Annotated in this window: 30 protein-coding genes, 14 tRNA genes and 1 pseudogene; 30 read left to right on the top strand and 15 right to left on the bottom strand. The window is 43.6% G+C overall.

Annotated features, from left to right (window positions below; translation table 11 throughout):
* Positions 1–31: 31 nt before the first annotated feature.
* The 5 genes from F6K51_RS20695 to F6K51_RS20675 all read right to left on the bottom strand — a co-directional run bounded on the left by F6K51_RS20695 (position 32) and on the right by F6K51_RS20675 (position 3,432).
* Complete coding sequence (locus tag F6K51_RS20695) at positions 32–298, bottom strand: isopentenyl pyrophosphate isomerase (RefSeq protein WP_293023600.1); 267 nt, start codon at positions 296–298, stop codon at positions 32–34.
* A 74-nt stretch (positions 299–372) separates the two neighbouring features.
* The gene (locus F6K51_RS20690; RefSeq protein ID WP_293023597.1) at positions 373–1,446 is read right to left on the bottom strand and encodes a hypothetical protein; all 1,074 of its coding nucleotides are present in this window, start codon (positions 1,444–1,446) and stop codon (positions 373–375) included.
* A 568-nt stretch (positions 1,447–2,014) separates the two neighbouring features.
* Positions 2,015–2,167 carry a hypothetical protein gene (locus tag F6K51_RS20685; protein ID WP_293023594.1) on the bottom strand — a complete coding sequence of 51 codons (153 nt, stop codon included), beginning with the start codon at positions 2,165–2,167 and terminating at the stop codon, positions 2,015–2,017.
* 66 nt (positions 2,168–2,233) lie between these two features.
* Positions 2,234–2,836 carry an urease accessory protein UreG gene (ureG, locus tag F6K51_RS20680; RefSeq protein ID WP_293023591.1) on the bottom strand — a complete coding sequence of 201 codons (603 nt, stop codon included), beginning with the start codon at positions 2,834–2,836 and terminating at the stop codon, positions 2,234–2,236.
* 143 nt (positions 2,837–2,979) lie between these two features.
* Positions 2,980–3,432 carry a chemotaxis protein CheW gene (locus F6K51_RS20675; protein WP_293023588.1) on the bottom strand — a complete coding sequence of 151 codons (453 nt, stop codon included), beginning with the start codon at positions 3,430–3,432 and terminating at the stop codon, positions 2,980–2,982.
* Between the two features lie 156 nt (positions 3,433–3,588).
* Here F6K51_RS20675 and F6K51_RS20670 point away from each other — a divergent pair, with 156 nt between their 5' ends.
* Complete coding sequence (locus F6K51_RS20670) at positions 3,589–3,750, top strand: hypothetical protein (RefSeq protein ID WP_293023586.1); 162 nt, start codon at positions 3,589–3,591, stop codon at positions 3,748–3,750.
* Here the strand turns inward: F6K51_RS20670 and F6K51_RS20665 are convergent.
* From F6K51_RS20665 to F6K51_RS20640, 6 genes are all read right to left on the bottom strand, one after another.
* Positions 3,689–7,252, bottom strand: coding sequence for a hybrid sensor histidine kinase/response regulator (locus F6K51_RS20665; protein ID WP_293023584.1), 3,564 nt, complete (start codon positions 7,250–7,252; stop codon positions 3,689–3,691). The two genes, F6K51_RS20670 and F6K51_RS20665, sit on opposite strands and share 62 nt — an antisense overlap.
* A gap of 328 nt (positions 7,253–7,580) precedes the next feature.
* On the bottom strand, positions 7,581–12,869 hold the full coding sequence (locus F6K51_RS20660; RefSeq protein ID WP_293023581.1) for a GAF domain-containing protein: 5,289 nt from the start codon (positions 12,867–12,869) through the stop codon (positions 7,581–7,583).
* 50 nt (positions 12,870–12,919) lie between these two features.
* Entirely contained in the window at positions 12,920–13,480 is a 561-nt protein-coding gene (locus F6K51_RS20655) for a chemotaxis protein CheW (RefSeq protein ID WP_293023578.1), read from the bottom strand.
* Positions 13,481–13,511: 31 nt separating this feature from the next.
* Positions 13,512–13,883, bottom strand: a complete 372-nt coding sequence (locus tag F6K51_RS20650; RefSeq protein WP_293023576.1) for a response regulator — start codon at positions 13,881–13,883, stop codon at positions 13,512–13,514.
* A gap of 239 nt (positions 13,884–14,122) precedes the next feature.
* On the bottom strand, positions 14,123–15,376 hold the full coding sequence (locus F6K51_RS20645; protein WP_293023573.1) for a response regulator: 1,254 nt from the start codon (positions 15,374–15,376) through the stop codon (positions 14,123–14,125).
* Between the two features lie 642 nt (positions 15,377–16,018).
* Positions 16,019–16,762 carry an urease accessory protein UreF gene (locus F6K51_RS20640; RefSeq protein WP_293023570.1) on the bottom strand — a complete coding sequence of 248 codons (744 nt, stop codon included), beginning with the start codon at positions 16,760–16,762 and terminating at the stop codon, positions 16,019–16,021.
* Positions 16,763–17,325: 563 nt separating this feature from the next.
* Here F6K51_RS20640 and F6K51_RS20635 point away from each other — a divergent pair.
* The 18 genes from F6K51_RS20635 (at position 17,326) to F6K51_RS20550 (ending at position 21,793) form a co-directional block, all read left to right on the top strand.
* Positions 17,326–17,399, top strand: a tRNA-Asp gene (locus tag F6K51_RS20635).
* A 70-nt stretch (positions 17,400–17,469) separates the two neighbouring features.
* Positions 17,470–17,541: transfer RNA gene (locus F6K51_RS20630), tRNA-Ile, on the top strand.
* Positions 17,542–17,545: 4 nt separating this feature from the next.
* Positions 17,546–17,616 (top strand) — tRNA-Trp (locus F6K51_RS20625).
* Positions 17,617–17,624: 8 nt separating this feature from the next.
* Positions 17,625–17,699: transfer RNA gene (locus F6K51_RS20620), tRNA-Glu, on the top strand.
* Positions 17,700–17,703: 4 nt separating this feature from the next.
* A tRNA-Asn gene (locus F6K51_RS20615) sits at positions 17,704–17,776 on the top strand.
* 31 nt (positions 17,777–17,807) lie between these two features.
* A tRNA-Phe gene (locus tag F6K51_RS20610) sits at positions 17,808–17,882 on the top strand.
* 27 nt (positions 17,883–17,909) lie between these two features.
* Positions 17,910–17,982: transfer RNA gene (locus tag F6K51_RS20605), tRNA-Gln, on the top strand.
* Between the two features lie 113 nt (positions 17,983–18,095).
* Positions 18,096–18,172 (top strand) — tRNA-Leu (locus tag F6K51_RS20600).
* A gap of 1 nt (position 18,173) precedes the next feature.
* Positions 18,174–18,247: transfer RNA gene (locus F6K51_RS20595), tRNA-Pro, on the top strand.
* A 4-nt stretch (positions 18,248–18,251) separates the two neighbouring features.
* A tRNA-Leu gene (locus F6K51_RS20590) sits at positions 18,252–18,325 on the top strand.
* 3 nt (positions 18,326–18,328) lie between these two features.
* Positions 18,329–18,407, top strand: a tRNA-Leu gene (locus F6K51_RS20585).
* 86 nt (positions 18,408–18,493) lie between these two features.
* Positions 18,494–18,567: transfer RNA gene (locus F6K51_RS20580), tRNA-Leu, on the top strand.
* Between the two features lie 2 nt (positions 18,568–18,569).
* A tRNA-Met gene (locus tag F6K51_RS20575) sits at positions 18,570–18,646 on the top strand.
* Positions 18,647–19,078: 432 nt separating this feature from the next.
* Complete coding sequence (locus F6K51_RS20570) at positions 19,079–19,705, top strand: hypothetical protein (protein ID WP_293023567.1); 627 nt, start codon at positions 19,079–19,081, stop codon at positions 19,703–19,705.
* A 396-nt stretch (positions 19,706–20,101) separates the two neighbouring features.
* Positions 20,102–20,602, top strand: coding sequence for an NADAR family protein (locus F6K51_RS20565; RefSeq protein ID WP_293023564.1), 501 nt, complete (start codon positions 20,102–20,104; stop codon positions 20,600–20,602).
* A gap of 171 nt (positions 20,603–20,773) precedes the next feature.
* Positions 20,774–20,847, top strand: a tRNA-His gene (locus F6K51_RS20560).
* Between the two features lie 242 nt (positions 20,848–21,089).
* Positions 21,090–21,350: a hypothetical protein gene (locus F6K51_RS20555; protein WP_293023562.1), complete on the top strand. Its 261-nt coding sequence runs from the start codon at positions 21,090–21,092 to the stop codon at positions 21,348–21,350.
* 134 nt (positions 21,351–21,484) lie between these two features.
* On the top strand, positions 21,485–21,793 hold the full coding sequence (locus tag F6K51_RS20550) for a hypothetical protein (protein ID WP_158069534.1): 309 nt from the start codon (positions 21,485–21,487) through the stop codon (positions 21,791–21,793).
* A gap of 112 nt (positions 21,794–21,905) precedes the next feature.
* Here the strand turns inward: F6K51_RS20550 and F6K51_RS20545 are convergent, their stop codons facing one another.
* Complete coding sequence (locus tag F6K51_RS20545) at positions 21,906–22,916, bottom strand: PAS domain S-box protein (protein WP_293023559.1); 1,011 nt, start codon at positions 22,914–22,916, stop codon at positions 21,906–21,908.
* A 249-nt stretch (positions 22,917–23,165) separates the two neighbouring features.
* Here F6K51_RS20545 and F6K51_RS20540 point away from each other — a divergent pair, with 249 nt between their 5' ends.
* Complete coding sequence (locus F6K51_RS20540) at positions 23,166–24,587, top strand: GTP-binding protein (RefSeq protein ID WP_293023556.1); 1,422 nt, start codon at positions 23,166–23,168, stop codon at positions 24,585–24,587.
* Positions 24,588–25,355: 768 nt separating this feature from the next.
* Here F6K51_RS20540 and F6K51_RS20535 read toward each other — a convergent pair.
* The 3 genes from F6K51_RS20535 to F6K51_RS20525 form a co-directional block, all read right to left on the bottom strand.
* Positions 25,356–25,532 carry a hypothetical protein gene (locus F6K51_RS20535; RefSeq protein ID WP_158069535.1) on the bottom strand — a complete coding sequence of 59 codons (177 nt, stop codon included), beginning with the start codon at positions 25,530–25,532 and terminating at the stop codon, positions 25,356–25,358.
* A gap of 238 nt (positions 25,533–25,770) precedes the next feature.
* Positions 25,771–27,387, bottom strand: coding sequence for an iron uptake porin (locus tag F6K51_RS20530; RefSeq protein WP_293023554.1), 1,617 nt, complete (start codon positions 27,385–27,387; stop codon positions 25,771–25,773).
* Positions 27,388–27,521: 134 nt separating this feature from the next.
* The gene (locus F6K51_RS20525; RefSeq protein WP_293023552.1) at positions 27,522–29,303 is read right to left on the bottom strand and encodes an ATP-binding protein; all 1,782 of its coding nucleotides are present in this window, start codon (positions 29,301–29,303) and stop codon (positions 27,522–27,524) included.
* 491 nt (positions 29,304–29,794) lie between these two features.
* Here F6K51_RS20525 and urtA point away from each other — a divergent pair, with 491 nt between their 5' ends.
* The 10 genes and pseudogenes from urtA (at position 29,795) to F6K51_RS20475 (ending at position 41,154) form a co-directional block, all read left to right on the top strand.
* Positions 29,795–31,087, top strand: coding sequence for an urea ABC transporter substrate-binding protein (gene urtA, locus F6K51_RS20520; RefSeq protein ID WP_293023549.1), 1,293 nt, complete (start codon positions 29,795–29,797; stop codon positions 31,085–31,087).
* Between the two features lie 187 nt (positions 31,088–31,274).
* Positions 31,275–32,444, top strand: a complete 1,170-nt coding sequence (locus tag F6K51_RS20515; RefSeq protein WP_293023546.1) for a branched-chain amino acid ABC transporter permease — start codon at positions 31,275–31,277, stop codon at positions 32,442–32,444.
* A 34-nt stretch (positions 32,445–32,478) separates the two neighbouring features.
* Entirely contained in the window at positions 32,479–32,628 is a 150-nt protein-coding gene (locus F6K51_RS20510) for a hypothetical protein (RefSeq protein WP_293023544.1), read from the top strand.
* A complete protein-coding gene (gene urtC, locus F6K51_RS20505) occupies positions 32,612–33,778 on the top strand; it encodes an urea ABC transporter permease subunit UrtC (RefSeq protein ID WP_293023541.1) in 1,167 nt (388 codons plus the stop codon). Before F6K51_RS20510 ends, urtC begins: the two co-directional genes overlap by 17 nt.
* A complete protein-coding gene (locus F6K51_RS20500; protein ID WP_293023539.1) occupies positions 33,768–33,947 on the top strand; it encodes a hypothetical protein in 180 nt (59 codons plus the stop codon). The genes urtC and F6K51_RS20500 overlap by 11 nt, the downstream gene beginning before the upstream one ends.
* 247 nt (positions 33,948–34,194) lie before the next feature.
* Positions 34,195–34,932: pseudogene (gene urtD, locus F6K51_RS38510) on the top strand (urea ABC transporter ATP-binding protein UrtD); the annotation flags it as partial.
* 567 nt (positions 34,933–35,499) lie between these two features.
* On the top strand, positions 35,500–35,637 hold the full coding sequence (locus F6K51_RS20490) for a hypothetical protein (protein ID WP_293023533.1): 138 nt from the start codon (positions 35,500–35,502) through the stop codon (positions 35,635–35,637).
* A 114-nt stretch (positions 35,638–35,751) separates the two neighbouring features.
* Complete coding sequence (gene urtE, locus F6K51_RS20485) at positions 35,752–36,453, top strand: urea ABC transporter ATP-binding subunit UrtE (protein ID WP_293023530.1); 702 nt, start codon at positions 35,752–35,754, stop codon at positions 36,451–36,453.
* Positions 36,454–36,671: 218 nt separating this feature from the next.
* Positions 36,672–36,908, top strand: a complete 237-nt coding sequence (locus F6K51_RS20480; RefSeq protein WP_293023527.1) for a hypothetical protein — start codon at positions 36,672–36,674, stop codon at positions 36,906–36,908.
* A 124-nt stretch (positions 36,909–37,032) separates the two neighbouring features.
* Positions 37,033–41,154: a leucine-rich repeat domain-containing protein gene (locus F6K51_RS20475; protein ID WP_293023525.1), complete on the top strand. Its 4,122-nt coding sequence runs from the start codon at positions 37,033–37,035 to the stop codon at positions 41,152–41,154.
* Positions 41,155–41,294 lie beyond the last annotated feature (140 nt).

Here is a 41,294-nt window from a genome sequence, read left to right as displayed (position 1 = left end):
GTGACTGTTGTTCAGACTTTGTCTCTTCCGATCACCTAGTCAGTCTAGTGTTACTAATTCCAATTCTATTAATTTCATCTCCCCATCTCCCCATCCCCCCCTCTCCCCATCTCCCCATCTCCCCATCTCCCGATCTCCCCATCTCCCCATCTCCCCATCTCCCGATCTCCCCATCTCCCCATCTCCCCATCTCCCGATCTCCCCATCTCCCGATCTCCTCATCTCCCCATCTCCCCATCTCCTTATCTCCCGATCTCCCCACACCTCCCACACCTCCCACACCTCCCACACCTCCCACACTACCTGTTTGACCCTGAGGTAAACAACGTACCCCTGTGGGCTACTCCCTGCTCCTTACAACCAACACCTATCCTAATCAATCAGACGAAATACTTTCTTCTGTTTTTGAGCAGGTTGTTGTGATTGTTCTTGCTTACTTGTTTCTGGGTTGCTAGAAGGCTTCTGAGACTCTTTTGGCTCAGTTGATTCGGTAACTTTTGGTTTTTTCTCAAATACATTAACTCCTGCACCTTCTAACTCAATTACCCCTTCTGGAGAAACCCTGGCTATCTTTCCACTCAAAGCCGCTACCCAATCAGCAAAGCTATCCATCTTTTCTACTTGCTTTTTGAGGGTCTTGCGATTAAGTTCTGCCTGAACGGTTATGCCATTGTCACCAGTGAGGAGTAAAGTAACTTTCTTGCCTTGCTCCGGTAAATTAGGTCTTTCGGTAAACTTGACGGTGATTTCGGGTTTTCTGCCTTGAATCATGATAACTTCATTGGGTTTAGTGTTAGGGCTTGGTTGAGGTTGATAGTCAGTTTTTTCTTCGGAGTAATGTGAATAGAAATTTGAGTCTTCTAGATTTACGTTAACTGGATGAGCTTCCTCTATGTGGAGTTGCTCCCCTACTCGTCTACAAAAAAATTCCCAGAAATCATCCTTTTCTGCTGGTTCTGGCAAAGACCCCTGGAGACTTAACAAAAAAGGCTGCCATGGATAACTTTTGGCTTTTCCTCTAGGAGGCAGGTGATTGCGTTCTACATAAGCCACGACTGCTTCTGGCTTGACATCGTGAATTAAACCACGAACCCGAAACTGATCGACTCTTTCGTCACTGGGAGAATGACGTAGAGTAGTTTTCCCTTCTAGGGGAATAAATTTCTTGATTTGAATTTGAGCGAGTTTTCCTGCCTTGGTGATGCGGAAATATACTCGCCAAAGATAGACTTTTTTCTCACCAAAAGAGGGGTTGGTACTTAATTTATTCCACAAGGGTTGGTGCATATAGGCACTGAAGCTGATTCCTTGTTTGAGAACAAGAGTTCCTTTAACTGACCGATTAGGCTCTTGAGATGGGTTTGGGTCAAATCGCCCAAACAGATAGCCCAGAGCCGAAAACTCGGTTGGACGACTAGGAGGGGTAAAGGGGACAACAACTTCCATGGGATTGGGAATGAAGGAGCCATTATATTTTAGACTATCAAATCACGGCAATCAGATGGACTATACTGGTTGAGTTTTACTTCCGATAATTTTATAAGGCTGTGGAGATTGTTGTTGAATACCCATAATAAAAGTGTCGAGCCCGGGCGCGGGAAGTGTGGGAAGTGTGGGAAGTGTGGGGAGATGGGGAGATGGGGAGATGGGGAGATTTGTATTAAGGGTAATTATCTCGACATTACATTACTCCCTAAAGGGAAACCCTGGAAAGCAAGGAATCCCAGTGATTGAATCTGGCTAGAAATGGGGATCACGAGGGGGGCCATGGGCTCTGCCACGCCTTTGGCGTTCACACAGTTACTCGACTTTTTGGTAGTCAACCAGGATAACGTTGGCTCTACCAGCTTACCTAAATTTAGGTAGAATTTAATACATTTTTTTATCGTAGATTAAAATTGCTAAACTATAATATAATAATTAATTATCTAGCATTTTTCAACCAAGTGATAAATGCAATAACACAAACAAATATAGCAATTCTCATAGCTATGAGGTAAACAATTTATGGATTTTAGGGAACAGGGAACAGGGAACAGGGAACAGAGAAGAGAGAAGAGGGAATAGGGAATAGGGAATAGGGATGGGTTGCATCAAGACAGGGAATCAACGTCAAAGAAGACTGTACCTCATAACTGTGATAAACGCTATAAAACAGTATCATCACCACCCATGATCATATGATCAGATTAGGTTTGATTCCAACACTTTTATTACTCCCTTCTCAAGGGAATTAATAAGCGCCCATGTCAAGTTTTATCAAGTCAATCACCGTAGAGATTCCCTCTTTAGTTTTCAAATTCGTAAACACAAAGGGTTTATCTCCTCGCATCTTTTTAGCATCCCGTTCCATCACCCCTAAATCTGCTCCCACCTGAGGTGCCAGGTCAATTTTGTTAATCACCAGCAAGTCAGACTTGGTGATTCCTGGTCCTCCTTTACGAGGAATCTTATCCCCAGCAGCCACATCAATAACGTAGATCGTGAAATCTACTAGTTCTGGACTGAAGGTTGCTGCTAGGTTATCCCCTCCACTTTCTAGGAACACCAAGTCTAAATCAGTAAACCGATTTTCCAACTGTTCAATGGCTGCCAAGTTCATGGAGGCATCTTCCCGAATGGCAGTATGGGGACAACCCCCCGTTTCCACACCCAGAATGCGATCGCTTTCTAGGGCCTGACTCCTAACTAAAAACTGGGCATCTTCCTGAGTATATATATCATTGGTGACCACAGCGATTTGATAAGAGTCTCGCAGGGCTTTACACAATGCATCTAATAGAGCAGTTTTCCCTGAACCAACTGGACCAGCAATACCAACACGAAAAGTACTCATGTTAACTAACTTAGAGTTAATTTTAATAGTGTAGTTGATTTATGATCATTAGCCATAAAAAAATTGTTAATTGCTACAAGTTAACAATTAACAAATGGTAATTGGTAAGTTTAGATTTTTATTATAGCCTTTTCTAGTGACGATTAAGGAGTCAAGGCACCGACTTGCTGTAAATCCAAAAGAAAAATTTTCTGAGTAGATGCTTCGTTTGATATAACAGCTGCATGAGATATCATCTCCAGAACACTGGCCTGACGGTAAGACTTCGGGATAGGTCGCATCATGTCTTGGGGTAACTCCACCAAATTAGGCAGATCATCGACAAAAATTCCCCAAAGTTCGGAGTCCCTAGGACGAATAATCACTAAGAACCTTTGGTTAGGGCTTCGGTGAGGTAAACTACCATCCCCCAACTGCTGATGTAAATCCCAAACTTTAATGGTATGCTTGCCTAGCTGAACTAATCCCATGGTTTTCATATCCCGGCTGATTTCCGTGGTATAATTAACCACTTTAATAACATCCATAATCGGGAGACATAGGGAATAATCAGCAATTTTAAAAACCATTAATTTTTCTAGTTTTGAATCGTCCATCGCCTTTATTTTATAGTGATTATTGTTTAGTGATTATTGTTTAGTGCTGAGTAGTTATAGGGATATTTTTAGGATTTTTTAAACTACCAATTCACCAGGAGCAATGATCAATTACTAATTACCAAAGAATTGCAGGATATAGCGTTGATCATACTTATGAGCTACAGCCAATTTTATTCCCCCGACTCCCGACTCCCGACTCCCGACTCCCGACTCCCGACTCCCGACTCCCGACTCCCGACTCCCTTATTAACGGTTAAATGGGCTCAACAACATCGGTTACTGTTGTCAACAATTTGTGTTCCAAATAGGGCTTAGTGATATAAGCCTTTGCCCCCAACTGTGCAGCAATCAAGCGGTGTTTATCGTTACTGCGGGATGTGAGGATGACTACAGGAATATCTACCAAAGCTGGGTCTTGCTGACAGTGTTTGAGAAACTCAAACCCATTCATGCGAGGCATCTCAATATCACAGATCACTAACTGTATGTCTGTCTGATGCTGTAGTTGCTCAATCCCTTCATAACCATCCTGGGCTTGAAACACTTGATAGCCATTTTTCTGTAAGGTCATGGCTAGAGTTTGGCGCAGGGTGATCGAGTCATCTACCAGGAGTACCTTTGGCTTACGTCTGACCCAGAACGGTTCAACCGTTGAAGGTGGAAGCTGCTTTCGCGAAAGGGTTTCCATCGGTTGGGTGGCTTGGTCATAGCTTTTGCTTTCAACTTTCAATGTGCTAACCTGTAACCTTTGACTGCCATCGGTCTGTTGCTCAGACAGGTACTGGATCAATTCAGTCCCATCCAGCACCAATGTCAACCGACCATCGGCCAGAATACTGCCCCCATTGACATAGGGGGGTGGCACAATCATTGTCCCCAAAGGACGAATCACCAACTCCTGGTCTCCCAACAGTTGGTCTACTTCCAGACCGACAAGCTGATCCTGGTAATGGATCAGAATGATTGGTCTAATCGTCTGAAGAGGAACAACAGGTTGATGGGGATGGGTTACTGAGAATGGATTTGCCACAGAGGAATAATCTAGGACTTGCCCAAGTTGGTAGACTTTAACCAGTTGCTGATCAGTCCCGGTACCCAAGTGGAGAACTTTGCCATCTTCCCAACTTCGGAGCTGGTGTTCCTCAGGAATAATAATTTGCTCGACTTGATCAGTAATCAAACCATAAACTTGCTTCCCAGCCTGGCACAGAAGTAATTTATCTATGGTTAAACTCAAGGGAATTTGTAGTCTAAATCTGCTGCCTTGGTCCGGAGAAGAATCAACCTGGACGGAACCCCTCAGAGCTTTGACCTGGTTTAGGACAACATCAAGACCAACACCACGTCCAGAGAGGTTATTCACCCCAGAGACAGTGGAAAAGCCTGGTTCAAACAACAAATTCCTCAGCTGAGCCTCACTGAGATTATTACTCTGTTCAAAGTCTATCAGTTCACGTTCTACTGCTAGTTGGCGAATCCGTTCAAAATTCAACCCTGGCCCGTCATCAAAAACTTCAATCACCAAATATCTGCCCCGATGGCAAGCACTGATTTCAATTAATCCCTTTTCTGGTTTGCCCTGTTGTTGCCGTACAGCAGGAGTCTCAATGCCGTGGTCAAAAGCATTACGCACAAGATGCAGCAGGGGGTCGTACAACTTCTGGGCAACAACTTTATCCACTAAAACATCATTACCAGAGATTTTTAGCTCTACCAGCTTATGGTGGGAAGCTGACAACTGCTTGAGGACAGGGGGGAAACGACTAAATATTTCCCCTAAAGGCAACATCCGGGCGTCCATCAAGACATCACGATGGTTGGTTAACAACCGACGTTGTTGTTCGAGAGTTTTACTGGATTGGGTGCTGAACAGCTCAATGTCATGGGCAGCTTCTGTTAATTGAATAGCATCTTCTAGAACTGACTGGATCAGAAGCTCGGGTGCGCTATAACGTTTTAGTTCCAGGTCATCGAAATAGTCGGTATGTTGTTCGCGTAGCGTGGCCTTTTGGCCAAGGTTAGTTGGTTGAAAGTTGCTATGTTGAAAGTTGCTATGTTGAAAGTTGCTATGTTGAAAGTTGGCAGGTTGAGAGCGTAGCGTGGCCTTTTGGCCAAGGTTGGCCGTAGGATTGGGGTTGGTAGCAAAGTGTTCCTTTAAACCTTCAACCTTCAACTTGCTAAGCTGCAACGTTTTTTCTGCCCAAGGGTAGGAATAAAAACTAAGATTTGGGTCGGTAGCTTTGTTTTTGTTTAAACCTTCAACATTCAACTTGCTAACTTGCAACCTTTGCCTAATCTGCTTTTGTTGGGTCAAAATAAACAGGCGGTCGTACCAATCTTGGAGTTGCTCTAGAACTTGCTGATGTTGGTCGATACGATCAAGGAGTACTCGCACTGCAGCCAGCAGTTGTTCATTTTCGAGCAACTGGCGGTTTTGGTTGGTTAGTAATTCCCCAATTGTGTAATTCAGGTATTCTAGATGCTCAATATTTATCCGCACAGTACCAGATAGATCCCTAGATGATGGCGTGCTGGGATGTTGGTTGGAGGGAGTTATGGCGAGATGGGAAGAGTTTAGAGGGGCATTTCTAGCATTGCCTATGGGCGGGATGATCTCGTCTGTGATAATTTCGGGATCTTGTCGTTGTTCTTTTTTTTGATTATCTGCATCAATCATCCCCATGTTGTGCAAAACAAAATTTTTTTCTGTGGCGATTTCTTGATCAGGTGAGGCTATCTCTCCATGCAAGACATCTATCTCTGTTTGCTCCGACCTCTGCAACTTTCTACTTTGATCAAAGGTTTGCTGATCTAGTGTAGTTGATCCTCCCCAGATCATTTCCACAAGCTGGGACCGTTTCCTTGTTTTAGATTCTGGATCAGTAACGGAAGAATTATTAACAACACCTTCTCCTTCTTTTAGTCCCAGCTCAACTCGATTAAGGTCTTGTTCTTTTCCGTTGCCGAAGACAGAAGATTGATTTTGAATTGTGAATTGTGAATTTTGACTTGAAGACCTAAGGTCAGCTAGTTGTTGCAGAGCTATAGAAGGTTGACCACCTTGAGTCCTATCCCCTTCTAGCACCGCTGCTTGTGCTGCAACGAAATCACACAAAGCGGTCTTGGCAATGGTGACCACCTGATCGGGATGGTTGTCTAGGGCTGCGATCGCATTTTTGGCAATAGCGGCAAACCCTGGTAAATTAAGGGATTCCCCTAACCCCAAGAAAATGTCTGCTTGGTGGCGAACTGTGATGCTGATTTCACTGGGATTGTCATTATTTAGGGCAGCTTGGATTACGTCTAAGCCTTGGCTAACCCCCACTTCAAAAATGGACTGGGTGACGTCGAAGCCCAATTCTAGTGAGGTGGGCAGATGGGATTCGTGACCAAAACAGTCCCCCAGCTTCTCTTGGAGTTGGGCAACAACAGCAGCAGTTCGATTTTTGATTTCGGTGTCATCGATTTGCCCCCCTGTGAGTTCAGCGGTCAGAGGTAGGCGCAGACACTCATAAGCTTGAAACAGTAAGGCTTCAATTTCTGGATCAATGGACAAGTCGGGGTTAAACAGAGCTTTAAAAACATCCTCCAAGGAGTGAGCTACAGTGGCGATTGTTTCCAACCCAATGCTAGCTGCTGCGCCTTTGAGGGTATGGGTAGTCCGCATCAAGTTGTTGACTTTATTGATGCTATAGTTTTCTGACAAACTCAGCAAATCCTCTTCCAAGACTTGCAGCAGTTCCGGTGCTTCCTGGAGAAAGTAGCGATAGCTTTGCTCACGAATTTTCGGGTCATTAGTCATTAGAGCAGTTGTCAATTGGGTGAGGTATTTTATTCTTAGGGAGTAGGGAGTAGGGAGTAGGGAGTAGGGAATCGGGAATCGGGAATCGGGAATCGGGAATCGGGAATCGGGATAAAATAAAAAAAATTATCTCTAACTGATTATACGAAAAAATGCTCGTATTATTAGTGATTTTTTATTAAAACTAGGAAAATTTTTATTCAATAAAATTTTCCTAGTTTTAATAAAAATTTTGTGCATTGAAAATGTCTATAGCCTGAAATCAAATAAAAAAGATATATCCCAGTCCCCTTTAGCATGCATGCTAAAACGCATTTAAAATGGATTTTAGCAAGGCAAATGACTACTCAACCTTGAACTGGTCAGCACTGGCTTGAAGATTCTGAGCCATGGCTAGGAGTTCTTGGAAAGACGTAGAAATTTCCATGGCATCCTCAGAAGTTTTGTTGGCAATTCCTGCAACTTCAGTCATGGTTTGGGTCACGGATTGGAACTCTTCGGTCTGTACCTGGGTGGCTTGGGTAATACCCTCTACAAGCTGGCTGATTTGGCTGGTAGCTTCAACAATGGCATTGAGAGTGAGACGGGTATCTTGTACCATTGCGGTTCCTTGGGCAACCTGTTGAATACCTTTATCCATGGCTGTAGAAACCTCAGCGGTACTCTTCTGGATCTCCTGCACCAACTGCTCGATCTCAGTGGTGGCTTCCGCTGACTGACGCGCTAGAGAACGCACTTCATCGGCAACAACTACAAAACCCCGTCCATACTCACCGGCCCTGGTGGCTTCAATGGCTGCATTCAACGCTAGCAATTGGGTCTGATTGGTAAAGTTGCTAATCAGGTTTACTACCCTCGAAACCTTCTGGGACGATTCGCTCAGGCGCTTGAGCCGTTTGCTGGTTTCTGCCACTGTCTCCCGGATTTCGAGAATTCCATCTACGGTACGGTTCATGGCGGCATCCCCTGCTTGGAGGGTTTGGTTAGCGGTTTGGACTGCTACTTCTACCTGTTGAGCACTCTCACCTACAGCTTCTGTAGAATTAACCATGGTCTGGATGTTCTCTAAGGCTTGACCGAGAGCCATAAATTGCTGCTGGGCTTGGGCTGTGAGCTTGGCAATGGAGGATTCCCTGTCAACAGACGTTTGGGCAACTTTCCTGGAAGCTTGCTGGACTTGAGTCACAATCCGGCGCAGGCTTTGTAAGGTGTTGTTGTAGGCATCAGCAATGGTACCTACTTCATTGTTGGTTACCGGAGCTCGGACGGTGAGGTCTCCTTCTAGAGCTGGTCGCACTGCTGAGAGCAACTGCATTACCTCCCGCTGTACTGCTTCTTTGTCGGCTTTCTCCCGTTGTGCGGCATCGGTCAGCTGCTGGGACTGGTTTTGGATTTGTGCGAGATACTCAGCCTGTTGCAGGGCTGCCCCTACTTGCACCGCAATCTGAGCCAGGGCGTTGAGTTCAAACTCTTGCCAGTCACGAGGACCAGTATTTTGGTAGGTACCCAGTAAACCCCATAAGGTTCCTTGTATAAAAATCGGTGCCAGCATATAAGCCTTAACCTCATATTGCTCTAAGGTTTCTAGGTAACCGTCAGAATAACCAAAGGTGTAAATGTCATCAACGGCCACGCTTTCACGATTGCGATACCGACCTCCCTGGGTGTCTTGTAGATAAGTATCGGGCCAGAAGGCTTTGATATCTGCTCCCACCCATGCTAACCAACCAGTTGCAACTGCCTCAGCCACAAACTGACCAGTCCAATCAGGATTGAAGTGATAGAGGGCTACGCGATCGCATTTGAGCAGCTGCCGGATTTCTTGGGTTGTGATACGATAGATTGTATTTACATCCCGAGACTGAAACAGCTTACCAACTATTTTGGTTACCCCCTGAGCAATTTGAGCCGCTTTGGTGAGTTGGGTAGATTGGGCTCGTAACTGATCTAGGTAATGGGATCGCTGCAAGGCTAATCCCAGGGAATTACTAATTTGGAGCATGAGGGTGACATCGGTATCTTGCCACTGACGGGGTCCCGTATTTTGGTAAGCCGCCAGCAGCCCCCAGAGCTTGTCACTTTGGAAAATTGGCATAATCAGATATGCCCTGGCTTGGTATTGTTCCAGAGTGTTGATGTAGCAGGGAGCGAAACCCATGGCATAGATGTCATCAACCTTCTTGAAGCGGTCACCTCGGGCGAACTCTCCACCCTGGGTTTCTTGCAAGCAGGTATCAACATGATTACGAGAATTAACACTCAGGGCTGTAACTTGGCAGCGCTCATAAGCCGTTGTATCCACCTTCAGGCGGTCGTCTCTTTCTTGTTCAGTGATTAGGGAAATCCAGCCAGGGGCAACCGATTCAGCCACAAACTCACCACTCCAGTCGGAGTTGAAGCGATAGATTACTACCCGGTCAGCTCCCAACACTTGCCGCAACTCTTTGGTAATACTCTGGAAGATACTATAAACATCTACAGACTGGGACAAATGGTTGCTAAGGCTTGCTACTACTCGCTCCCGCACAGCAGCTTGGGCAAGCTGGTGAGATTTGGCCTCCACTTGATCCAGGTAGCTCAATTGCTGTAGCGCTACCCCAAAGTGCAGGGCAATCTGCTTGGCAAAATCAATCTCATACTCCTGCCATTGACGGGGCTTACTGCATTGGTGAATGCACAACAATCCCCACAAATCAGGTGCAAGAAGTAGGGGCACAACCAGATTAGCCCGGACTTGGAACTGAGCCAGCAGCTCAATATGGCAATCGCTTAAACCCGCATTGTAGACATCAGCAACTGCTTGCACACGTCCTTCGGTGTAGTGAGGGGCATACTGTTCACCAAAGCAGTGGTCGTTAACTTTGATTCCTAGCATGGCATGGTAGCCTGATGCCACATCCTCAGATACCAATTCCCCATCATCAAAGCCAGAGTTAGGGTAAAACTTAAATACACCCACCCGGTCAACCTGAAGAAGCTTGCGCATTTCGATAGCGGTTGTCTTGAAAATGGTATCTAGGTTTCGAGACTGACGGATCTTGTTGATGATTCCAACTACCGCTCGCTCCATCCCTGCGATTTTAGCGACCTGGGTAGATTTGGCCTCGACTTGCGCCAGGTACTCTGTTTGTTGTAGGGCAACTTCAAAGTGTAGGGCAATCTGCTTGGCAAAATCAATCTCATACTCCTGCCATTGACGGGGCTTACTGCATTGGTGAATGCATAAAAATCCCCACAGTTCAAGCCCTTTACGCAATGGCACCACCAGGTTAGCCCGGACTTGAAACTGAGTTAGCAGCTCAATGTAGCAATCGCCAAGATCCCCATTGTAGATATCAGCAACTGCGTGTACTCGCCCTTCGACATAGTGCTGGGAATACTGTTGACTAAAGCAATGGTCGTGAACCTTCTTACCCAGGATCCCATCGTACCCATTGACCACATCTTCAGACACCAACTCTCCATCGTTATAATCGGAGTCAGGGTCAAAGCGAAACAGACCGACCCGGTCAGCCATCAGGAGCTTACGAATTTCTATGGTTGTGGTCTTGAAAATCGTCTCCAGTTTCCGAGATTGCCGGATTTTGTTGATGACTTTGACTGCTGATTTTTCTAGGTCTGCAGCCAATAGCAGTTGCTTGGATTTTGCTCGCAGTTGTTCAATATACTCCGTTTGCTGGAGGCCAACCCCAAATTGTCGGCCCATCTGAGCCAGTATACCCACCTCCATTTTCTGCCAGTGACGAGGGCCATTGTTCTGGTAAGCTGCGAGGAAACCCCAGAGGGTTTCCCCTTGCAGAATCGGTACAATCACATAAGCTTTAGCCTGAAATTGCTCTAACAGGTCTATGTGACATTGATCGTAACCAACCTTGTAAATGTCATCAATGGCTAAGGTTTCATTGTGGCGATACCGACCGCCTTCGGTTTCCTCCAAATAGGTATCGCGCCAGACTTTTTTAATACTCGGTTCAACTAACGGTATCCAACCGTGTGCCACATCTTCAGCCACAAACTCACCACTCCAGTCAGGATTGAAGCGATAAACAGCCACGCGATCGCACTTCAGCTGCTGCCGGATTTCTTGAGTAGCGGTCTGGAAAACACTGTTGATGTCGGAACTCTTAAGTATCTTATCAAGGAAGCGACTTGCTATGTGTTCCCCCTTAACCGCAATATCCAGTTGCTCCGATTTCTCCTGTAGCTGGGCTGTAATGTCCAATTGCTTGAGAATATTACTGAGACGGTCACTGACTAGTGACAGCAGCACGACGTCACTATCTTGCCAGCGCCGAGGGCGAGAGTTCTGGTAAACGGCAAATAAGCCCCAGAGGTGTTCACCATCAAAGATTGGGGCGATAATATAAGCATTGGTCTGGTATTTTTCTAAGGTTTCAATGTAGCACTGTGAAAAACCAGCGGCATAGATGTCGTCAACTCGCTCTACCTGCTTACGTTTGAAATAGCTGCCCCCTTGTGTCTGCTTTAAATAGGTATCGGTAGTAGGGCTGGCCACCGATCCGATTTGCTTGACCGTACAGCGCCTAGAGGAAAATAGATCTGGTGATGTCAGGTTAGGATTTTGCTTTTGGTCTTGGAGCAGGCTCACCCAACCCTCTGCAACTGACTCAGCCACAAATTCACCACTCCAGTCAGGATTGAAGCGATAAACCACTACCCGATCAGCCTTGAAAAACAGGCGCAGTTCGTGGCAAATGTTGCCCAGGGCAATATTGGGATCAGAAGACGGTGGAATTGTGCCCAAGATTTGAGCCAAGACCTTTTCCTGCTTCACCTGCTCTCGCCATCGGTTACTCAATTCCACTGGCTGTAGACTCAGCCTCAGTTCAGTAACAACTTGGTAGAGCAGACTAATGTCAGCTTCCTGCCATTCCCGGGAACCAGAACATTGCTGCACCACTAGTAAGCCCCACAATTGCCCTTCGATCAAAATCGGTAGACTTAAGCTGGCTTTGACCTGGAATCGTTCCAGTAGTTGGAGTTGAAAAGGACTAACAGCCCGGTCATTAATATCATTAAGGGCTATAACTTCCTGTTGCTCGTAGGCTGACCGATTCTCAGCCCCAAAAGCAATCACTGGTAGGTACTCCCCCTGACTGGGAGTATAGCCACCCACCATCGACTCAACTAGCACTGTACCCCGATTCTCCGACTGGAAGCGAAAAATCAAGGCTCGGTCTACCCGTAAACGCTGACTAACCTCAGTCACTGTGGTTCTCAACAGGGCATCACTAGTTTCTGCTTTGCGCATCTGGGTGGCCAGGTTGAATAACCACTGCCGCTCACCCTTGCAGTGTTGCTCAATATCCACGGCTAGGTGAAACTGAACCCCGGTAGGTGTCCCCTTGCCATTGCCATTACTCGATGATTGATTGAGTTGGGACTTAGAACTGAGTATTTCCTCAGATTGATCAAATTGTGGCATAGTTATAGTTTCGTTTTTTTCAACATCTGATAATGGTAAAATTGCCGACCATGATGGCAGTTCAGAGGCAATCGAGTCGGTAGTAACTCTTCCAATAGACTGTTCAATGGGCAGAGTTAGTGACCAGCTTGTCAAGCAGTCATAATTGGTTTGATGGGATTGATTTGGTTGATCAAAACTCATCATAATTGCCCTGATCAATTGCCAGATCTCGGAGGAGGCTAAGTCGAAAAACCTCAAGACTCTCCTCCCCAAGAGTCCCCTCGTTGATGTGTCTGCCATAGGGGACATTGAGTAATAGCCATGACATCCAAAACTGCACCGCCATCCCCAGGTAGGTACCCCAGGAGAAAAGGCAATAGCTTAGGAGGAAATAAACCAGGAGTCGGTGGCTGGAGTTGCTCCAATTCATGTAACTCAATATCATTAACATGGGATACCACCAGACCCAAAGACTGGTCATTGACCTGAACTACTATTGCCACAGGAGATACCGAAACTTGCCCAAGCTTCGACAGAGGTGGATAGCCAACCAGCTGGTTTAGGTCTACCAACCAGAGCATTTCTGAACGCCAATTACCAATTCCCAAAATGCAACTGGGCATTTCCGGCACCAGCAGAACCTCCGGCACATTCACCCTGATAATTTCTGTAATCTGCTCTAGGGGCAACAGAACACTGTCATCTTTTCCAAGAGGAAAACGCAGCAACCGCACTCGGGTTTCTGGGGTTAGTGGATCTAAGTTCAGTAGGTCAAGATTGGTTTGTGTTACCACTGGGTCAAGGGAGTTTAACATTACCTAATACCTAATACCTAATACTTAATGCCTAATGCCTAATGCCTAACAATTGCTGGATTGTTTGTATTAGTTCTTGCTGCTTTATCGGTTTAGGTAAATAGGCATCAGCTCCCAGCATTGAACCCCAGAGTTTGTCGGCATCAGTTCCTTTAGTTGAGCAAATCACAACTGGAATGATTTGGGTGTTGGAATTAGTTTTGAGTTCCCGGCACAGTTCAAACCCGCTTTGTCCTGGCAAAATCACATCGACAATCACTAAATCTGGTTTCTGGGACTGGAGTTTAATCTGGGCATCCTCACTACTGGTGACACTAACTACGTTGAGACCAGCTTCTCTGAGGTAACAACTTAGAATCTCATTTTCCGTCAAACTATCTTCAACCAAAAGGACTGTAGTCATATTTTTTTTTGCTTATTGATGATGTTAATTACAATTCTTTTGTTTTTTAGTGTTAATCATTTTTTTTAGTTTAAACTAATTACCATAACTTTGAATTTATAAGCTTAAAAATAAAATAACAATAATTCAATTAATTGAATAGGTATAGTAGGTATAGTAAATTAATTGTGATAAGTTTTTATAGAAAGTTACCTACTCCCTACTCCCTGTTCCCTTTACTAAAGTATTAAAGTAAGTAGTCAACTGGACAGGATATTACGACTAACCCCGAGATGCCTCTGGAGAATTGTCAATACCTTTGACCGAGTAATAGGCTTTGCTAAAAAGTCTGTAGAACCGACCATCTTGGCCCGCACTCGGTCTACAATTCCGTCATTACTGGTGACCATAATCACTGGCGTGTCTTGAAACACCGAAACCCGACGAATTTGTGCACAGACTTCATAGCCGTTTAAAACCGGCATCACCAAATCCAAGAAGATCAGCTGTGGTTTGTGCTTTAGCAAGGTCGGCAAGGCTTTGATAGGGTCTTGAACATTGATAAATCGATAACCAGCATTGGCAAGAATTTGACTCATGGTCAGCCGATCGATGTGGCTGTCTTCGATATAAACTACCAAGGGACTAGCTGGTAATGTCTGAACTGGTCCTCCAAACCTTCGAGCATTTTCTGGCATTGGGTTAGTGGCTTTAGTAAAGTGAGTATCACAGCGCCAGTCCCCAACCTCGATCAGACCCATCACCTGTACTCGGATGTAGGGCATGATTGATTGGGCCAGAGCCAAAAGATTCTGTTTCAACGTCAAAGCTAAATCCCTCAAAGTGCGATCGCCATCCACTAAGGTAGTCAGGTTGTGGTAGGCCAGTAATGAGGTCTGCTGTCGCAATTTGTCAGCATCCCAGATCACCGGAGCCAAAGAAGGGGAAATATCTACCAAACCAGCCTCTTGCCAAGGCTCCCAAGCAAGCATTGCCTGTTGCCAAATCTGTGAAGCTCGAATTACTACCAACCTTGAATCAAAGGTTGAATCAAAGGTTGAATCAGATGTTGAATCAATAGTGTCTTGAGGAATCTGCCTGTAAGTTAGTTGCTCTGATGAACCACAGCGGAGTTGTTCCTGCCGTTGGATGATATCGAAGAGTATTTCCGTACAGTTGCCAGCAACAACTGACCTCATCTGTCTGAGCGGTACTTTCCCCTCTCTGACTAGTTCTGCTAGAGATTTGTAATCCCAATACACCGGCTGAGCCGGTGACCCCTGACACACAGGATCAGCTGATAGTTCTGGGCAGTGTACAGACAACTGCCGACACCAACGACGAATGGGATGCATTTTACTAGCACCGCCACTCAAACGACCGAAGTGGAAAAAAAGAGTCCACTGCTGACCTTGGGGATCTTCAATCTCCAACCGACCAGTCAATTGCGCCTTTGCGCAAGCTTGAATCTGTTGTGCCAGTTTGTCGGTGGTCAATACTTTGTGAGTAGTCATTGGTGTCTCTATTGATATATAGCAAAATTAGTAACTATTAACTAACAATTAAAAATTAATCTTTAACAAGTAATATTACTATTTTTATAGCACCTATATTAGCACCGATGTTGTCAATATTTACTGTTTTAATTAATCCCTACAACCCTAGAAACCTAATAGGTAATATTGTGAATTATAATATTGTGAATCCTGATATTGTGTATAGTTTTCAGAACTTACGCAGCAACTCTATTTGTAACAAATTATATGGTTTGTCGCCCAGTTTTGCCTAAGTCCTGGTTTTGTAGAAATGCACCAAACTGGTAATGTTAGCAGACAAGTCAAGCCAGGGTTGTGGAGATGCACCATTATCGAGTTTCACTAACCATAAGCAAAACTCTGTTAGCCAAACTGAAGGTAAATTAGTAGCTGACCTTGATAAATTTTAGCTTCATTAAGGTTGTTTTTTAAATAAAATTAATTAAACTTAACTTTATTTATTCTGCCTTAATCATAACTAGGATATAAGTCTTAAGATACGCTAATTGTCGTAGTATACTTTGCTAACTAGAAAATCTAGCATCTCTCAGTAACATCAGCAACAAAATCTAGCTAACTTTATTAAGTCTTTAAAAAAAGGATTATTTATTTTCAAAAGAATTAACTGCGAAATAATCGTGTGTACTGAGTTTCGTGAGCCATACTTGCCAGGGCTAATCCCCAGCCACAACTACTTAATTTTTCATCCGCCAAAGTTAAAACATCTTCGGTTGTCAGAGTAAGTCTATGGTTGAGTGCTAGCAGTAGCTGTTGACCAACGGTTTGACCAAGGGGAATCAATTTGACCCCAGCACCGATGACATTAGATGCCCAGCTATGTAAGTAACCTAAGACTGTAGCTGTAATGTCAATCTGCCAGTGAGCAGCCCCAATCCCAAACGCGATCGCATAATTACAGGGTTGACCCACAGCTGATGCTACATCGTGTAGAGAGATTAGATTTTCTTGAGAGGTTACATCGGTCGTCTGGACAATAGTTTCAGTGGATGGGTGCAAATCGAGCAGTAACCGTATCAACGAGTTACCCATCTGCCAACTTTGCGATCGCAATTCAGAAGTTTCCTTAGCAGCACTTACCCAAGCATTCCAGTAGTTCAAACCCTCTAAATCCCCTTTGCCATAACTTTCGTAAGCTCGGACTATAACATAAGCTTCTAATCGAATGGCTCCATAGCGCAGTTGATGCTCTAGCCACTGGTCCAGAGTAGCCTGGTTGTGAATCACACCAATATCAACTAATGTTTCCAAACCCTCAGAATAGCCGTAAGCACCCACTGGTAGTACGGGACTAGCCAGTTGCAAAAGATTCAACAAAGAATTAGGGACTAGGGGATCTAAATGCATTCTTGCTTGTTATTCATTGCCATAGTGCACTGTCTGTACATCATACCTAATCGGCATCCCACGCTCTTTGAGGATTGAAGAAGAGACCGAAGAGGGGGAAGGGGGACTAGGAACAACTTATTAACAAGTTTCTCCTGATCGAGATCTGCTCGATCCTGTCATCCATTACATCCGTTAAACCATCCCTTGCCCCTCTGGCAATTAGGACTTACCCCCCCTAAATATACATATAGTGTTTAGTTTTATATAAAAACACTACATATATTGTTTTCTGGGGCTATCCACATAACTCCTAAAAATTTCCAAAAAAAGTTTGCCCAAACCCTTGACACCGCTTGTAGTATTGTTGTAGCATAAAAACATAGCGCAGAGGAAAGAGTCAAAAAGCTCGAATCCAAAAGCTTACACGGAACCTTGACAACTAAATATGTAACATACCTTTTGATTCATGTTTGGATATAACTGTGTTTGCTCATCACGTGGGGATGGACCCTTGGGTTGATTCCCCACAGAGTAAACCCAGAGATTTATCTAAAGTCGAACGGATAAACTGTTCAAGTCCTGGGGCTGTAGCTCAGATGGTCAGAGCGCCTGTCTGTCGAACAGGAAGTCGCGGGTTCGATTCCCGTCAGCCTCGCTCTTTGCAGTCGCTTTTATCGGTTGCAGGTGCAAATCCTGCTCCAATCAGTGACTCCAATTAGTGACCTAGCAGCGTAGCTCAAAGGTAGAGCACCTGGCTCATAACCAGGAGAGTGCGGGTTCGAGTCCCGCCGCTGCGACCTACGGAGATGGTGTAACTGGCAACATGACGGTCTCCAAAACCGTTGATCTGAGTTCAAATCTCAGTCTCCGCGCTATTTGCCGTGCCGTAGGCAAATTTGGTTAAGCCACCTGCCTTTCAAGCAGGTGATTGCGGGTTCGATCCCCGTCGGCACGATGAATGCCCTGTAGCTCAGTTGGAAGAGCAGCGAGCTGTTAACTCGATGGTCGCGGGTTCGATCCCTGCCAGGGCAGTCAGGAGGGGTTTCATTTTTATCCTTTGTATCCCCCGGTAGCTCAGTTGGGTAGAGCGCTCGCCTGAAAAGCGAGAGGTCGTCGGTTCGATGCCGACCTTGGGGGACTGTCACTTGCTATTGCAAGTGCTAAATGCCGGATGGACGATTGGCAAGTCGCCGTGACTCTGAATCACGGAGAAGTTGGTTCGAGTCCAACTCCGGCATTCTATTGTTGAAGGTTAACCGGTTGAAGGTTAACTGGTTGAAGGTTAACCTTCAACCTTTAACCTTTAACCTTTAACCCAAATCAATTTTGATAGCAACTTGGTATCAAATATGCTCCTGTAGCCCAATTGGCAGAGGCGACCGTTTTAAAAACGGTCAGTTGTGGGTTCGACTCCCACCAGGAGTACCAACGGGGTGTAGCGCAGTTTGGTAGCGCGCTTGCTTTGGGAGCAAGATGTCGCAGGTTCAAATCCTGTCACCCCGACTTTACCCCTGTGATGCAATTGGTAGACATCACTCCCCCAGAACGAGTGTTTTGCAGGTTCAAATCCTGCCAGGGGTATACGCTCCCGTGGCGGAATTGGTAGACGCACTAGACCGAGATTCTAGTTTTTTTACAGGTTCAAATCCTGTCGGGAGTACCAATTATCCAGATGTGGCGCAGTTTGGTTTAGTCCAGTTGACCAACAGTCAATTGGTCATAAGCGCAAATTCTGCCCCTCGGATCCAAACCCCTGTAGCCCAATTGGCAGAGGCTCTAGGCTTAGAACCTAGGTGTTGCTGGTTCAAATCCAGTCAGGGGTATCGCAGGGATGGAGCAAGAGTAGGCTCGCCAGGTTCATACCCTGGAAATCAGTGAGTGCAATTCTCACCCCTGCCACCAATTTGCAGGCATGATGTCATAAGCTGTTCAGCATTTAGATTGGGATACCTAAATTGTTCAAAGGGAACTTCGGATCAGGGAATAGGGAACGGGGAATAACCAATTTAAATGCACATCAGCTTATCATCTCTGCTTGAATACTTATCATTTAAAGGAGTTCGTAAATTTAAATTTTTCAAGTAACAAACAACCAATAAAAAGTAACGATTTACCTGATTTTAATAGTTATCAATAGAACCTGAACAATCTTGCTAATTGTTCATAATTTAAAAAAAAGAGCTCTTTACTACTGTTCCCTGTTCCCTGTTCCCTGTTCCCTGTTCCCTTTTTATATAAATACTATGTTTACCTAATAAGTTAAATAACAGCAGGGTTTACAAGTGATTAGCTAGGAGATACCAATGAAGAGATAAGGAGGGTAAAATGACAACTATGACTGTCACAGATGCTCTAGCAGAGTTGACCTTGCTGGAAAAGCGCATTGACTCAGCCAGAGCAGCTTTGGACAACAACACCTTAATTTCTGTGGTTGAAGTCGGTCAAGTGCCAACAGGCTTCAAATCACGAGAAGATTATGAGATAAAAGCTAAAGCGGCTTTGCAAAAAGTGGATGCTCTGATTGCCAGACGACGGACGATCAAGAGAGTAATTGTCTTATCCAATGCTTCTACAATGGTTACGGTTGCTGACCAAGAGATGACTGTGGCAGAAGCCATTGAGATGAAGATGTTTATCAGGTATTATGAAGCAGTTATCGGTACTATGCAGTCAGCATATACTAAAACCCTGAATCACTATAAGATGGCACAAGCACGAGTCAAAGAAAGACTTGATAAACTAGCTCTGGAAGTGCTAGGACAGAATGCATCCGTTGGTTCACAGAAGTATCAATCCTTGGCAGATAGCTTTCTAGCTAGAGAAGGGGTTGAACTACTCGATCCCACTAACCTGGCTGAAGAACTTGAGAGACGACAAACCTTTATTGAACAGTTCAAGTCAACAGTTGATCGAGTACTCTCGATCAGCAATGCCAGGACAATGATCGAAATTCCCGATTAAAATGGTGAGACGTGTTGGTCACTCGAAAATCTCTAAATTTATGGTTTTTTCTTTCTAAATTTAAAGGTCAAAGGTTAACGGTTAACCCTTAAACCTCAATCATCAAACCTTAGCTGATCAACCTTCAAACCATAAAGGTCAACCATCGATAAAATCCAGGGACTATGGTTGTAGGTTCCATAAAACCTTGAGGTTTCCACCTGGCTGAGTGGTCAGCATTCTCATTATTCAGCAACGATTATGGCGTTGCTGATTATGCGTATGGTTTTGCCCCCCTAGCCCCCCAATTCTGGGGGTAACAAAACTATCAAAGTCCCCCAGAATTGGGGGATTTAGGGGGCTTTAATAAAACCAAATGATCGCGCATTCATTCCTTAATTCAGCAACGCCACGATTATGACAATCTATTTTTACGGTACTCGCCAAAAACCCTATGGTTGTTTTTCCAACTTCTCCCGACATGGCTTTGAGCTAGATAAATTGTGGTGGGTGACTAGTGAGCATTTCTTCCAAGCCCAAAAATTTGTGACCACTGATTCCTCTTGGTATGACAAAATCCGTGAGGCAAAAACACCAAAGGAAGCAGCAAAAATGGGACGCGTTCGCGTAGCGTGGCCTACGGCCAATCGCTCTCATCCTCTTCGTGATGATTGGGAAAAAGTCAAAGATGAGATTATGCAGCGAGGAGTGTTACGAAAATTTGAAACCCATGGTGATCTTCGCCAGTTACTACTTGCTACAGGTGATCAGCTAATTGTTGAGAATTCACCCATAGATTATTACTGGGGTTGTGGTGCTGATGGTAGTGGTAAAAACAAACTAGGAGAGATTTTAATGACAGTCAGGGCAATATTGCGTGACAAGCAACTTGATGCTAACGATAGCATTTTTATTTGAGTTGTGAACAGAGGATTTATAGAAAAAGGGAGCAGGGAGCAGGGAGCAGGGAACAGGGAACAGGGAACAGGGAACAGGGAACAGGGAAAAAAACCTGTATACCTCATCATTATGAAAAACGCTGTAATTAGGACTAAATAATTAGGAATTTGTATTGTTTTAAACAACGTGGTGTCTGAAGCCAAAGTGGTCGCGGCGCTGGTTTGTGGAACCAGTCATAACGGGTTCAAGTCCCGTCAGACACCCTTAGGTGCGACCCGTGATGGCGAGCAATCCCTTGACCGTAGGTCACGCGGGGCGCGTTCGCCATCACGGAAAGCGCACCTTAAGGAAGATGCCGCCGAGTGGACGGCAATCGGTCTTGAAAACCGTGGTATGGCAGCGATGTTGTAGGGGTTCGAGTCCTCCATCTTCCTCTAACCACCAGAAGCCGAAAAGCGAGGCACTGTGCTGATAACGCAGTGGTAGGAGGGGCAGTACCTCCCTGGTGGATTTCCCTTCTACACGCGATGAAGCAAAGCTTCCGCTAAAAGCGATCGCTAACTTGATCAACTCCTGTGAAGCAGTTGATCAGCTAGACGAAGGTATGTTAGTCCTGGCACTACCCCAGGAATTTTATCATCCATCCCTGGATAGAGACCGAGATTTACCTCTCTGGGAAGATCGAGATGGGCAGCTCAAGCGATCGCTAAAGGAAAAAACAGTTGAAACAGATTCAAAATGTCTTAAACTAATGGCAAATGTATAGTTATAACATCAAAGAAAATTTCTATGCAGCTTGGTCCCGGTTTATTAATAACATTTTTGTACTACTTCACCTGCACAACCCTCATTACCACTGTATTTTCCTCGCAAGTTTTGAGGCTAAGTCTGGTGACAGGGATGCCCTATAGTGTTGGTGTAATTTTTGGCCTAATCGGTGGTTTATTAGGTACCTACTTCAATCGAACCGTTACAGTATCCCTAGAATTCAAGAGTAAGAAAGTTTTTAGCGCTGCTCTCCAGGATGCTCTGACCGAGATGGGGTTTGAGGAAACATCAAAGCTAGAAGATTTTGTAGTTTACCAACGCCCAGCCCTCAGTAATATTTTTTCTGGTAAAGTTTTTGTACAAATTGGTAAAGGGAAAGCTACCATTGCTAGCCGTTCCAGAAATATTAAGCGAATCAGCCGTAAACTATCAAAGAATTAGAGACACTATCCATAATTTTTATAAAACCTATTTTTTAAACAACCTTGCGATAAATAAATATCATGGAAATAGTATGGCTATAGCCAACACACTAGAGAATACACCATAGAACCTAACCGCTTAAATGATTAAGTCTTCGCAAAGCTCCAATGATTACTAACTTACCGTATAATTTAGTTCGGGATCCATAAATTTCTACGTTAATCCTGCTACCATCTTTACACTGACCAGGAAAGGTAAAGTATAGATTTTTACCCTGACCCTGAAGACAATTAGTGATTCGTTCATCGACAAATTTACGCTTGTCTTCTGCCACCACTTGTAGTAATGATTGCCGAGAAATAAGTTCACCAAAGGAATAGCCAAAAATTTCGGCCATTTTGGGATTAACATATAGAAAATTACCTTTACTATAAATTATGTAAATTCCCAGAGAAGAGAAATTATCTGAACTCTCAGTGAGCTTATTTGTTGGGGATAAAACTGGATATTTCTGAGGAGACTGTTGCCCTAGCTGTTGTTGTTGACTGTGGAGTTGAGCATTCTCTAAGATCAAAGCCATGGACTCAGCAGTCATTTCCATTAAACGGGCAGATTTAGAGCCAAAGTGTCCCGCCTGGGAATGCATTAGGGTGATAATGCCTAATAACCTCTTACCCCTGAGAATAGGTACAGCTAATACTGAGCGTACTTGATAGGGCTGATCAGGTAAGGTAAGCCAGCGGTCATCATCGATAGTGTCCTTTATCAGCCCAACTTCGCGATGGCGGCTAACCCAACCAGCTAAACCTTGGTCTAGAACCTGACCAATGATCTGCTTTTTATATCGTGGGAGGGTTGCACCGCGAGCTAGAATACTCTCAGTGACCACACCATCAGTATTGAGTAAAAACAGGCTACTCTCCTCTGCCTTAGTGAGGCGACCAGCAACGTGGAGTATATCTTGTAACAAAGCTCTAAGCATCAGGGAGCCAGAGGCTGTTTGCATTATGGTGCCATAGGTTTTAAATAGCTGATGTTGAGCACTGAAGACAATTCGTGTAGCTTTAAGTTGATCCACTTGTCGGCGCAGTGCTTTCAATTCCTGAATCAGCTGTTGTTTAGATTTATTCAGATCACTCATAGTTACCTCCATCAATCAGCCTGCGCCAATCCCACATTAGTCTACAGGCTTATAGCAAGTTGCGTTTCTGACGTTTAATTTACCTATGGGATCAGGAGGACTTGGGGGAATTTTCCGCTCTTCCCAATTCCTTTTTGTTTATTCTTTGACTGCAACTTGGTATCAGGTAATTGCGATCGGATAATGGGTATTTTCTCATCAACGGTTAGGTCAAAATAGTAACTGTAACTCGTCTTGCCCTATTTAACCTTGAGTTATCCTCGATCTTCCCAATCTAAACCAGCTGCTGGTAATCAGACATCCTATGGCACCAACAACCAGCAGAAAAATCTCTTCAACCGCACTCGTGCCAGTTTACAGCAAGCCTTGTCCTGGTACAGCAATTTTCATCGGTCCCAGGGGAATCCTGCTGATGTGGAAATGCAAGCCTTGCTGCAAACTGAATTAGAGGTTTTGCAGTCTAGCTTAGACAAACTTGACCAAGGATTGATTCGCATTGCCGCTTTTGGTTTGGTTAGTCGTGGTAAGTCAGCGGTAATTAATGCTTTGCTGGGACAAAAAATTCTTAAAACTGGTCCGATTCACGGTGTCACTCAATGGCCCAAGTCGGTACGCTGGACACCTAGCTCCAACAGTGAAGTCCTCTTGGAGTTGATTGATACTCCAGGATTGGACGAAATCCATGGGGAAGTAAAGGCGCAGATGGCGCGGGAGGTGGTATCCCAAGCGGATTTAATTTTATTTGTCGTGGCTGGTGATATCACTCGCACTGAATATCAAGCTCTTTGTGAACTGCGGCAAAGCCAAAAGCCTCTAATCTTGGTATTTAACAAAATTGACCTCTATCCAGAACAAGACCGGGAGGCAATTTATCAACAGTTGCAACAACTGGGTACCGGTAGTCCCAAGGATCGGCGTTTACAAAAGATGTTGTCAGCGGATGAGATTGTTCTAGTGGCAGCAGAACCAGCTTCTATGGAAGTACGGGTAGAGTGGCCTGATGGTAGAGTGACTTATGAATGGGAAACTCCACCTCCGAATGTAGATCAGCTTAAACAGAAAATTTTCAGTCTACTTAACCGAGAAGGGCGATCACTTTTAGCCCTCAACGCTCTATTTCAAGCCCGCAATGCTCAGAATACTATTGCCAAAAAAGCCATTGAGTTACACAAAACGGAAGCAGAAGACTTAATCTGGCAGTTTGCCAAGTACAAAGCACTAGCAGTCGCCCTCAATCCGATTGGAATTTTAGATGTTTTAGGGGGTACTGTGACTGACTTGGTGATGATTCGTTCTCTAGCGCGGCTGTATGGTCTACCCATGACTAGCTATGAAGCAGGTAAGCTATGGCAAAAGATTTTGATCAGTTCTGGAGGCTTACTGCTAGGTGAACTGGGTACCAGTGTGCTTTTTGGTGTAGGTAAGAGTGCATCAGTAGTTATCGGTCCGAGTGGCTTGGGTGCCTTTGCTGGGGCAGCAATTACCCAAGCTGGAATTGCGGGTTATGGGGCTTATGCTGTTGGTCAAGCGGCACAGGTTTATCTCGAACAAGGTTGCTCTTTCGGACCACTAGGAGCAAGTACCGTCATTAAAGAAATTCTAGACCGGGTGGAGCCAGACACTATTGTTTTTCGTCTGCGGCAAGAATTGGAAAGACAGCTAGGAGAGTGATAAAACTTAATTCCTTAACCTTTTCCCTAATTTTACCTAAATTTTACACCTGGCAAGTTTTTTACCGGAGTCGTAGATTGGGCATGTGTAGATATTCAACAGAGAAAAATCACTGCCAGCCCATCGCGATTCAGGAGAAGACCCATGTTCAAAAGACTAATTCAAGCCGCCATGCTCACTTTATTGCTTCACCTAATTGCAAACCTGACACCACCAGACTCTCAACAGCCTGTCAATTTGTCACCCTCAGACGTGAAACTTGTCTATGTCTTGAGCTAGACCATCGGTCAGTGTTCCAAACGGATTTTTATGGGGGTTGTGGGCTGGATAATTATCCATGGTTCATTATCCATGGTTCATTAGTTTTCATTAGTACTGTTGCAATGAACTATGAACCATGAATCTTAGATTTTACCATAAGAGTAATGGCAGATTTAATGGCAGATAAACCAAATAATAGGCGGTTTTTCCAGGTCATTCCTATTTGAAAAGTTTTAACTAATAATTATAGATAAAATTTAGTAATATTGCCATATATATCAACCTACATTTTACCGGTAACAAATTTGATAGTTTTTTGTTTTGTTAATTTTTGGATTTCAAATAAGATTGATATTTGAATTTAATCAATAAAACTCCTAGTTCATAGATATCAATTCTTTGTTCAGTTTGTTATAAAAGTTTTTTTGAAAATAGATTTTATAGTTTTATCCTATACTATAGCCAACCATTTCCTCAAAGTCATCAAAATCTATATCAGTCTTTAGTTCAATCAATGACTATTCTGACACAGCCTGTTGTAGGATGTTTTTGGGTAAGGGAAAATAATTGGTACTTTTCAGGAGAGTTGTTAACGTCGATATCAATGGGATAGCGAAAATTATTAGAGCGATGCCGCAGAATCAGGTAATCACCAGGCTGGATACCTTTTCCTTGTCCTGCCATCTGACCCCTTCGTGATCAATGGAATCAAAGAAATAGTCACGTTGTAAGCATATGCGCGTAGCGCATATGCTTACCAATAATGTGCTGATAGGGAGCCCGGTTAACTTCTTATAAGTCTTGGCTTTTCGTGACTTGAAAGTTGATCATTTTCAATTTTCAATTTTCAATTTTCAATTTTTAAGTCACAGCCATGAGCTCTACCGTATTATAAGTAATTAACCGGACTTGGGATTAGGTCTTAGAATTTGAATGTAGTTCTCAAAGCACCAATCACGACATCCTCGTTATCACTGTCTCCAAATGGAGCAGCAATCCAGATTAATCCGGGAGTAATCGAGATATTATCATTTACCTGATACTTGTAGAAGCCTTCAACATGAATGGCGGTATCATCATCACCACCAACATAAGGCTCAGAACCAGCGATTATACCAAGTAAGTTACCTTCTTTGCCAAAGTCTGGTAATGCTAGTCCTAGACCGTAGTACCAAATCTCAGCATCACCATTGCCACCAGAAGCTTGTTCAGCATCGGTGTAGCCACCATAGGCATTAATTACTAAATTGGGAGAGAATCGAAAAGAGGCTTCTACGCCGTAGGAGTTAGTGTTGGCAGTGACATCTGCTCCATCACCAAAGGGTGCCCTGGCGTTTTCAGTTCCGACACCTGTATCAAAGATAGCGTTGCCATCATCAAAGTCATTGAAGTAGGCACGAACGTAGGTGAAGGCTAACTGGAAGCTGTCGCTAGGGGAAAATGTCAGCTGACCTAAGGCAGAAAACTCACCATTGAATAAACCCTGACCTTCAGAGGGGTCAAAGGAATTGCCACCAAAGTAACCTGCACTCAATACTACCGCATCGGCGAGGCTAAAGTTGATGCCTAGTCCACCACCTGCGCCTAAACCAATTTTATAGATGGGGCTAGATTCAGCATAGCTGGAAAGAACACCACTAGCACCAGTGAAGTCATCCAGGTAGGGGCTGATGGTGGGGACGAAATCTTGCCAAAGGGGAAACGCAGCTGGCAGATAAACATCAATATTATCCCCAATCGGGAAGTAGTAGGCTAGCCAACCAATACCCAGATCGTTGCCGCTGTCAAAGCTGTAAGTAAAGGCACCTTGGTCTGTGCCATCAAAGGTAGCTGCATTACCGGCATCCAGACGGGTGTAGAGCGCATCTTTACCGGTGAAACTGGAGACAAACGCTAAACGTACCCGGTCTTGGAACACGACTTGGTTGTCACTGTCTTCACCAAAGGCGTTGGCAATAGAGAAGACCACTTCCCCTTCTAGCTTGGTGGTGGTAGAAAACTGATGGTCTTCTAAAAATGCCACCCGTCCTTCTAAGTTATCGACTCGTGCACCGAGAGTAGCCAATTCTGATTCAAACTCCTGAATCAGCCGTTGCAGGGTTTCTAAGTCTTCACGAGTGATAAAATCAGCGGTAGACGCAGCAATTAAACGCTCAATTTGGTTCAAGCAAGCATTTAAACCAGCGGCAAATTCATACCGGGTTGTTGCCCGATTCCCACGAAACGTGCGATTGGGGTATCCTGCAATACAACCGTAGCGCTCTACTAAACTCCGTAGCGCTTCATAAGCCCAGTCTCCAGGAGATACATCACGCAGTTGGGAAACACTGGTGACTTGACCCATGGAAGCTGACTCTTGTTTACTCTGTTTGATGAGTTTATCAACCGACACCTGCTTTGATTGTGCAGGCATTTGCGACCGGTTTACTGAATCAATGATTTCTGAAACCTCTTGTGCGATCGCAACCTCAGATGCTGCCCATTGGGATACCAACATCAATGGACTCATCAGTAACATCGAGCGTAATTGTTTATTCATTGTTCTCACTCACACCTGTCATCAGTCTAATGGATGAAAGTAACAAAGCTCTGACCAGGTGTTTGTAGTCTTTGATACAAAATATTACTTATATAGTTGACTCGTGACAGTACTCTGTCAGCACCTAGGCACAACTATATTGGCAAACTAATGACAAACTCGGCTCCCTGAGCTGGTTCTGAAGCCACCTCAATTTTCCCCCGATGGTGGGTAATAATTTGGTAGCTAATGGCCAGTCCCAAGCCAGTTCCCTTACCTGGGTCTTTGGTAGTGAAAAATGGGTCAAAGATCCGGTCTTTAATTGCTGCGGCAATCCCAGGGCCATTGTCAGCGATTCGGATAACTACCCAGTTTTGGTCAACTAGCTCAGTTTGAATCCGAATGGTGAAGACTGGGGATGGGCAAGATTCGACACTCTTGTGTTCTATAGCATCAAGGGCATTTTCCAAGATACTCATAAATACCTGATTCAGTTGAGCTGGGTAGCAATCCACCAAAGGTAAATCCCCATACTGCTTGATCACCTCAATCCCTGGCTTGAGACGGTTGCTGAGCAGAACGAGGGTATTGTCAATTCCTTCATGGATGTTAACCGGTTTGATCTTGGCTTCATCCAATCGGGAAAAATTCCTCATCGAAAGCACAATTTCACGAATGCGCTCAGCTCCCCCTTTCATGGAAGCGATGATTTTAGGCAAGTCTTGGGCCAAAAATTCCAGATCAATCTCTTCTAGCTGATTTTGAATCTCTGGGTCAGGGTTGGGATAATACTGCTGATAGAGTTCCACCAGAGAGAGTAAATCCTCAATATAATCACTGGCAAAGAACAGATTGCCGTAGATAAAGTTGATCGGATTGTTCATTTCATGGGCAATACCAGCCACCATAGTACCCAAACTGGACATTTTTTCGTTTTGAATCAGCTGGATTTCCGTTTGCTGGAGTTCGTGGGTGTAGTCAGCCATACCGTGAATCAGCTGATTGAGAGAAGTGGCTAAGACACCCACTTCATCTCGGGTCGTGACTGGTGCTTGCAGGGTGAAGTTAGACTCCTGTTTGACCTGTTCGGTGATCTCAGTCAGGCTTTTGAGTCGCTGTGCGATCGCATTACTGGTATGAATAGCTAATAGGATTGCGATCGCAACTGAGGCGATCATACTGCTGTAGATGATCCCAAAGCAGCACTGCTCAGCACGCTTGAGGGCACTCAAGGCTTGCGTCTGTTTGACTTGAGCTGCTCTAATCAGCTGGTCTGACTTCTCAAAAAAGCTTTCTAGGGCAGTGGTTAATTCAGGATTGTTCTGTTCCAACAGTTGCCTTTGGGCAAGTTTAAGCGCACCTAAGGGTAAGTTTCCAGACTCTATTTCCGACAACAGGGATTGAATCAGAGTCTTGTAGGCATCAATAATGATCCTGTTGGTCTTCACTAAATCCAGTAACTGATTGGTATTCGTATGAGAACAGGTCTCAAACTCTCTGACAAACTCTTCCGCTTCCAACAGCAGTTGCTGAGCTTGGTCAATTTTCTCTTGAACCAGCTGTAGGTCTTCCATGGGAACAGCAACAGGAGGTGCGACCCGAACGCGCACCTTTAGGGAATTTAATTCGCCAAGGTCAAGCGCACCTAAGTAGGCATAGGAACGTAAGTCTAAAATCGCGATTTGTAAATTTTTCAGGAGATGTTCTTGTTTTTGGGAACGAGTGAGTTCAGCCAGTGCTGCCTTTTGGTAATGCTGGCCAATCCCTAATCCAGTCGTTGTTCCCAAAATTGCCAAACCAATGGAGAGTGCATACCCAACAAAAACTTTCTGCCTAATGCTTGCACTGGCTAGGAATTGATTGATCCAGCTGATTCTGGATGCCCCTGAGTTAGGGTGACATCCAGTGTGAAATCCTTGGAAATTCTCCCCTGACAAAGCTTAAATCTCGCCAAATGTTAGCCGATGAGCCGAAGCGTGTTTATTAATACATCAACCTTATGGTCAATCTGTACACTGAGTTACAAGACAACAGTAAGTTTATAAGTTGAGCAATAAAACATGAATAGGTGATGCCTAATGACTTCAACATGCTATTTTTAGGCAAAACTATGCTTTTTTCGAAGTTATTGAACCATAGTAACAGGTACTGGCTTCGCTTGCTCTCTCTTGCTTTTGTAAAGGAGGTTTTGCTTATCCAGGCTGTAAAGAGTTGATTAACAGAATGTGAATACTTAGTGCTCAGCATGGGTAGATCTGATCCAAAAAAATGTTAAAAAATGTCAATCTTTCATGAACTGCTGGAAAATTTAGCTTGTTTGTATCCTACTTAACAGTTTACTTGTCATCGTAGGTCTAATATCACACCCTAGCTTCGCAATTTTTTCAATGAGGCTACACCTAAATTTGGTAGAGGATGGTACGAAAGTATGGTAAGTGGATTAGGACGACGTAAATTTCTGCTTTATAGCTCGGCAGCATTGGGAACCAGTCTTCTGTTGAAGGCTTGCGCTGAAGACAGCTCGGGTCCTTCAGAGGCTAGTGCTGGTGGGGAAGACACGATCAAAGTGGGTATTCTCCACTCCCTGACTGGCACCATGGCAATTAGTGAGACTACTGTGGTGGAAGCTGAAAAGCTTGCTATCAAGGAGATTAATGAAGCTGGGGGAGTATTAGGCAAGAAAATTGAGCCTATTGTTGAAGATGGTGCGTCTGACTGGCCAACCTTTGCTGAGAAAGCGGCCAAACTGATTGATAAGGATCAAGTCGTTACTATTTTTGGTTGCTGGACATCGGCTAGTCGTAAGGCTGTGCTACCAGTGTTTGAATCCAAAGACCATATGCTGTGGTATCCTGTGCAGTACGAAGGGCAGGAATGTTCCAAGAATATTTTCTACACAGGTGCTGCACCAAATCAGCAGATTGAGCCAGCGGTAGAGTGGTTGCTGGAAAACAAGGGCAAAAAGTTTTTCTTAGTGGGCTCGGATTATGTTTTCCCTCGCACCGCTAACACAATTATTAAGGAGCAACTCAAAGCTCTGGGTGGAGAGACCGTGGGCGAGGATTACCTTCCCCTTGGTAATACAGAAGTTACCCCGATCATTTCTAAGATTAAAGCCGCACTACCAGATGGTGGCGTAATCTTTAACAGTCTCAACGGGGATAGTAACGTCGCTTTCTTCAAACAACTCAAGGGTGCTGGACTCACTCCAGATAAATATCCCACGATGTCGGTGAGTATTGCAGAAGAGGAAGTCCGGCAGATCGGTCCAGAATTTCTAATTGGTCAGTACGCCGCCTGGAACTACTTCCAATCTGTCGATAGCCTCGATAATAAGCAGTTTGTGGAAGCCTTCAAAGCCGAGTATGGCGAAGACCGGGTAACCAACGACCCCATGGAAGCCGCTTACATTATGGTTTACCTATGGAAGCAGGCGGTAGAGCAAGCTGGAACTACTGACCTAGAGCCTGTGCGCAAAGCTGCTATCGGTCAAAAATTTGGCGCACCAGAAGGACCAGTAGAGATGTATCCGAATCATCACATCTCTAAGACAGTGCGCATTGGTGAAATCCAAGCCGATGGTCAGTTCAAAATTGTCTCATCCACACCTAAACCAGTTTCTCCCATCCCCTGGAATCAATATGTAGCGGAAACGAAAGGGTATGGGTGTGACTGGACTGATCCCAATAAGGGAGGAAAGTACAAAAAGGAGAAAGCATAAGTGATCAAGGATGAATTATGACCTATGAAGTAAACTACTTAGCATTTAAAATCGAGTTTTGTTAGTTGAGTGTTGAGTGCTTAATGTAAACTTCAAAAACATAAAAATAAAGTAGTTTTCACCATTCATAATTCATCCTCAATAATTCATCATTTATCCTTCATAATTCATAGTTAATTATTAAATTGTGCTGCCACTTTTAGAAGGAATTTTTAACGGGATTAGTATTGGCTCAGTGCTACTGATTGCTGCCCTAGGACTAGCGGTTGTCTTTGGACTGATGGGCGTGATTAATCTTGCTCACGGCGAGTTAATGATGTTGGGCGCTTATACAACTTATGTTGTCCAAAATACCTTTAAAGCCTTTTTGGGCGATTCGTTGTTTAATGTCTATATATTTTTTGCCCTGCCCATAGCTTTTCTGGTGGCAGCGTTGGTAGGACTGGTATTAGAGAGGGGGGTGATTCGTTATCTATATGGGCGACCGTTGGAAACCCTTCTCGCTACTTGGGGGGTAAGTTTGATATTGCGGCAGTTTGTCCGCAGTGTAAATTGGGTATTGGTGATTGGGATTGGGGTATTTTGCCTGCTGTTTTTTGGGTCAAGGTGGGTTCTAAGCCGTCGTTTAGATTGGCAGAGAATTCGCAATTGGGCGATCGCTTTGATGGTATTCTTATCTCTAGGAATTGCCATCGTAACTGGGGTGTTGTTAGGACAAACGGGTCAACGGGCAATTACTCGACCTTGGTTTAGTGCCAGAAATGTAGACGTGACTCCACCAGCATGGCTTCAAGGGGGATTTCCCATTGGTAACTTCCAATTGCCCTATGCCCGGATCTTTATCATTATTTTGACGATTATTTGTCTATTGGGAACCTACTGGTTCTTAAATCGCTCCAGTTGGGGATTAAGGATTCGAGCTGTTACCCAAAATCGCAGTATGAGTGCTTGCTTAGGTATCCCTACAGAAACGGTAGATGCGTTAACATTTGCCCTAGGTTCTGGTTTAGCTGGTGTAGCAGGTTGTGCGATTACATTACTAGGTTCTGTTGGTCCCAATACTGGTCAAAATTATATCGTCGATACCTTTATGGTGGTAGTAGTTGGCGGTGTCGGAAACTTATTCGGAAGCATAATAGCCGCCCTCGCAATTGGTACACTTACCTATCTGATTGGTTCGGGAAGCATAGCCTTTATGTTGATGCCAGTAGAGTTCCTGAAACCGGTAACGGACTTCTTTACCTTCTTTGCGACCACCAGTATGGCAAAAGTTATGGTTTTCGCTTTAATTATTACCTTTTTACAAGTGAGACCTTCAGGAATATTCCCACAAAAAGGACGCACGGCAGAATTATAGCGTTTATCGTACTTATGAGGTACAGTCAATTGTATTGCCCCGATTCCCTACTCCCTACTCCCTACTCCCTACTCCCTACTCCCTACTCCCTACTCCCTACTCCCTACTCCCTTTGCTAAAGTACCTCACTAAATTGAGAACTGCTATAGTTGCTATTTTCATAAATTATGACGTATGTATCTAGAACACAAGCCATTAAAAAGCAGCGGCGACGAAAGTTAATCATAGAAATAGTAGCAATCGTAGCAATTGCTCTAGTTTTCGCGTTATTAATGCCAGCAATTTTGCCGGATTTTCGCCTCAAGCTGTTGGGGCGTTTTTTGTCATTATCTATTGTCGCGATTGGGATTGACCTGATTTGGGGGTATACCGGACTGCTGAGTCTAGGACATGGTATATTTTTTGCGTTGGGGGGCTATGCTTTTGCTATGCACCTCAAACTGCAATTACCAGAAGGAGAAATACCGGAATTCTTCACCCTCTATGGAGTGAAAGAACTCCCATTCTTCTGGCAGCCATTTTATTCGTTTCCTTTCACCCTAATTGCTATTGTTTTAATTCCCAGTATCGTGGCAGGATTGCTGGGTTATCTGGTATTTCGTAACCGGATTAAAGGGGTTTATTTCTCGATTTTGACCCAAGCCGCACTGCTGGTTTTATTCAATTTTTTCAATGGGCAGCAAAAGCTAATTAATGGTACTAATGGGTTGAAAACTGATACAGAAACCCTGTTTGGAATGTTAGTAAGTTCTAAACAAGCTCAGTTAGCTTTCTACGAAATTAGTATCCTGTGTGTGGTTCTGATCTACTTATTGTGCCGTTGGTTAACCAGTGGACGTTTTGGTCGGTTGTTAATTGCCATACGGGATGATGAGAATCGGGTGCGTTTCTCTGGCTACGATCCTACCGGATTCAAAGTCCTGGTATTTGCGGTTTCTGGGGGAATCGCTGGAGTGGCTGGGGCGCTTTATACCGTACAATCAGGGATTGTTACCCCCAGCTATATGGAAGTAGCGTTTTCCATTGAGATGGTGATTTGGGTGGCTGTGGGAGGACGAGCAACTCTAGTGGGAGCAATTCTGGGTACTTTATTAGTCAGACTAGCTCAAACCTTGTTGAGTGAGCAATTTCCTGAAGTTTGGCTATTTTTCCAGGGCGCGCTGTTCCTAATTGTAGTGACAGTACTGCCTAATGGTATTGTCGGCTGGTTGCGAGACGAGGGAATTGAACAAATGCGATCGCTTTTTGGTACCGAAAAACCAGTGATAACAACTTATCCCAGCCTAGAAAAAGATCCAGTAGTCCAACGGGAAAAAGAAGAGATTGGTCGTTAAACTGGTCTTGATTTACAGCGCTCTTCATTATCGGGAGTCGGGAGTCGGGAGTCGGGAGTCGGGAGTCGGGAGTCGGGAGTCGGGGGATAGGGTTTGTTTTATAGCAATTCTCTATGCCATGAGGTACAAAGGGATCCCCCTAAATCCCCCTTATCAAGGGGGACTTTGAGGTTGAGAAGCATACCTCATAAATCCTAGAAACGCTATATAACTGAACAATATCCCATTTAAATGCACAACAGCTTAGTTATTATTCATTAGTTATTTACCCCATTCGCGACTGCATCAAGACAATGATTTACACATAATTTTTTCCCGATTCCCGATTCCCTACTCCCGATTCCCTACTCCCGATTCCCGATTCCCGATTCCCGATTCCCGATTCCCTACTCCCTACTCCCTATTCCCTAAAAACAATGAACTCAAAAATTCTTGAAATTGATAACTTAACTGTAAGTTTTGACGGCTTTAAAGCAATTAACCAGTTTAACTTTAGTATGGATACTGGGGAATTGCGAGTGATGATTGGTCCTAATGGTGCTGGGAAAACTACGTTTCTGGATGTAGTGACTGGGAAAGTACAGCCCACGGAGGGACGGGTGTTGTTTAAAGGAAGGGATTTGCGAGGCTTATCGGAACACCAAATCTCTCGCTTCGGGATCGGTCGAAAATTTCAGACACCACGAGTTTACCTAAATCTAACGGTTCGGGAAAACTTAGATTTAGCCTGCAATCGTGATAAAAATGTCTTTTCCACCCTGTTTGGACGTACATTACCGGGGGAAAAACGGACAGTAGCGGGTTTGCTGCAAACCATTGGGTTAGTGGAAAAAGCGAATTTACTGGCCGAGTTACTCTCCCATGGGGAAAAACAGCGGTTAGAAATTGGGATGTTAGTGGCTCAGGCTCCGGATTTATTACTAGTAGATGAACCGGTGGCTGGTTTAACCGATGAAGAGACAGAAAATGTAGGAGATTTGCTGTTAGCTCTAGCCAAGAGTCATTCCATTATTGTGATTGAACACGATATGGAATTCGTGCGCCAGATTGCTCGTCAAGTAACCGTGTTACATCAGGGTTCAGTGTTGTGTGAAGGCACAATGGATCAAGTCCAAAATGACCCCAGGGTGATTGAAGTGTATTTAGGACAAAAGCCATCGATTACAGCAGAGCAAATGAAAATGCTACGGATTGTGTCTGCTATGGCTTGGTCTGATGGTAATCTGGCACGAGAAGAAGTTGATGTGATCATATCTCGCTTTAGCCAAGTGTTTGCTACAGATGCAGAACAACAGCAACAATTACAACAAGAATTACAGAATTATTTAGCACTTAATGTTCCTATCGAAGAGTTGACTAGTGAAATAGAAAGTATTGAAGAACGAAAACTAATCGTAAAGCTGGCTTATGAAGTGATTAAATCAAGTTCCCGTACACCTACCGAACCAAAAATTAATGATGCTGAAGCAGCGGCTTACCAAAACTTAGTGAAGCTGTTGGATCTGCCAGCAGAAGTGGTAAAAACCTTGGAAGCAGAAGTAGGAGAAGGGTAAAGGGTAAAGTGCTATATAGCAATTTTACGACTTGTGAGGTACAAATATCTAGGTTTTAGGGAGCAGGGAGCAGGGAGCAGGGAGCAGGGATTAGGCAAGAGTGAAACAATCCTGTATACCTCATGAGTCCTAGAAACGCTATAGCATTTAAGGCAATAGGCAATAGGCATGCTAGCAATAGTTAATCCACTATATAGGGATTTTTGCGATTCCCGATTCCCAATTCCCAATTCCCGATTCCCGATTCCCAATTCCCAATTCCCGATTCCCGATTCCCGATTCCCGATTCTAAATTCTAAATTCTAAATTCTAAATTCCCGATTCTAACTTCTAACTTCTAACTTCTAACTTCTAACTTCCCGATTCCCGATTCCCGATTCCCAATTCTAAATTCTAACTTCTAACTTCTAAAAAACTCTTATGCTGCAAATTTCCAATTTAAATGTCTACTACGGTGAAAGCCACATTCTCAGAAATGTAGATTTGAATGTACCAGCAGGACAAATGGTTTGCCTGATTGGACGGAATGGTGTGGGCAAAACTACTCTTCTCAAAACGATTATGGGATTACTGAAACCCCGCACTGGCACGATTACCTTTGCTGGTCAACCCCTGACTAAACTATCTACCGATAAACGAGCCAGATTAGGGATTGGCTATGTGCCCCAGGGGAGGGAGATTATCCCTCGGGTAACGGTGAAAGAGAATTTGTTGCTGGGTTTAGAAGCACGTCGAGGGGGTAGAAAGACTGAAGACGACATCCTAGACAATATCTTTGAGCTGTTTCCAGTCTTAAAATCAATGTTGTCCCGGATGGGTGGTGACTTGAGTGGTGGACAACAGCAACAATTAGCGATCGCACGGGCATTAATGGGACGTCCTCAGTTATTAGTGTTAGACGAACCTACCGAAGGGATTCAACCGTCGATTATTTTGGAAATTGAAGCGGCTGTGCGCCGGATTATTGAAACTACTGGGATTTCTGTGCTCTTGGTGGAGCAGCATCTACATTTTGTCCGACAAGCTGACCGCTACTATGCTATGCAGAAGGGTGGAATTGTGGCATCTGGCGCGACTAGTGAACTGAGTCAGGATGTGATTCAGCAATTTTTAGCGGTTTGAATCGTTACATAGCGGTTTTCAATTTGATGAGGTACAGAATTTCTGGTTTTAGGGAACAGGGAACAGGGAACAGGGAACAGGGAAGAGTAACCCAACCCTAACCCCTCCCAGGAGGGTAAGAGGGAACAGGGAAAAAAACTGTGTACCTCATTAGGGCAAAAACCGCTATATATAGCATATATAATATCTTACAATACTAGTGTATTGAATTATAAATTATGTCTAACAATCCTTATTACAATCTTAGTGTTGATGACCAAACGATCATCATCAAGATTGATAAGACAGCAATTGATTATCAGCAACTGACCCAACTCCTCAACTATCTTGAACTCAAGTCAATCAGCCAGCGCAGTCAACTCACAGAAGAGGTAGCGGCTGAATTAGCTGATGAGATTGACTCTACGGTTTGGTCTAAGGTTAAGTCTAAACTTGATAAGTATAGCAGTTTTTAGTTTAATGAGGTACATAGGATTTTTTCCCTCTTATCTGTTCCCTGCTCCCTGTTCCCTAAAAACCAAAAATTTGTACCTAACCTAATTAAAAACCGCTATAATTGATAATTACTAAGTGATAAAAATGGCTGTACCAGAACGTTTTGTTAAGAAAATAATAGAAGCAAAAGAGAAGCAACTTAAACAGTTAGATTTAAGCAGTCCTATTTTTTTTAACGATGGTGACCAGTTAACTAAAATTCCAACTGAAGTTTTTAATTTATCACAGTTGGAAGTATTGAACTTAAGGGATAATCAATTAACAACAGTCCCAGAATTTCTGACCAAGCTTACCAACTTAACCCAGCTTGATTTAAGCGGAAATCAATTAACAACAGTCCCAGAATCCCTGACCAAGCTTACCAACTTAACCCAGCTTGATTTAAGCGGAAATCAATTAACAACAGTCCCAGAATCCCTGACCAAGCTTACCAACTTAACCCAGATTAATTTAAGCGGAAATCAATTAACAACAGTCCCAGAATCCCTGACCAAGCTTACCAACTTAACCCAGATTAATTTAAGCTTTACTCAATTAACAACAGTCCCAGAATCCATCGAAAAGCTTACCAACTTAACCCAGCTTGATTTAATCTATAATAAATTCACAACAGTCCCAGAATCCCTCACTAAGCTTACCAACTTAACCCAGATTAATTTAAGCTATAATCAATTAACAACAGTTCCCGAATCCCTCACCAAGCTAACCAAATTAACCCAGCTTGATTTAAGCGATAATCAATTAACAACAGTTCCAGAAGCCATCGGAAAGCTAACCAACTTAACCCAGCTTAATTTAAGCGGAAATCAATTAACAACAGTTCCAGAAGCCATCGAAAAACTTACCAACTTAACCCAGCTGGATTTAAGGGGCAATCAATTAACAACAGTCCCAGAATCCCTCACCAAGCTAACCAAATTAACCCAGCTTGATTTAAGCTATAATCAATTAACAACAGTCCCAGAATCCCTCACCAAGCTAACCTTAACCCAGCTGGATTTAAGCGGAAATCAATTAACAACAGTCCCAGAAGCTATCGGAAAACTTACCAACTTAACCCAGCTGGATTTAAGGGGCAATCAATTAACAACAGTCCCAGAAACCATCGGAAAACTTACTAACTTAACCCAGCTTGATTTAAGCGATAATCAATTAACAAAAGTCCCAGAAGCCATCGGAAAACTTACTAACTTAACCCAGCTTGATTTAAGCGATAATCAATTAACAAAAGTCCCAGAATCCCTCACCAAGCTTAGCAACTTAATCCAGCTGTACTTAAACGATAATCAATTAACAACAGTCCCAGAATCCCTTACCAAATTAACTCAATTAACTGAGTTTTATTTAAGCGATAATCAATTAACAACAGTCCCAGAATTCATCGGAAATATAACTAACTTAACCCAGCTGGATTTAAGCAAAAATAAATTAACAACAGTCCCAGAAGCCATCGGAAAGCTAACTAACTTAACCGAACTTAATTTAAACTTGAACCAATTAAAAACAATCCCAGAATCCCTTACAAATCTTACCAACTTAACCCAGCTTGATTTAATCTATAATCAATTAACAACAGTCCCAGAAACCATCCGAAAGCTAAGCAACTTAACCCAGCTGGATTTAAGCGGAAATCAATTAACAACAGTCCCAGAAGCCATCGGAAAGCTAAGCAACTTAACCCAGCTTAATTTAAGCGGAAATCCATTCATAACAGTCCCAGAAGCCATCGGAAAGCTAACTAAATTAACCCAGCTTGATTTAAGCGAAAATTACTTAACAACAGTCCCAAAATATCTCACCAAGCTAACCAAATTAACCCAGCTTAATTTAAGTACAAATTACTTAACAATAGTCCCAAAATATCTCACCAAGCTAACCAAATTAACCCAGCTGGATTTAAGGGGCAATCAATTAACAACAGTCCCAGAATATCTGGAAAAGCTTGCCAAATTAACCCAGCTGGATTTAAGCGGAAATCAATTAACAACAGTCCCAGAATCCATCGGCAAACTTGCCAACTTAACCAAGCTGTATTTAAGGAATAATCAATTAACAAAAGTACCAAAAACTATCGAAAAGCTTGCCAAATTAACCCAGCTTGACTTAAGCGATAATCTATTAAAAACAGTCCCAGAATCCCTCACCAAGCTTACCAACTTAACCCAGCTTGCTTTGTCTACAAATCAATTAAAAAAAGTTCCAGAATCCCTCACCAAGCTTGCCAACTTAACCCAGCTTGATTTAAGCTATAATCAATTAACAACAGTCCCAGAATCCCTCACCAATATAGCCAATTTAACCAACCTTAATTTAAGCAAAAATCCCCTTGAAACTCCACCAATAGAAATTGCAGAAGATGGTATTGAAGCAATCAGAGATTATTTCCGACAACTGAAAGAAGGGAAAGATTATATCTATGAAGCAAAACTCCTGATTGTCGGGGAAGCAGGTGCTGGAAAAACAACACTAGCCAAAAAGATAGAAAACCCAGACTATCAACTACAGCAAAACGAAAAATCTACAGAAGGAATTGACATTATCCAATGGACATTTCCACTGGATAACGGTCGAGACTTTCGGGTTAATATCTGGGACTTTGGGGGACAAGAAATTTATCACGCCACCCATCAATTCTTCCTGACCAAACGTTCCCTTTACACCCTAGTGGCAGATACCAGGAAAGAAGACACAGATTTCTACTACTGGCTTAATATAGTAGAACTCTTAAGCGACAACAGTCCTCTCTTAATTATCAAGAATGAGAAACAAAATCGTCATAGAGAAATAAACGAACGCGCCTTACGAGGACAGTTTACCAATTTGAAAGAAACCCTAGCAACCAACCTAGCGACTAACCGAGGTTTAGAGGATAGTCTTACCCAAATTAAATTTTATATTAGCAACCTCCCCCACATCAAAGAAGCAGCTTTACCTAGAACATGGAAACAAGTCAGAGAAGCTTTAGAAGAAGATAGCCGTAATTACATCAGTCTGGATGAATATCTAAGGATCTGCTCAAACAATGGGTTTACTTTATACAAAGATAAATTACAGTTAAGTGGGTACCTACACGATCTGGGAGTGTGTTTGCATTTTCAGGATGACCCTCTATTAAAGAAAACGGTGATTCTCAAACCGGAATGGGGGACTTATGCTGTCTATAAAGTGCTAGATAACGATCAAGTTATTCGCCATCTAGGTTGCTTTAACCGCGCTGATTTAGAAAAAATTTGGTCTGAAGAAAACTATGCTTATATGCAGGATGAACTGCTACAATTGATGATGAAGTTTCAACTTTGCTATCCAATCCCTGGGAGTAAAGATAACTACATCGCGCCACAACTACTAACGTTAAATCAACCTGATTATGATTGGGATGAATCTGACAATCTAATTCTCCGCTATACCTATGACTTCATGCCCAAAGGTATTATAACTCGGTTTATTGTGGTAATGCATAAGTGGATTTACCAGCAGCAATATGTCTGGAGAAGTGGGGTTATATTAAACAAAGATAACACCAAAGCAGAAGTAATTGAAGATTACGAACAGCGAGAAATTAAAATTAGAGTTACTGGTAGACATAAACGAGACTTGTTGACTACTATTACTTACGAACTAGATCAGATCCATGATTCTTATCACCGATTGAAGTGTAGTAAGTTAATCCCCTGTAATTGTTCTACTTGTAAAAACAGTCAAACTCCTTATTTCTATGAATTTGATAAATTAAGAGAGCGGATTGCTTATGGTAAGGATACGATTGAATGTGGTAGTCCTCCCTATAAGACAGTTGAGGTATTATGTTTAATTGATGATGTGATAGGTTTAAAGCAGTTCAATAAAGATGAAGAAGCAGATATAGATCGACAGCAAAACAAAGCTGATAGATCTATTATTATTAATAATAACATTGAAGCGACAGGGAGTCAAACTATGTCTGAAAAAAACGAATTCAAGGTTGGAGACGGAAGTACGGTAATAGGAGCAGGAGGTAGAGAGTCTAACAACAATACTATCAACCCTACTGTCAATCAGTTACCCACAGAGAAGAAATGGAATCTCTCCAATAAACTTGCTCTGATCGGCATAATAGCGACTTTATTTGTAGGATTAGGGGCTTGGCTGTTTAGCGGACTTCTTAATGACAAGGTAATAGATTGGTTTAGTCCAGAGCCAGGAACACAACAAGAGCAAGTAGATTAATCGTAGGGTGTGTCTTATTGCCTCGGAGATCCCCCATTATCCCCCTTAAAAAAGGGGGACTTTGACTATGGCTCCCCCCTTTTTTAAGGGGGGCTGGGGGGGATCATAATCTTGCGGAAAACTTTGAAAACACGCCCTAG

The sequence above is a fragment of the Moorena sp. SIO3I8 genome, from assembly GCF_010692325.1.
GTDB lineage: Bacteria > Cyanobacteriota > Cyanobacteriia > Cyanobacteriales > Coleofasciculaceae > Moorena.
The sequence above is the reverse complement of the archived record's forward strand: the minus strand, read 5'-3'. Positions and strand labels throughout refer to the sequence as shown.

Bases quoted from the DNA above. Each gene is read 5' to 3' on its own strand.
- F6K51_RS20690 (WP_293023597.1), bottom strand. From the start codon at position 1,446: ATGGAAGTTGTTGTCCCCTTTACCCCTCCTAGTCGTCCAACCGAGTTT.
- ureG (WP_293023591.1), bottom strand. From the start codon at position 2,836: ATGAGTACTTTTCGTGTTGGTATTGCTGGTCCAGTTGGTTCAGGGAAA.
- F6K51_RS20675 (WP_293023588.1), bottom strand. From the start codon at position 3,432: ATGGACGATTCAAAACTAGAAAAATTAATGGTTTTTAAAATTGCTGAT.
- F6K51_RS20670 (WP_293023586.1), top strand. From the start codon at position 3,589: ATGAGCTACAGCCAATTTTATTCCCCCGACTCCCGACTCCCGACTCCC.
- F6K51_RS20660 (WP_293023581.1), bottom strand. From the start codon at position 12,869: ATGATGAGTTTTGATCAACCAAATCAATCCCATCAAACCAATTATGAC.
- F6K51_RS20655 (WP_293023578.1), bottom strand. From the start codon at position 13,480: ATGTTAAACTCCCTTGACCCAGTGGTAACACAAACCAATCTTGACCTA.
- F6K51_RS20650 (WP_293023576.1), bottom strand. From the start codon at position 13,883: ATGACTACAGTCCTTTTGGTTGAAGATAGTTTGACGGAAAATGAGATT.
- F6K51_RS20645 (WP_293023573.1), bottom strand. From the start codon at position 15,376: ATGACTACTCACAAAGTATTGACCACCGACAAACTGGCACAACAGATT.
- F6K51_RS20640 (WP_293023570.1), bottom strand. From the start codon at position 16,762: ATGCATTTAGATCCCCTAGTCCCTAATTCTTTGTTGAATCTTTTGCAA.
- F6K51_RS20570 (WP_293023567.1), top strand. From the start codon at position 19,079: ATGACTGTCACAGATGCTCTAGCAGAGTTGACCTTGCTGGAAAAGCGC.
- F6K51_RS20565 (WP_293023564.1), top strand. From the start codon at position 20,102: ATGACAATCTATTTTTACGGTACTCGCCAAAAACCCTATGGTTGTTTT.
- F6K51_RS20550 (WP_158069534.1), top strand. From the start codon at position 21,485: ATGCCCTATAGTGTTGGTGTAATTTTTGGCCTAATCGGTGGTTTATTA.
- F6K51_RS20545 (WP_293023559.1), bottom strand. From the start codon at position 22,916: ATGAGTGATCTGAATAAATCTAAACAACAGCTGATTCAGGAATTGAAA.
- F6K51_RS20535 (WP_158069535.1), bottom strand. From the start codon at position 25,532: ATGGCAGGACAAGGAAAAGGTATCCAGCCTGGTGATTACCTGATTCTG.
- F6K51_RS20530 (WP_293023554.1), bottom strand. From the start codon at position 27,387: ATGAATAAACAATTACGCTCGATGTTACTGATGAGTCCATTGATGTTG.
- urtA (WP_293023549.1), top strand. From the start codon at position 29,795: ATGGTAAGTGGATTAGGACGACGTAAATTTCTGCTTTATAGCTCGGCA.
- urtC (WP_293023541.1), top strand. From the start codon at position 32,612: ATGACGTATGTATCTAGAACACAAGCCATTAAAAAGCAGCGGCGACGA.
- F6K51_RS20490 (WP_293023533.1), top strand. From the start codon at position 35,500: ATGCTAGCAATAGTTAATCCACTATATAGGGATTTTTGCGATTCCCGA.
- urtE (WP_293023530.1), top strand. From the start codon at position 35,752: ATGCTGCAAATTTCCAATTTAAATGTCTACTACGGTGAAAGCCACATT.
- F6K51_RS20480 (WP_293023527.1), top strand. From the start codon at position 36,672: ATGTCTAACAATCCTTATTACAATCTTAGTGTTGATGACCAAACGATC.
- F6K51_RS20475 (WP_293023525.1), top strand. From the start codon at position 37,033: ATGGCTGTACCAGAACGTTTTGTTAAGAAAATAATAGAAGCAAAAGAG.